The sequence below is a fragment of the Neolewinella xylanilytica genome (assembly GCF_002934605.1).
In the GTDB taxonomy this organism is placed as follows: domain Bacteria; phylum Bacteroidota; class Bacteroidia; order Chitinophagales; family Saprospiraceae; genus Neolewinella; species Neolewinella xylanilytica.
Genome location: NZ_PTJC01000008.1, coordinates 158,731 through 216,401 on the forward strand (window position 1 = coordinate 158,731; position 57,671 = coordinate 216,401).

Genomic DNA, 57,671 nt, shown 5'->3' on the forward strand with positions numbered 1-57,671 from the left:
CCAGCAACGCCCACCCGCCGGTCACGAGCACGAAGGAACTGGTCCATAGTGCTTTGTTGATCGGGAATACCAGTCCCCATAGATGCCCCAACAACACCAATCCGGCACCTCCCAGCAGCATGACTTTGACCTTATCCGTCCGCTCCGTCAAGAGGAATCGTCCCGTTACGACACCGATCAAGCTGCTGACGACGGCGGGAAACGTACTGAGTATCCCTTCCGGATCGTAGTCCGGTTTATAGGTATGGCTACCCAGCACGGTGGTGTCGACGTACAGTGCCCAGTTAAAAGCGTCGCGCTCGTAGGTGGGCAATACGCCTTCCACGGGGATGTATCCAAGCAGCACCCAGTAGCCCAGGAGAATAACAACGGACACGACCAGGAGGGCGCCGGTGCGCAGGTGCAACGCCAGCGGCGCCGCGAACAGGAATACCAGACCGATACGCTGCAGCACCCCGGGCAGCCGTATTTCCGACCAGGCCTTGAGAAAGGGCGGGTAGAGCAGGAACGCACCGAGGAAAAGCCCCAGGGCGATGAGCTTGATGCTCCTTACGGCAATTTTTTGGTACGTTGCCGCGGAGGGAAGCCGGTGATGGTAAGCGAAGGCGATCGAGCATCCTACCAGGAATAGGAAAAACGGGAACACCAAATCGGTGGGCGTATAGCCATGCCAGGGAGCGTGGAGGAATGGAGCGTATACGTCGGTCCAGCTTCCCGGGTTGTTGACGAGGATCATCGCGGCAATCGTCAGGCCACGCATCAAATCCACCGAGATGATCCTGTCTTTCATAGGTAACTATTTAAGGAAGGACATGGCCTTTTCCACCATTTTTTTGCTGCCGGCGAAAAGGGGAACGCGTTGGTGAAGGTCCTGCGGTTTAATATCCAGTATCCGGCCATGCCCATCGGTAGCGTGTCCGCCCGCTTGCTCCACGATGAATGCAATGGGATTGCATTCGTAAACCAGGCGCAGCTTGCCGTCTTCCCGTTCGGAACTCTTCGGGTAGATGTAGATCCCTCCCTGCACGAGGTTCCGATGGATATCACTAACCATACTTCCGATGTACCGGCTCGTGTAGGGGCGGTCATCCTCTTCCTTCTGGCAGTATTTAATGTAGTCCTTAACCCCCTGGGGAAAGTGGACGTAATACCCCTCATTGACCGAGTACACCCGCCCCTGCTCAGGCATGCGGATATTCGGGTGGGAAAGGTAGTAGGTGCCTATTGCGGGATTCAGCGTAAATCCGTTCACCCCGTTGCCGGTGGTGTACACCAGGATGGTCGACGTACCATAGATCACGTAACCGGCCGCTACCTGCATGTTGCCGGGCTGCAGAAAGTCTTCCCGCGTGACCGGCGTACCTTCGGGTGAAATTCTGCGGTAAATACCGAAAATGGTCCCGACGGAAACGCCGGCATCGATATTGGAACTGCCGTCCAGCGGATCCATTACCACCACGTACTTATTCCGGTGGGCATTGTTGGCGCCGCTGATGGTAATGAAGTCCTCGTTTTCCTCGGAGACGATGCCGCAGACGATATTGCGATTCGTCAGGGCATTGATAAAGACGTCGTTGGCAAATACGTCCAGCTTTTTCTGTTCTTCTCCCTGAACATTGACGTTGCCAATGGTACCGGTGATGTCGACAAGGCCCGCCTGGCGGATCTCGTGGTTAACCACTTTGGCCGCTAGCCGAATACAGTTCAACAAGCGGGTTAGCTCACCGGACGAATACTCGAAGTCCTTCTGGTTGGAGATGATGAATTCGCCTAATGTCTGCGGATGGTGTTCCATTCCTTACTTGCTTATGGTTGGGTCAGTAGTATTGCTGTGGGGTAAGGTAGTTGCGAACGTACTCATTTACGCCCTCTTCCAGGGAGGTAAAGGCTTGGTCGTAACCCGCATCGCGTAATTTTTCCATACGGGCTTCGGTGAAGTACTGGTAGTTTTTACGCAAATCTTCTGGGGTATCCACGTAGTGGATATCGACTTCCCTCCCCATTGCCCGGAAGGTAGCTTCCGCCAGGTCGCGAAAGCTGCGTGCTTTTCCCGTGCCGAGATTGTATAGCCCGTACGGTTGCGGTCGATGCTGCATGAGGAAATAGCAGACCCGGCAGATGTCCTTCACGTAGATAAAATCACGCGACTGCTCCCCGTCACCGACATCGTCCCGGTGGCTGCGGAAAAGGTTCATCTTACCGGTGGCGCGCACTTGGCGGTAGGTATGCCATACCACGCTGGCCATACGGTCCTTGTGGTATTCGTTCGGGCCGTACACGTTGAAAAATTTGAGGCCGTACCATGCCGGCGGTGCCGTGGGCTGGGCCGCGGCCCAGGCGTCGAAGTCATTTTTACTACGGCCGTACTCGTTCAGCGGCTCCAGGGTATCGGGATCGGTCCGATCGGAAAAACCCCGTGTACCGTCACCGTAGGTAGCGGCGCTGCTGGCGTATACCAGGGGAATACCGGCGTTGGCGCAACGGTTCCAGACTTCCATGCTGAACTCCCGGTTCAACCTGTCGAAAATGCGAACGTCGGTTTCGGTCGTATCGGTACGGGCACCCAGGTGGTACACCCCCTCTAGTGGCCACTGCTCCTGGTCCCAAATGGTGAACAGCGTATCCCTTTCTACTTTGACCAAGAAATCCTTTCCCTCCAGATTCGGCGTCTTGTTTTCGTAATGTTGGAAGTCATCCACTAAAATGAGATCCCTGATACCCAGCGCATTAAGCTGAGCCACCAAAACGCTTCCGATAAAACCGTTGGCACCGGTGAGAAGAAACATAGGTCCGATTTGTCGGTAAAGTACGGTATTCGTCGGTTCCCAGTGGAGCAGCGGCGCTCCGCGAATGGGTGATAGTCCCTATTGACTGCACTACCCTACCTTGCGCCAAAACGACTACCATGGCAAACCCCAACGTAAAAAAGAAGAGCCGCATCATCGTTGACGTCGGACTTGATGAAACCAACATGCCCGTCACCATGACCTGGTCGGCAAGCGATAATCCGGCAGGTCCCCAATCGCAGGCCTGTAAAGCCATGCTGCTGAGTCTGTTCGACGAGCAAACCAAAGAAACGCTGAAGATCGATCTCTGGACCAAGGAGATGCAGGTACTCGAAATGGACCGGATGTTCTACCAAACCCTCCGGGGTTTAGCCGACACCTATTTCCGGGCTACCCAGAACAAGGAATTGGCCAACCAAATGCAACAATTCGTCTTCTATTTCGGACAAGCCACCGGTGCCATCCCGAAGGAAGAATGAGCACGGGTAACGGAATCGATTGTGTAAAGGCCGCTCGTTTAGCGCGCTTAACTTACCTTCGGCGGCACAAAGCATAAGATCCTACTATGGCAGAATACTTTAAATCCATCCCAACGATCCAGTACGAAGGTCCGGAAAGCGATAACCCGCTGGCTTTCAAATACTACCAGAAGGACCAGCGCGTCGCCGGCAAAACCATGGCCGAGCATTTCAAATTCGCGATGGCCTGGTGGCACACCCTCCGGAACACCGGCGGTGACCCCTTCGGCCCCGGAACGGCCAACTACCCGTGGTTGGGTGACGCAGACCCCGTCCAAGAAGCAAAAAACGCCGCAGATGCCGGATTCGAAATTCTCGACAAACTCGGTCTCGACTACTTTTGCTTCCACGACGTAGACCTCCTGGAGGAAGCCGGCGCCGACCTCACTACCTACCGCAAACGCCTCGACCAGGTCTCCGACTACATCGCGGAGAAAATGCAGGCGACCGGGAAGAAGGTACTCTGGGGAACCGCTAACCTCTTTAGCCACCCACGCTACATGAACGGCGCCAGCACGAACCCCGATTTCCAGGTCGTAGCTTACGCCGGCGCCCAGCTAAAGTCGGCCATCGACACAACCATCAAGCTGAAGGGAGAGAACTACGTTTTCTGGGGCGGCCGCGAAGGATACATGAGCCTACTGAACACCGACCTTAAGCGGGAGGTAGACCACCTGGGCCGTTTCCTCACCATGGCACGCGATTACGCGCGGGCCCAGGGCTTCAAAGGCTACTTCTTCATTGAACCCAAGCCCTTCGAACCCAGCAAGCACCAGTACGATTTCGACAGCGCCACCGTTGCCGGATTCCTGCGCCAGTACGACCTTCTGGACGATTTCAAGCTGAACATCGAGGTCAACCACGCTACGCTCGCTCAGCACACCTTCGAGCACGAACTGGCGGTAGCCGCCAGCCAGGGCCTCCTGGGTAGCATCGATGCCAACCGGGGTGACTACCAGAACGGCTGGGATACCGACCAATTCCCAACCAGCGTCCAGGAGCTTACCGAAGCGATGATCATTATCCTGGAAGCCGGTGGGTTACAGGGCGGCGGCGTCAACTTCGATGCTAAAACCCGGCGGACCTCGACCGACCTGGAGGATATCTTCCACGCCCACATCGGCGGAATGGATACTTTCGCCCGTGCCCTGCTCGCCGCAGATCGCGTCCTGAATAAGTCCAAATTCCGGGAAATGCGCCGGGAACGCTACGCCAGCTTTGACGGTGGCGACGGTAAGAAGTACGAATCGGGAGAACTTAGCCTCGAAGACCTGGCTAAGATCGGACTTGCCGGTGGTGAACCGAAGCAGACCAGCGGCCGGCAGGAACGCTACGAAAACCTGATCGCACAGTATATGTAAGAACGGTCGGATCCGTTGATGGCCCCGTGACTAACCGTGGGACCGGGCACTGGCACCAATCCAGTTCCTGGCACCCATCGTTTGCTCACCCATTAAAGTAAATTTCACAACGGTCAACCGTAACACCTACGGTTAGGATGCCGCCACCATTAGGGGCGGCATTCTTCATTTTGGGAAAGGAGAAGACGCCGGGAAGGAATGCATGACCCAGCGACGCTACCGGCCAAATCCGGCGAGCAAGTTAATCAGTCGGAGCCCGGCAGCGCGATCGGGCTTTCCAGTATCCCCGAATGCTCACAGAAGGTAGCCCTTTGGGACTGGATCAATCTGCACCTACCGGCCCCCACGAGAAAACTTCAACCCGCTCGCTAGAATCCATTCACCGCCTGGCGCACCGCGACCAATTTCCTAAGCAAACTTTCCAGTTGGTCGAGCGGCAACATATTCGCCGCGTCGCTCTTAGCTTCCGCCGGGGCATAGTGCGTTTCTAAAAACAACCCGTCTACGCCTACCGCCACCCCCGCCCGCGCGATGGTTTCGATCATGGCGGGCCGTCCGCCCGTCACACCACTACTTTGGTTGGGCTGCTGCAGACTATGGGTGCAGTCAAGAATAACCGGGCTGCCATAGTCTTGCATGGTCGGTATTCCCCGGTAGTCCACCACCAGGTCGGTATAGCCGAAGGTGACTCCTCTTTCCGTTAGCCAGACCTGGTCGTTTCCGCTGTCCACCACCTTTTGGCGGGCGTGCTGCATGGCGGACGGACTCAAGAACTGCCCCTTCTTGATATTGACCACTTTGCCGGTTTTCGCAGCGGCTTCCAACAGGGAGGTTTGCCGGCATAGGAAAGCGGGAATCTGAAGTACGTCCACGTATGCGGCGGCCATGGCTGCTTCTTCGTCGGCGTGGATGTCGGTCGTGGTAGGTACGCCTAATGTTTCGCCGACCTTACGCAGAATCGTAAGTGCTTTTTCGTCGCCGATGCCCGAGAAGCTGTCGATCCGACTGCGGTTTGCTTTGCGGTAGCTGCCTTTGAAAATAAAGGGAATCTGAAGGGTGTCCGTAATTTCCAGGATACGCTCCCCGATCCGTAAGGCCATCTCCTCCCCTTCTATCGCGCAGGGACCCGCGATCAGGAAAAAATTGCCGGAGTCTTGGTGGTTAAGCTGCATGCTATTTTTAGTATGGGGTCAACGGGTCATTTCGATAAATCGAGCCTTTACTTCCCCGGCCAGTTCCTGGGCACGGGCCTGGGTGTTGGCCTCGGCGTATACCCGGACGATCGGTTCGGTGTTCGATCCACGTAAATGAACCCAACCGTCCGGAAAGTCAAGCTTGAGCCCGTCGATATTAGATTTTGGGGTATCCGGGTAGAGGGCCTCCATGGCATTCAGTGCGTCGGGCAGATCCAGTTCCGGGTCGAGATTGATCTTGTCCTTCACCATCTCGTAGTGGACGTACGAATCCCGGAACTCGTTGATCGTTTTGCCGCTGGTCGCCAGGTGGCTCAGCACCAGCGCCAGTCCGATCAAACTATCTCGGCCGTAGTGCAACCGAGGATCGATAATACCGCCGTTGCCTTCGCCGCCGATGGTGGCCCCTACTTCCTTCATTTTAGCCACGACATTCACTTCTCCCACCGCGGAGGCATGGTACGTTTGCCCGTGAGCGGCGGCCACATCCGCCAGCGCCCGGCTGCTGCTCATGTTACTAACCACCGGTCCGGGATCCCGGGCCAGTACGTAATCGGCTACGGTGACCAGCGTGTATTCCTCGCCGATCCATCTCCCCCCCGGCCCGATCAGTGCCAGTCGGTCGACGTCCGGATCGACGGCGATACCAAGATCGAGGTCGCGCTCCTTTACCACCGCGATGAGGTCCTGCAGGTGGGCCGGCAGCGGCTCCGGGTTGTGGGCGAATTGCCCGTTGACGGTTTCGTTGATCACCTGACATGCGACGCCAAGTGCTTCACATAGGGGGGGAATGGAAATAGCCCCGACACTGTTGACCGCATCCAGCACCACCCGGTAGCCAGCCGCCTGAATGGCGTCAACGTTCACCAGGGGATGGGCCAGTACGGCTTCGATATGGTCCGCGAGGGCCGAAGTGTCCTGCTGCAAGGAACCCAGATTATCTACCGTAGCATAGCTGATTGACCCGGATTGCACCGTCCGAATGAGGTCCTGCCCTTCCTCGTGACTGATGAACTCGCCATCCGAATTTAGTAATTTGAGGGCATTGTATTCCTTGGGGTTGTGACTGGCGGATAATATGATCCCCCCACCGGCGCCACGGCTCGTTACGGCCATTTCCACCGTTGGGGTCGTGGCATGGCCACAGTCGATCACATCGATGCCCATACTCTGGAGAGTAGCGGCGGTGAGGGCGGAAACCACGGCACCGGAGGGACGACCGTCTCGCCCGATGACTACCGTCGGGTTGGCGCCGGAGCGCAGGAGCCAATCCGCGTACGCTGCCACGCTAGTGACAACATCCTCGGGGGTGAGGTTTTCTCCGGGCTTTCCGCCGATGGTGCCGCGGAAACCGGAAATACTTTTTATTAGGGGCATTCAGGCAAGCTTTTCTTTACGCTTAGGGTGGGCCAAGGTAACCATAACGACCGTGAACCGGCTACCTTTGGATAATGGACCGACCCCTTAACGACCCCCGGACCCTGAACGGATGGGCGCTTTTCGACTGGGCAAACTCTGCCTTCGCCCTGGTTATTACCACCGCTATCTTTCCGCCCTACTTCGAGGGGGTCATCGACGAATCGTTTACCGTACTTGGTATTCCCTTTACGAACAGTTCTTGGTTCGCCTACCTCATTACCTTCAGTTACCTGATCATCGCGCTCCTTTCTCCGGTGCTCAGTGGCATCGCCGATGCCGGTGGCCGCCGAAAGTTTTTTCTCCAGTTTTTTACGACTATGGGGGGACTGGGCTGCCTGAGCCTCTTCTTCTTCACGGGCATGGAAACAATGTGGATCGGAAGCCTGGGCTTTATCATCGGGCTCATCGGATTTGCCGGCGGATTGGTCTTTTACAATAGTTTTCTGCCCGTGATCGCCACGGAGGACCGCTTCGACCGACTCAGCGCCAGGGGATTTGCGATGGGCTATATCGGCAGCGTCCTTCTGCTATTGCTGAACCTGGCGATGGTGCAGCAACCCGGTTGGTTCGGGTTGCCGGCGGAAGGAACCCTTTCGGTACGGATCGCCTTCGTCACCGTCGGCATCTGGTGGCTCGTGTTTGCCTACATTTCCCTCTCCCGGCTACCCGACGATGTACGCATCCCGGGAACGGGCATCGCCGACATGGCCTCACGCGGATGGGAGGAGCTGATGGGCGTTTGGCGCCGGCTCACCGACTACGCGGATGCCAAGCAATTCCTGATCGCCTTCTTCTGCTACTCGGCGGGAGTTCAGACCATCATTTTCCTGGCCAGCATCTTTGCTAAAAAGGAGCTTGGCTTCGAGACGGCGGAACTGATCGTCGTCGTCCTCATTCTCCAGATCGTCGCAATTGCGGGCGCCTACCTCGCCGCCAAAATCAGTGAAGCCCGTGGCAACAAATTCGCGCTTTACGTAGAGCTGGTCATTTGGACCATCATCTGCGTGCTAGCCTATTTCGTCGACGGAAAGCTGCAATTTTATTTTATCGCCGGAGCCGTGGGGCTGGTAATGGGGGGCATCCAGTCGCTCAGCCGCTCGACCTACGCCAAAGTCATCCCCCCGGACGTGGACGCCAGTGGCCGCCGGGTGGATACGACCTCCTGGTTCAGCTTCTACGATGTCCTCGAAAAGGTTGCCATCGTACTGGGTACCTTCATTTTCGGTTTTCTCGACGCCCTGACCGGAAGTATGCGGACGAGTATCCTGATTCTGGCCCTTTTCTTCGTAGCCGGTATGTTCTTTCTTTCTCGCTTTCAGCTAAAGCCGCGGGCCACGCAAACCTGATCTGGTAGCTGCGGTTTACCTGGGGCATGGAAAAAGGAATGGAAATCGTGGCGAGCAGAAAAACCGCCCTCCTGCTCGGAGCTACCGGGCTAGTGGGCAGCGAGCTCCTTTCCCAGCTGCTGAAACATGGGGCTTACCGACGCGTCATTGCCCCTACGCGCCGTCGCCTGCACCTGGACCATAAAAAACTCGACAATCCGCTAATCAGTTTTGACAACCTGGAACGGTACCGTGACATATTCCGCTGCCAGGATGTATTCATCGCTCTCGGCACCACGATCGCCAAAGCCGGTAGCGAGGAAGCCTTCAAACGGGTGGATTACGAATATGTCGTACACGCCGCCGGGCTCGCCCAGGCCGCGGGAGCCAATCAGTGCCTGGTCGTTTCCTCCGCCGGAGCCAGTTCGAATAGCCGCTTCCTCTATTCCCGCACGAAGGGCGAAATGGAAGAAGCCATTACCCGTCTGGATTTTTGGGCCACCCATGTTTTCCGCCCCGGGGTACTCGTCGGTAATCGAGAGGAACTTCGGCTCGGTGAAAAACTAGCCGCCGGTCTTACCCGCGCCATCCGCAGTTTTTCTCCTACCCTGCTGGGAGACTATAACCCAACCGACGTGGATGTTCTCGCCAAACACATGATCGATTCCGCCCAGACTATCGCCCCGGGGGTCCATTTCCACGGCGCCGCCTCTCTGGTAGTAGCCTAGTTAGGGAGCAACCGATTATTCCTCTTCTTCCGGGTAGGCGATTCGCAGCTGGTGTGAACTCTTCAACACCGACCGGAAGATCCGTCGCAACGCCTCTAGTTCCTGGAAGCTCAGGTGACTCTGCACCAGCTGACCGTTCGTAAGCTTTCCGCGGATGATGTTGTCGATCAAGTCGTACAATTCCGCCTCCGTAGGCTGCTTCAGCGACTTGGAAGCCGCCTCCACGCTATCGGCAAGCATCAGAATGGTCTGCTCTTTCGTGACGGGCAGCGGCCCGTCATAACGGAAGTATGGCTCGTCTACCTCGCGCTCGGGGTGATTCTTTATGTGGTTACGATAAAAGTATTCCGTGCGAGTGGTACCGTGGTGGGTCCGGATGAAATCGATGATCACGTCGGGAAGTCCCGCCGCCCGGGCTAATTTGACTCCTTCGTTAACGTGATCGATGATGATCTTGGCACTTTCCAGGTCGGTGATCCGGTCGTGGGGGTTCGGGCCGGTCTGATTTTCTATAAAGTACTCCGGATTTTTAAGCTTCCCAATATCGTGGTAGAGCGCCGCCGTACGTACCATCAGGCTGTTGCCGCCGATCTCGCTGGCCACCCGTTCTGCCAGGTTCGCCACGTTCAGGCTGTGCTGCCAGGTACCGGCGGCCTGACGCGCCAGTTTCTCCAGCAGCGGCCGGTTCATATCGTTGAGTTCGACCAGGGTAATGGGAGAGATCAGGCCAAAGAAGCGCTCCAGCAAGGGAATTAGCGGATAAGCCAGTAACACCAGGAAAACATTCAGCCCCAACCACAGCAAATCCACGTAATTGATTCCGGACCACCCGGCCCCCTGCACCAGTTGGATCCCGACGTAGCCGAACAGGTAAAAGGCAAACAGCAGGATCAGGCTGCTGAAGAATCGAGACCAGTCGCGGGTATCGATGTCCATAAAGATTACCACTACTCCCGCCATGATCGACAAGAAGGTATAGGGGTACCCCAGAGAAGTTAGAAAGCTGGCGATCAGCACGACCGCCACGTGCACGAAGAAGGCCAGCCGCTCGTTGAAAAAGATCCGCATGACGATCGGTACGATGCAGAATGGTACCACGTACGCACTCCATCCCGGTGCCAGCTCGATCGAGCGCACCATGATCGCGTACAGCAACGGCCAGAGCAGGATGAAGACAAGATTCTTGATCCGCACGTACACCAGCGGGAAGAAAGTACGGAGGTAAAGAAAGAGCAACAAGATGACCAACCCAACGATCAGGGTGTAACCCGTAAATACGGACAGGTAAGTCGTGGTTCCCTGCAGGTTGCTGTTGTACAGCCGGCGATAACTGGCCAGTTTCTGGTACACATTGTCCGAAATCACCTCTCCCTGGCGTACCAGGATGTCCCCCTGCTCCACCAGCCCGTCGAATGGGCTTACCGCCTCCAGCGTCTGCTCGCGTAGCCGGTTGGTGAGGCTGTCGTTGTAGATCACATTGTAGCGTAACTTATCTTCCAGCAGCGGAACCAAGAAATCCGGCGCCGCCAGCCGGGTGTACAGGATGCTGTCGGTGAGCCACTGCCGGGCTCTTCCGGGGGTCGTAAATACCTGTCCGATGGTTCGGGTATTAACCTGGCTACCGTCTACGATCTGGATGACGGATGCCATACCTGACCGGGCCTCGTCTTCGGTACGCAAGCGAACGATACCCCGCTGGTAAATTCGGTCCAGTAGTTCGAGTCCGTACAGCCGGTGGGCTTCGGGTTGCCGAAGCAGGCCGGGATAGTTATTGCGCGCCCGGGCCGAATCCAATGCCTGGGAAAAATCCTCGATGTATTCCGCGCGGGCCTCCCGGGCTATTTCCGTATCCCGGCGGTAAACCGGGGTGAGGTTGCGCAGCACCGCCTCCCGATCGGCCGCCAATCGTTCTTCCCGCTTCAGGATCGGTATAGCGGTAGGGGCGGTCAGATCGGCGTACTGCCAGGTCTGGTTGAGCTCGAATTGGTAGGGAAAGGTCAGGTTGTTCGGATACAACAAGCTGATCAGCACCACCGCGGTAACCCCGAGCAGCATCCGGGGGAGCCGGCGTGACCAGGTCGTGTTGTCTTTTGATCCTTCCATTCCGCGGACAAGTTAACGGTATTCCCCTTTCAGCAGTGACCGACGGCCGTGGATGGAGCAAATAGGGCATTCCAGCATACGGTGACCCCTGGCTTTACAGTATTCCCGGCCAAAGAAGATAATTTGCAGGTGCAGCTTGTTCCAGGCTTCCCGTGGAAACACCCGCTTGAGGTCGGCCTCCGTTCTGGCCACGTTCTTGCCGGAAGTTAACGCCCAGCGGTATGCCAACCGATGGATGTGGGTATCGACCGGGAAAGCGGGTACGCCGAAAGCCTGGCTCATCACTACGCTGGCCGTTTTGTGGCCCACCCCGGGCAGCGCTTCCAATTCGGCGAAGGTCCGGGGCACTTCCCCGCCGTGCTCCTCGTCGATGATGCGGCTGAGTTCCTTGATCGCCTTGCTCTTCGACGGGGAAAGGCCACACGGCCGGATGATCTCCCGGATCTCCTCTACGGGGATTTCCTTCATGATCTCGGGTCGGTCGGTCACGGCCCACAGAGACGGAGTCACTTGGTTGACGCGCACATCCGTACACTGCGCGGATAGCAACACCGCGACCAGCAAGGTATAAGGATCCCGGTGATCCAGCGGTATGGGTACCTCCGGATATAATTCTTCCAGTATACACTGAATATCACGTGCTTTTTCGGCTTTCGTCACGGAGGGGCTTTGCGGCAAAAGTACTAATCGGGCGCCGGGGCGCGGGTGCAACGAACTTACGGGGGCCACGCCAGTTGAAAAACAAAAACCACACTATGCCAGGATTCACCGTAATGAGCAACCAATTCATGGGTCAGCTACCCAAAGCCAACGTCTTCGATGGAATGGGCGCCGGCGGCAATAACCTGAGCCCCGACCTGACCTGGAAAGACGCACCCTCCGGCACCAAATCGTTTCTGATCCTCGTCCACGATCCGGATGCCCCCACGCCAGCCGGATTCACCCACTGGTGCGCCTTCAACATTCCCGCCAGCGTAACCTCCCTGCCTACCGGTGCCAGTTCCGAAGGCATGCCGGAAGGAACCATCGAGGGTGGCAACAGTTACGGGACAATCGGTTATGGAGGTGCCTGCCCGCCCCCCGGCGACGCGGCCCACGCCTACCACTTGACCCTTTATGCCCTGGGAACGGACACCATCGACCTCCCGGCCGGCTCCCCGGCTGAAAAAGTGGTTTTCATGGCTACCCAGCATATTTTGGGAAAAACGGGGCTGACGGCCCACTACGCGCGGTAGGTCCCGTAAAGAATCGGCGATAAGTTCTGCCTCATTTGGTATTTTAGGTGGCAATTCCCTGCCTGTCCGAACTACACTCATCTCGGGCATTCAATACCAAATGATGCGAATCTATCTACCTGTTTTACTGTCTATCCTGTTTGGCAACCTGCTTTCAGCCCAGGCTACCACTGCGGCCCTTGGCGGTCAGATAGCGGACACCGATGGCGTAGGGCTACCCGGTGCCACGGTGCTGGCCATCCACGAACCTACCGGCACCCGATATGGTACGACCGCTCAGGATGATGGGTATTACAACCTGAACAACCTTCGGGTAGGCGGTCCGTACACCGTCACCGTCTCCTACATCGGATTTGGGGAAGAGGTACTATCCGATCTCCAACTTAAGCTCGGATTAAAACGGCAGCTAGATTTTACCCTGGCTACGGACGGCGAAACACTCGATGAAATCGTGGTCAGTGCCGGTCAAAATAGCGTGATCAACAGCGACCGTACGGGAGCAGCCACCCAGATTAGTACCGAAGTCTTACAACGGCTTCCTACCATCAGCCGATCAGCGAGTGACTTTACCCGCCTCGCTCCCAGTGCGGACGGAAACAGTTTTGGGGGGCGCAACGACCAGTACAACAACTTCACCTTAGACGGTTCCATCTTCAATAATCCCTTCGGACTTGATGCCGCCACCGCCGGGGGACAAAGTAACGCCCAGCCCATTTCCCTGGACGCGATCGAACAGATTCAGGTGAATCTGGCCCCCTACGATGTTACACAGGCAGGCTTTACCGGAGCCGCTATCAATGCCGTGACGAAAAGTGGAAGCAACGACTTTCAGGGGACGGTATTCGGCTTCTTTCGCAATCAGGACCTTACCGGAAGTCGCGTCGCCGGGGAAGATATTTTCGTTCCGGACCTACGGCAAGTACAGACCGGTGCCAGCCTCGGCGGTCCGATCATCAGAGATAAACTGTTCTTTTTCGCCAATTTCGAGCTGGAGCGACGCGAGGATCTGGGAAGCAACTTCCTGGCGGCGCGTTCCGGCCGATCCGGTGACCAGGTAAGCCGGGTGCTGGCGTCCGATCTCGATGCGATCTCCACTGCGCTACAGGATAGGTTCGGGTATACTACTGGGCCCTACGAAAGGTATTTGCACGACACCAAGAACGATAAGGGGCTATTCAAGCTCGACTGGAACATTGCCCCTGGCAACACCCTTACGGCCACCTACAACTTTCTCAATGCGAGTCGGGACAATAACGCCCACCCCAGTGCATTAGGCCGCAGAGGCCCCGATGCAACTACCCTCCAGTATTACAGTTCGGGTTACCGGATCAACAACGAGATCCAATCCGGCATCGTCGAGTGGCGCAGCCTGTTTGCCGAACAGTTCAGCAACAAGCTCCAGGTGGGCTACACCTCCTACACCGACTTTCGCGAGCCTTTCGGTTCTCCCTTTCCCAGCCTGAGTATTCAGCGGGACGGGACCAACTACATCATCGTCGGACACGAACCCTTTTCCATCAATAACCGTCTCGACCAACGGGTCTTCCAGGTGACCAATAACCTCCAATACTTTGCCGGTCAGCATACGCTTACGGCCGGCGTCAGCCTGGAACGCTTTGACTTTGATAACAGCTTCAACCTTGGCTATTACCCCGGTATTTTCGGGCCGGTAGATGCCGATGCACAGTCAAGCCCCCAAGCATTTATCGATGCGGTGAATGCTGGCACCTTCGACGAAACCGTTGCCAGCACGCGGGCTGCGTTTGAGCGGGGGAATGCCTCCGGTGAGGGCTACCGGGGTACCAATTTCGCCCTGGCGGAAACGAATGTGGGGCAACTCGGACTTTACCTGCAGGATGAAATCAACCTAAATCCGGATTTCACCGTAACCGTGGGTATCCGTCTTGACAAACCGCTATACTTCAACACGGCCGAAAAGATCGAGGAAAATATCGCCCGCAAAGGAGGCACGGTTGCGGAGGGAGGTACTTACGCTCCTGATGTCACCTACTACAATGAGCAGAACGAACCCGTCCAATTCAACCACACCAACCTGCCCGACCAATCCTTTCTCTTTTCCCCCCGCGTTGGTTTCAATTGGGATGTCCACGGTGACCAGTCCTTTCAACTTCGCGGCGGATCGGGTCTGTTCAGCGGACGCTTCCCCTTCGTATGGATAGGGAACCAGGTGGCCAACCCGGATTTCTTTTTCTACAACATGACCGCTCCGGACTTTCGGTTTCCGCAGGTCTGGCGCAGCAATTTGGGAGCTGATCTCGGAGTAGGAAATGGATGGACGGTCAGCACGGACCTGATCTATACCGCCGATCAGCAGGCTATGATCGTGCGCAACTACGGACTACGCACCCCCAGTGGGACCCTCGCGGGCGTAGACAGCCGCAGCATTTATTTGCCGGAGGATCGCGCTCAGGGGCCCTTCGGCGGAGCCACCAATGCGTACGTTTTTACCAATACTGACCTCGGACACAGTTTCAACGGTAGTATAGAGATCAAGAGAAGTTTTACGAATGGCCTTTACACCAGCCTTGCCTACAGTTTCCTATCCGCCCGCGAAACAAGTTCCATCGAAGCGGAAATCAGCAGCGATGCTTACGAAAGAAATCCGGCACTGGGTAACGTCAATCGCGCCGTACTCAGTCCGAGTCTGTACGGTAACCGTCACCGGGTAGTGGGCAGCGCCAACAAACAATTTACCTACGGCGCCAACGATCGGTGGGCCACAACCCTCGCCCTGTTCTTCCAGTATGCGGAAGGTGGTCGGTTCAGCTATACTTATAGTGGAGACATAAACAACGATGGTTCCGGTCTGAACGACCTTATCTACATTCCTACCAGCGACGAACTGGACCAAATGAGTTTTGCGGGGGGGGATGACCAGCGACGAGCCTTCGGAGCCTACATCGAACAGGATGCGTACCTCAATGAGCGACGGGGGCAGTACGCTGAACGCTACGCGATTCTCAGTCCGTGGTACAGCAACTGGGACGTGCGAATTGCCCAGGACTTCAAGTTCACCAATTCCAACCGCATTCAGTTGACGCTCGACGTGTTGAATATCGGCAACCTATTCAATAGCAACTGGGGCGTTCGCCAATTTCCTACGACTACGCAGCCGATCGGTATTACCGGCGTCAACGCCGATGGCTCGCCGATCTACAGCTTTGACCCCGGTTTACAGTCCACCTTTACCAATGACTTTAGTTTACTGAGTCGCTGGCAAATGCAGTTAGGGCTGCGGTTTAGCTTCTAGTCGATGTAGCGCTTGAGTAGGTCACCATAAGCATCGATGCGCCGGTCCCGAAAGAAGGGCCAGATCCTGCGTACATCCAGGGTTCGCTGGCGGTCAACGGTGACCACCTTTACGTCCTCTTCATCTCGGGGCGATTGGTAAAGATATTCGCCCTGCGGTCCCGCGACGAAACTACTCCCCCAAAAGCGGATGCCACCCGTAGTACCGCTCGGGTCGGGCTCGAAGCCCGTCCGGTTGACCGCCACAACGGGCAGCCCGTTATACACGGCATGGCCCCGCTGGCTGATGATCCACGCGTCCCGCTGCCGTTCTTGTTCTTCCTCCGTGTCGGTACTTTCGTAACCTATCGCGGTAGGATAGATGAGTATTTCCGCACCGGCCAGTGCCATCAGACGCGCAGCCTCCGGGTACCACTGGTCCCAGCATACGAGTACCCCGAGCTTCCCCACGCTGGTCTGCAGGGGTTTGAATCCGAGGTCTCCGGGCGTGAAGTAAAACTTCTCGTAGTAAGCCGGGTCATCCGGGATGTGCATCTTACGATAGCGACCGGCGACCGTACCGTCTTTTTCGATGACTACCGCCGTATTATGGCATAATCCGGGGGCCCGGCTCTCGAACAAACTGAGTACCAGCACCACACCCAGTTCCTTAGCCAGCGCACCGAAGTAGTCGGTACTCGGTCCGGGAATAGGTTCCGCCTGGTCGAAAACGTCAACGGACTCGATTTGGCAGAAATAGAGTCCGGTGTGTAGTTCCTGTAGAACGACCAGCTCTGCACCGTCCTGCTTGCACTGCCGAATACCGGCTGCACTTTTTTCCAGGTTAGCGGCCCGATCGCCGGAGTTAGCCTGCTGAACCAGGCCGATATTTAATTTTGTCATGGTGGTTTTCCTTACCCTAGTTACAAAACAACCCCGCCCCGAAGTTCATCGAGGGGGGAAGGATATATCGGTAAAGCAACGGAGTACGGCGAGGAGGTCTCGGCCTACTCCTGATCGTAGTCGTAGGGTAAGCGCTTGACATCCTTGACGGTAGACAGCGTCATTAATGTCTTGAGCCGTTCGATTTCGTCAATCTGTTGGAGGGTTTTGAACAGCAACCGCTCGTAAGTAGGAATATCCTTACAGACAATCTTGATCAGAAAATCGGCTTCTCCGGTAATGATGTAGCATTCCGTGATCTCCTCGATACTCTGTACCTGTTCGAGAAAATTCTCCCTAGCTTGGTTCTTGCGCCAATCCAGGGAAACCAACACAAAGGTTTTCACCATGAGGCCGATCGCCTCTGGGCTCACTTTGGCGTGATAGCTCTGGATGACTTCGTTCTGTTCCAGCTTCTTCACCCGTTCCAGCGTGGGAGCCGGACTGAGTCCGATGCGTTTGGACAGGTCGAGGTTGGTGATCTTACTGTTATCCTGGAGAATCTTCAGGATGCTGAGATCGATCTTGTCAAGTTTATCGGACATATAGTAATCGGTAAGCGAAGTTGATGCGGCAAAGATAGCCGCACCAACTATTATTTCACAATTTACCGGGAAAAAGCATAATATTCGCCGTGTTTACGGTTACGGCCAAATTCCCAGGCTGATGTAATCGTTTGATATCTTGCTGATTGCCAGGGCGAAGGCTGCGGTACGTAAGTCCTTAATGCCTTCTTTCTCTTTGTACAGTTCGTAGATCCCCTGAAAGCCGGTGATCATCGTTTCCTCGAGTCCGGAGCGGACCAAGTCAATTTCATCCGCGCCGTGAATGATCATCTGGCGATCGCGATCGCTTATGGCGCGTCCGGTGGTGGTTTCGATTTGCTCTACAATACGCTGGTAATTTTGCTCGTCGAACCGCTTTTGGAGGCGGCCGAATCGCATATGGCTCAGGTTCTTGAGCCATTCGAAATAGCTCACCGTGACGCCACCCGCGTTCAGGTAAATGTCTGGCAGCACCACCACGCCAAGCTCGGCGAGAATTGCCGCGCCGCTCGCCGTCACGGGACCGTTGGCGGCTTCCGCCACGATTTTGGCTTTTACGTTACCGGCGTTGTGTTCGTCGATCTGATTTTCCAGGGCGGCGGGAACGAGAATGTCGCATTCAAATTCCATTACGGCCCGACGCTCTTCCTTTCCAAACGCTTTCGCGCCGGGGTAAGTGAGGATGCTGCCGTGTTCGGCTCGGTGCCGGATAACGTCGTGGATGTCAAAACCATCGGGGTTGTAGATAGCGCCTTCCACCTCGGAAACTCCGATGATGACTACCCCGCCCTCATCCTGGCTGATCGTCGCCGTATGCGATCCGACATTACCAAGACCCTGCACAACCATAGTTTTGCCCTTGATGCCGAGATTTAGCCCCAGGCGGTCCATCAGATCGGGCTGGTTACACGCCTCACGGATACCGTAGAACACGCCCCGACCGGTAGCTTCTGTCCTTCCCCTGACCCCGTTCTGGCTCACTGGTTTGCCGGTCACGCAACCGGCGGCATTGATGTCGTCGGGGTGAAAACTGCGGTACGTATCGTAGATCCAGGCCATTTCCCGGGGCCCGGTTCCGTAGTCGGGCGCGGGTACGTCGATGGCCGGTCCGATGAATTTTCGCCGGATGAGCTCGGTAGTATAGCGACGGGTGATCTTTTCCAGGTCTTCCTCCGTGTATTCCCAGGGATTGATCCGGACGCCGCCTTTAGCTCCACCGAAGGGAACGTCAACGATCGCACACTTATACGACATCAGGGTCGCCAGGGCCACTACCTCCTCCTGGTTGACGTGATTGGAGTAGCGGATACCGCCCTTAGTCGGGCTACGGTGGTGGCTGTGCTGAGCGCGGTAGGCCTCGATAACCTGGACTTCCCCGTTGATCTTTACGGGAAAGTAAATCTGGTAGACGCTGTTACAAATCTTGATTTGGCTCAAAAGCCCTTCGGGAAGCCCCGTATGGGGGGCGGCGGCGTCGAAGTACCGACCCACGCTTTCTAAAAACGAATTGTCACGCATGATCTTCTATTTGATTTTCAATACTGGTTAGGCGTCGGTCGAGTCGCCACAGGTAAACGGCAAGGCCGACGAAAACAACGACGATAACGGCCACTACCACGTAGATCTTACCAATGCTTCTCAGAAAGTCGGGGGCGGGTTCGACGCCCGATTGGGCGAGAAGGGTTCCGGAACTGAGACAGACCAGGAATAGCAAGAGGTTATAGCGGTAACGGTACATATGGTCGGCTGGTTAGGCAGGGCGAAGGTAAGCATTGGGTCGACGGTCATCCGAAAATGCTTAGCGTTCGTCGAGCGGAGATGCACGACGTCCAACTACTTCCGACCTTCGGTGAATAACAAACCTACTTGCCATGCGAATCCTTGCCCTCCCTATCCAGGATGACTTACTGGAAGTTCACAACAGCCTGTGGACCGGGGAAGAAAAAGTCTACTTTAACGGTCAACTGGCCAGCTCGGGATACAGCATTTTCGGCCGCAGCCATTATTTTACGGTGGACGCCGCCGACGGTCAAGGGGTCGATAAATACCGCGTGGAGATTGGCATGAATTGGTGGGGCTCGGTTACCGTCGACGTATTTCGTAACGATCGATGCCTGTTGGCCAGCTCCAAAACCCCGGTATCGCGGGTCGATCCACGGACGCTGCCGGATAACGAAGCCAAGCCCTACCACATCACCCGGGATGGCGGAAAGCCTGAACTGGACGAGGAATTCTTCGTCTGACCTTTTAAGGATAAGGAGGACGGACCGGTAGGTCGGGACGCATCTTTCCGCTTGCTTACCTTTGCGGACAAAATTACCGCATGTCCGCACTCAATGCCATCAGCCCGGTCGACGGCCGGTACGCCGGAAAGGTCGAAGCCTTGTCCCCCTACTTCAGCGAATTCGGACTGATCAAATACCGGGTACTGGTCGAGGTGAAATACCTGCAGGCCCTGTATAAATTGGGTTTACCACAGGTTGCTTCTGCCGACCGGAAGGCTATTGACGAGCTCACCGACATTGTGACCACCTTCAATCAACACGACGCGGAGACGATCAAACAAACCGAGCGGATCACGAATCACGATGTCAAGGCAGTTGAGTACTTCCTAAAGGATAAACTGAAGGAAAGGGGAATGGGTGACATCCTGGAATTCGTGCATTTCGGCCTCACCAGTCAGGACATTAACAACACGGCCATACCGCTCAGCCTGAAGCACGGCCTGCGCGAAGTAATCGTGCCGGCCTTTAATCGCCTACTCGATCAGCTTGATAAGCTGGTCAGTGATTGGAAAGAAATCCCGATGCTGGCCAGAACGCACGGACAGCCGGCCTCCCCTACCCTGTTGGGTAAGGAATTCGCCGTGTGGACGACCCGTCTGCGCGAACAGCTTCGGCAATTGGAGGCAGTACCTTCATCGGCGAAATTCGGTGGAGCCACGGGTAACCTGAACGCCCATTACGTCGCCTATCCGGATTACGACTGGCACGCTTTTGCCGATCGCTTCGTCGCGGAGGATCTTGGTTTACAGCGTAGCTACCCGACGACCCAAATCGAGCACTACGACAATCTGGGCGCGACCTTCCACGCCCTTTCCCGGATTGCAACCATCCTCATCGATTTGTGCCAGGACATCTGGACGTACATCAGCATGGAGTACTTCCGTCAGCGAACGGTGGCCGGGGAAATCGGCAGCTCGGCCATGCCCCACAAGGTCAATCCCATCGACTTCGAAAACGCCGAAGGTAACCTGGGGCTGGCCCGTGCCATTTTGGGCCACCTGGCGGATAAACTGCCCGTTTCCCGTCTCCAGCGCGACCTTACCGACTCCACCGTGCTGCGCAACGTCGGCGTACCGCTGGCCCACATCCTGATCGCCGTACAGGCCATCGAGAAAGGGCTGGGCAAACTGCTGCTGAACGAAACGAAACTGCAATCCGACCTGGAGGCGAATTGGATGGTGACGGCCGAGGCAATTCAGAACATATTGCGGCGGGAGGGCTACCCTAAGCCTTATGAGGCGTTGAAGGAGTTGACGCGGGGGGTGGAGCATATCGATGAAATAGCAATCCGGACCTTCATCGACAGCCTCGACGTAGCTGAAGGAATTAAGAAGGAATTGAAATTGATTTTCCCGGATAATTACGTCGGCAAGTACTAAAATGTCTTTAGCGCCACATAAATAGTATAAACGATTTCTCGGGCATTGGCCCATTGTGCCGATTTTATCCCCCGGCTGAATCCATATATCGCCTTCTTCCACTGCCGTTCCCGAATACACTGCCGGGTCCAGTGCAGCCTTTGGTGGGTGACCATTTCTAAATAACGTTGGTGGCTGATCGTCTTACGAATCGAGGGGCGCTGGTACAGTCGAAACAGTACGGCTTCCCGTGCATACAAAGAAGTCTTATCATTCAGGGTCGTGGTTCTGTTTGTTGCATGGTCAACGTACACTACGGTATAGGTATCTATTTGCGTTAGCGGGCAATCTGAGAGCAGGCCACATAACCACTCAAAATCCTCGATGGGAGATTTCACCGTTATTATTGGGTGAGTAGAAACAATGCTTCGAGAAAACACGAAAGGCAGCAAGCTATGCGGAGCGCTCCAGTAGGCGTTTAATGCGTGGCCGGAAGAGTACAAATGTTCCTTGTAGGTTTTTCCATTCACCGTTTTCCTTAGCATACCCGTGGCTAGAATAGCGGCTTCCGGTAATCCATTCAGAATTGCGCGGCAGACCACTGAAAAATGCTCTGGCAGATAGTAATCGTCGTCATCCAGGAAGCATACGAAATCACCCGTCGCTAAAGCGGCTCCTTTTTTTCTGGCCAAGCCGGGGCCACCGCAAGATTGCCAGCAATAAGCGATTCGAGGGTCCGTGAAAAAGGGTTGAAGGCTTGTATTTGCTCTTGGGTAAGAGCCGTCATCAACAACAATGATTTCCCAGTTGGTATAAGTTTGCGAAGTAACCGACTGCAACGCCCGCTGAAGTAGTTCGGGGCGATTAAGGGTTGGAATGATTACGGAAAACTTAGGAAGTACTGTATTATCCATCCACAATTTGGCTGTAGACCTCATCCATTTGATTGGCGACAGCCTTGTTACCATAAAGCGCAGTGGCTCGGTCGCTAATCGCTTGTCTGTCAAATTGCCCGAAGGACTTGTGGATCCTCTTCACCGTGGCTTCAAGTGCGGCTTCGTCGCCCGGGTCGACTAAATATCCGGTAACTCCTTCTATGATTATACGCTCCACACCTCCTACGCGCGTCGCAATACAAGGTAGGCCACAACACTGAGCTTCTAATAGCACCACGGGTTGGTTTTCTTGGTCACTAAACAGAACGAATACATCCGCAGCTGCCATCAGGTCAGCTACTTCGGACTCCGTGTGGGGCCCGCTGACACAAACCTCACTTTTTAACAACCCGGCGTGGTGTATCCACGCTTCAACTTCGCTCCTATCACCGTCCCCAGCTAGGGTAAGATGGTATAGATCAGGGTTCTGTGTTTTCAACTTAGCGAAGACGCTCAGCAAACCGGCAACGTTTTTAAAGCGAGGATCGAAGTTTGATACATGCAACAACCGCAGGGGTTCTCTTTTTCGGTTTTGCTTCTCTTTGTAGGTAAATAGTTGGTCGTCTACGACATTACTAATGGTACGGTACCTTCCACGCAAATCGTGCCCCTCCTGCATGCGTCGTCCAAGTTGGTAGGTTACTGGAAGGATGATGGAAGCGGTTGCGCAAGCCCACTTGGCCAAGCGGTGCTTTAGTTGCCCAATACTGTCTGAATCGCTCCAAATCGAGGCATGCTCCGTAATCGCAACTGGAATATTGTAGCGTCGGCCAAGTATGGCAGCTACGATCCCCCCGTCTACCAGTATATGTCCATGGATAAGGTGGGGAAGCCTGGGAATGCTAAAGCGTATTTTACGCCAACAGACGAAGTAAGCCCGCATACGATTGAGAAGATGAAGAAAACCAAAAGTTCCGCTTCGCCGTCCGTAATACATGATGTATTGTGTGTAGGATTCGGTTTCCTTTATCGATAGTTTCAACTCAAAAGCTTCGAGGCTTACATCATCCTGCACTGCCATAACCGTCAACGTATGCCGGCGGCCCATCAATCTTGCGTGCTTTTCAACGAAGTTTCCATTGGTGGGGTGCACCACCGTTGGCCACCAGGATGAAATGAACAACACATGCATTGCGCCGTAATTTACACTTCGTTAGTTACAAACTGCATCCAGGAATAACAGCGGAAAAGCATACTGTATTCATTGCGGGCCCGCCGGTGCAAGGCTGCCCGACACCGCCCCCCCGTGGTGTCGGAAAAAAAGCCCAGCTTCACCCCCTCGTCAACCGACCTAAGGTAGCGGTCAGCGTCCTGCTCCATCCACTGAGTAGCCGGGGTAGCGAATCCCAACTTGTTGTACCGATAAAAGACCTCATCGGGTAACACTTCCCGACAGGCACTTCTGATAGCATGCTTCCTGATCGCATGCCTAATCTTCCAATTCGCCGGTAGCGCCAGCATGAATTCCACCACGCGATGATCTAAAAATGGCGCCCGACTTTCCAGGCCAAAGGCCATCGTATTTCGGTCTTCGTGCCGAAGCAGCACGGGAAGCCCTACCTCCTTAATCAAATTTACCGAGGTCTCGTAGACGCCCAGGTCCCGGCTCCGGCAAAACAAATCTTGGTCAGGTAAATCGAAATAGCTACCAGCAATGCTGGAGCGCCCCGGGCCGGATTGCCGGTACAGCCCACTAAGCCGGGAAACCGTCTTACCAAGATTCACCGGTTGTTGCGTAACGTAACGCAGCATGGTACCGAACGCAACTAAGGGTTGGCGACGCAACTCCTCCTTAATGAGCGGCAAGTAGAACTTATCATATCCACCACCTATTTCATCCGCTCCCTGGCCGTTCAGCAAGACACGCTCACCGTGGTCACGGATCGTCCGCATCAGCTCGTAGTGCACCACCACCGCCAGGGAAGCGATGGGCTGTCCCTGGGCACGTTGCGTAGCAGCAAACGCGCCCAGTACTTCTTCGTAGGAGGGCCGATAGGTAATGCCCCGAAGCCCATGCAGTTGCTTGACGGCAGTAACGTAGCGGGACTCATCAAATTTGTAATCGGGGAAAAGCGCCGAATAAGTTGACGGTTTGACCTGTGTGAACCGGGTCATCATTCCCGCTATACTACTGCTGTCGATCCCACCCGAAAGCGTTACGCACCGGCCTACATCCGATCGGGTACGCAGGACCACACTATCGATCAATAAGCACCGCAATTTGTCGATGGCCTCCTTTCGGTTCTTCGGAACCGGCGTGAGGGAGGAAGCTTGCTGCAGGTCGTGATAGGCTGCGAGTCGGAAATTTAGCGCCCCCCGGGTTGTAACGATGGCATAATGACCGGGCGGGAACTGCATTACCCCTTCGTACAAAGTTTCAGGCCGATGGTCTTGCCAACCGTATTCAATAAATTCCTTAGCAACTTGTCGATTAATCTGAGGTTGCCTACCCGAAGTGGATGCAACAACCTTGGGCTCGGAACTAAACGTCAGTCCGTTATCCAGCGCATAGTAAAGCGGTTTGATACCGAACCGATCCCTGCTGAGAACGATTTTCCGGGCTTCTGGCGTGGCGATAGCCATCGCCCACATTCCATTGAATCGCTCAAAACAATTCGTGCCCCATTGATCGTAAGCAGCCAAAATAACTTCCGTATCGGTTTGGCTACGGAACTGGTAGCCCGCCTTGGTTAGCTCCTCACGTAGTTCTTTCCAGTTGTAAACCGCACCGTTGAAAACGATCGTATGCCCCCAACCCGTCATCGGTTGTATACCGAGGGCAGAGGTGTCGAAAATGGCTAGACGACGGTGTGCAAAGCAGAATCCCTCTCCGAGTTCCACCCCGGATCCATTGGGGCCGCGGTGGGCTAATTGTTTACTGGCAAATTCTGCGTTCGTCAGGAACACGGTGTCCGGCAAGTCAGCAATTTGCCCATAAATGCCACACATCGCCTCTATTCTTCAATTCTCATCCCACCCGCGCTCCGGCGCACCCTAAAAATCCGGGCTATTCCCAAACGGATCGTCGTTAAGCAACGGCCGATCCACGGCCAGGGAGTCGTTGCTACCTCCGTAGTAGGCATCGCAGTTCATTTCGATCCCGAGTTCGCCGGAAGGCCGAACCCAGTCAGCCTGCGTATCCCAGCCGATGCTCTCGTCGGCCTGGGCGGTACTGACGAACCGACGGAAGAAGGGTTTGGCCATGTTGGAACCCGCGCCAAGCCCCAGGCTCCGGAAGCGAATCCACCGTTCGTCGCCCCCTACCCAGGTACCCACGATCAGTTCCGGGGTAAGTCCCATGAACCAGCCGTCCGTCTGATCGTTGGTGGTACCCGTTTTACCGCCGACCGGTCCTTCTACGCCGCGAAGGTTACCTACCGACGCCCGTCCGAGCATATTGACCATTACGTAGTTGGCCTGGGGACTGATTGCCGGGCTTTCCTCCGGCAGGTACTCGTAAATGACCCGCCCGGTACGGTCTTCGATCTTGGTGAGGTAGACCGGTCGAATGAATACCCCGTTGTTGCCGAAGGTGGTATAGGCCCCGGTGAGCTGTTGTACGGTGAGGTCCACCGAACCCAGGGCGATGGAGGGGGCCGCCGGTATCTGGCTCTTCGGGATGCCCATGTTGGCGACCATGTTGCGCACCGGCTCGGTACTGGCCAGCTCCTTCATGAGGTAGGCCGAAATGGTATTCACCGAATTCTTCAGGCCCTGGTATAGGGTGTAGTCCTCGTAGGAGTACGACCCGCTTGAGTTACGGGGCGTCCAGGGATCATTGAGTCCGAAGTTACCGTCGCCCGGCCCGATGGTCACCGGCTGGTCGATCACCCGCAAACAGGGCGTGATGCCCCGCAGGTCGATACTTGCCGCGTAGATGAATGGTTTGAAAGTGGAGCCGACCTGCCGCTTCGAGGTCACGTGGTCGTACTGGAACCACTTAAAGTTGCTGCCCCCCACCCACGTCCGCACGAAGCCGGTGTGGGGCTCGACGGACATGCTGCCGATCTGGAGGATCATCTTGTGGTAGCGAATGCTATCGAGCGGCGTCATGGTCGTATCCGTTTCCATGGCCTCGTTGTCGTAGGTGAAGACGCGCATCTCGGTTTCCTTATTGAACTCCGTCTCGACCGTTTCCTGCAGTTTGGTCCACGCCGCCCGAAGTTCCGCAAATTCGGGCAGGTCCATTACCTCCCGGTGCTGGGCCGCAAAGTCTTCGGAAATAAGGTTTCGGTTGACGGCGTCGGTGATTACGCCGCCACGCTCCTGCTCTTCGATCATGCGTTGGATTTCGCGATCGTTGAGGGAAAAGCGGAAATCCACTTTCTCGATGATCCTCCGAATGACCGGAACCAGGATATCGCGTCGATACGCCTGGTACCGGTCCGACTGGCGGATGGCGTTCCGCAGGCTCTCCAGTCGGCGTTCTACCCGTACCTCCGTTTCGGAATTCGGATTGGTGTACGTCCAGGGGTCCATTCCGTCCCAGTGGGTGAAAAACTGATCCTGGAGTTGCTTCATGTGCAGCCGCGCCTGTTCCTCGGCGTGCTGCTGCATGCGGGGATCGATCGTCGTGTAAAAGGTCAGCCCGTCGCGGTACAGATCGTAGGCCTGGCCGTCCGGTTTGCGGTAGGTATCCTGTTGAAGTATCCGCTTGGCCTCCTCGGCCAGTATCATGCGGAAGTACGGGGCTAGGCCATCATCGTGTCGTTGGCGGGTAAACTTGACTCCCAGGGGGAGCTGGGCCAATGAGTCGTATTCCGTTTGGGTGATCCGGTGATTGCGCACCATTTGCTGCAGTACCTGATTTCGACGCTGCTCCGTACGCTCCGGGAAGCGGAGGGGGTTGTAGAGGGATGCGTTTTTGAGCATGCCGACCAGCATGGCCGACTCTTCTACCGTCAGATCGTTGGGGCGCTTGCCATCGAAGTAGTTCTCCGCGGCGGCCCGGATTCCCTGCGCTCCATTGATGAAGTCATACCGATTCAGGTACATCGCGATGATCTCCTCTTTGGTATATTTCCGTTCCAGTCGTACGGCAATGATCCATTCCTTCAGCTTCTGAAAGCCGCGTTCGAAGAGGTTCGCACTTACCTGCTCGGTGAAGAGCAACTTAGCCAGCTGCTGGGTGATCGTGGATCCCCCCCCGGCGGACTCCTGCCCGAGGAGGGCCGTCTTGATGGCTACCCGGGGCAGTGACTGCCAGTCTATTCCGCTGTGGCGGTAGTATCGTTCGTCTTCCGTACTGACGAGGGCGGCCTCGAGGTGGGGCCCCAGGTCGTCGAAATTGACCATCACCCGGTTCTCTACGAAGAACCTTCCGAGCACCGTGCCATCACTAGCCAGCACCGGGCTGGCCTCGTTGTTCTTAGGATTCTCCAGTTCGGTGACGGACGGCAGGTCGGTGAAGCTAAGGCTGAAGAATAGAACGAAAATACCGACCGGCACGAGCAGAACGAGGGCCCAGAACGCAATCAGGGCAATCCGCATCCAACCGGAGGCGCTACCGAAAAGAAAAGAAGTCATCCTGGTCATTATGGTGCGTTAGCTGGTCCTGTCCCGTCCCGGCGTACCGCATTCCGGAAGACAGTCCCTTAAATTCTAAGTGAACGTATCCACCTTCAATTTCCTTGCGACGGAGCGCGGGTTAATTGCCCTTTAGTCAAGCTTTAAGACATCCAGGAACGCTTTTTGCGGCACTTCGACTTTTCCAAACTGCCGCATCTTCCGCTTACCGGCCTTCTGCTTCTCGAGGAGCTTCCGCTTCCGGCTGATGTCGCCACCGTAACACTTGGCGGTAACGTCCTTGCGCATGGCGGAAAGCGTTTCCCGGGCGATCACCTTGGCGCCGATCGCCGCCTGGATGGCAATAACGAACTGCTGGCGCGGCAGCAATTCACGTAGTTTCTTACACATTTGTCGGCCGATTTGCTCGGCCTTGCTCCGGTGAACCAGTGCGGAAAGGGCATCGACGTTCTCACCGTTTAGCTTGATGTCCATGCGCACGAGATCCGTCTCCTCGTACCCCTTGGGTTGGTAATCGAAGCTGGCGTAGCCGCGACTGATCGACTTGAGGCGGTCGTAGAAGTCGAACACGATCTCGGCCAGCGGCAGCACGAAGTGCAATTCCACCCGTTCGGGGCTGAGGTAGGTTTGCTTGGTCAGCGTTCCCCGCTTATCAATGCACAGGGTCATGATCGCCCCGATGTAATCGGTAGTGGTGATGATCTGGGCGGAGATGATGGGTTCGTCTACCCGGGCCCGGTGATTGACGTCCGGCAATTCGGCGGGGTTCCGGATCTCCGATACGTTGCCCTTTGTATCCGTTACCCGGTAGGTCACGTTGGGCACCGTGGTGATCACATCCATATTGAACTCCCGGAAGAGCCGTTCCTGCACGATCTCCAGGTGCAGCATGCCCAAAAATCCGCAGCGAAACCCGTAGCCGAGTGCAGCACTGGTTTCCGGTTCGAAGACCAGGCTCGCGTCGTTGAGCTGGAGTTTCTCGAGGCTGTCGCGGAGGGGCTCGAAGTCGTCGTTGTCCAGCGGAAAAATACCGGCAAAGACCATGGGCTTGACTTCCTCGAACCCGGCGAGCCGCTTGCCGGGCCGGTCTTCGAGGGTCACCGTGTCTCCTACCTTGATCTCGGAGGAAGTCTTCAGACCAGTAACGATGTAACCAACGTTGCCGCAGCTGATCTTGTCCTGCGGCTTGGGGGTGATTTCCATCGCGCCGACTTCGTTGGCCTCGTAGACGGATTCAGTGGCAATGAATCGCAGGTTATCGTGCTTGTTCAGCTCGCCGTTCATGACACGGACGTATGCAATGACGCCACGGAACGGATTGAAGACCGAATCAAAGATAAGGGCCTGTAGCGGTGCCTCCGGATCGCCGCTGGGCGCGGGAATCCGCTCGACGACCGCCTTCATGATTTCCGGTACCCCGATACCGGTCTTGCCCGACGCTAAGATGATGTCTTCCCGCGAGCAGCCGGTCAGTTCGATCATCTGGTCCGCCATTTCCTCGATCATGGCGGTTTCCATGTCCACCTTATTCAGGACGGGGATGATCTCGAGCTCGTGCTCCAGGGCCAGAAAGAGGTTGGAGATGGTCTGGGCCTGAATTCCCTGGGTGGCATCCACCAAAAGGAGCGCGCCCTCGCAGGCCGCGATCGACCGGGAAACTTCGTAGCTGAAGTCCACGTGACCGGGCGTATCGATCATGTTGAAGGTATAGATCTCACCGTCCTCGTGGGGATAGTGCATCTGGATGGCATGACTCTTAATGGTAATGCCACGCTCCCGCTCGAGATCCATATCGTCAAGCTGTTGATCCATGCGCTCCCGTTCGTTCACCGATTGGGTGAAATCGAGGAGGCGATCGGATAGGGTAGATTTACCGTGATCGATGTGAGCTATGACGCAAAAGTTGCGGATGTTCTTCAAGGCACGAAGGGATTGACGGTGGTTAGGGCACAAAGATAGCTAACAGCCGGTGCCATCCTTTGGTTTTTCAGCGGCCTTCCCGGATTACCGACGTCAGCAACCACCAATTCGTTACGATGATTGCTTCCTACGCCTCCCCGAACGGCACCGAGCGCTACGAGCGGGTTTAGGTATTATGATTGGAGCATGATGAAAACCGATCCTGCCGCCCAGGGGAACAAGCGGAGGTCAATCGATCCGTGCACGGGGCTTATCTCCATTGGCCATGTTCCACGGTGTAAGGGCCAGTTATCCTTATAGTTATCCATTAGCTTAGCAGCTATACCCACCCGCCCCGGCACGCTGTTGTTGCCCGCGGCCGATTGCCGGTTGCCGACGTAGATAGCAGCGATTGGGATACGGCAGCTCGTGCAACTGCGTGGCTACAACTCCCCCCGGATACAATGCGTTATGTTCCCGTTACCCTGATCCATGGAAGAACCAACTGACGCATCAACGCCCCGGCCGCCCCGCAAGCGGAAACGCCGCTGGTGGCACCGGATGCGCAAGCTCTTCGTCTGGCTGGTCGTTACGGTGGTCTTCCTGCTCGGGCTGCTGCAGTTACCGGATTTTCAAAATTGGTTGGTCGATCGGATCACCGCAGGACTGAGCAGAACCCTGGAAACGGAAGTCACCATCGACTACGCGCGGCTGTCGTGGTTCGACGAATTGACCATACAGGGCGTATTCGTGGAGGATAAGTACGGGGATACCCTGCTTTACGGGGACGAAATACAGGCGGATTTCAACCTGTTATCCCTTCTCGATAACTCCGTGGAGATCGAGGAACTGACGATTGCGAATACCCGATTTAAGATTCGCCGGGATCTGGGAGATGCCGAGACCAACCTGGAAACCGCCCTGCAACGGCTCTTTCCCGCCTCTGACAACCCCAAAAAACCCATTAATCTCGCCCTGGACCGGCTTGACCTGGAGAATATCGCCTTCATTCAAGACGACAGTGTTCGCGGGCAGCGCTTCGATGTAGCGCTGGAGTCAGCCGTCATCTACATCGACGAACTCGATTTCCCCAACAAGCGCATTCGCCTCGAAACCGCGGAGATCAGGCGACCGGTCGTGCGGCAGACTTCCATCCCACCTACCCCGCTCAGCTCCGTGCCGGGGTTAGACCAAGCCATCCGGTCCATCGATAGTACGCTGACGGACAGCAACCGGGTGAGTCTCCAGGTTGCCATAGATGCGCTGGAAATAATTGACGGCGTGTTCGATCTCAATAATTACCGTAAGCCACCGATTGAAACGGCTGACATTGAGTCGGTTGACTTCGCACGGCTGGGCGTTTCCGACATTAACCTGGAACTGACCGACGTGGTGTATGCTTCCGGTGAGATGTCCGCGGCCGTGGAACATCTCAGCCTCGAGGAGAGGAGTGGTTTCGTTCTCGACCGGCTCAGCGTCAGGGAACTACGGATTGCCCCGACGGAGTTGGTCTTTAACGACCTGGCCCTGATTACCCCCAACAGTTCGCTTGCCGATTCCCTCAGTTTTACCTTTCCCGGCGGTTGGGAATCCTGGTCCGAATTCAACGACCGCGTGCGGATGAATATCGAACTCCAACCGAGCATGGTTAGCATTCGGGACATACTGTATTTTGCCCGGAACCTTCGCTTTAATCCCTTCTTCCGGGACAATCGCGACCGGAATATCCGTCTCGGGGGATCCTTTACCGGCCGCGTCAACAACTTGCGGGCGCAAGACGTGGTGCTGGCATTGGATGAAAACAATTATCTCGAAGGCAGCTTCAGTAGTCGCAACCTGGCGCAACCGGGTTCGGAGGCCCTGAACCTGGAACTCGACGCCCTGCGGACCAGCGTTACCTCCCTGCGACGCCTCATCCCCCGGATGAACCTGCCGGCAAACTTCAGCAAATTGGGCCGGTTGAACTTCAACGGTCGGTTCGACGGCTTTTTCACGGATTTTGCTGCTAAGGGCGATCTGCGGACAGACATCGGACGGGCTATCCTGGATATGCGGCTCGACATCGAGAACGGTGCCGAGCGGGCAGAATACAGCGGATCGCTATCGCTCGACCGCTTCGACCTGGGCACCTGGATCAACAACGAGGACCTTGGGATCGTCAACTTCACCGCCACTATCGAGGATGGCCAGGGCCTTACCTCCGGCACCGCCAACGCCAACCTCAATGCCACGATCGAAACCCTGGAATTCAAGGAGTATCGGTACGAAAACGCCCGGATTAACGGTCGGTTGCAGCAAGAATTTTTTGACGGTAGTTTCGCCATTGCCGATGAAAATATCGACCTGAACTTTCTCGGGGAGCTGAATTTTCGTGACAGCATCCCGGTTTTCGACTTCAGTGCGGAAATCAACCGTATGGACCTTCAGGCACTGAACCTGAGCGAACGGCTCATCATACTTTCCGGCGACGTCGACCTGAATATCGTCAATACCGTATTCAGCGATATGGAAGGACGCATCGATTTGGATAGCTTCCGCGTAATTCGGGACACCGCCGTCATCAACATCGGGCAGCTGCTGGCCTACTCCAACTTCAATGAGGCGGGGCAAAAAGTCGTCAAACTAGAAAGTGATGTAGCAAAAGGGGAGATCGTCGGTCGCTTCGACATTAACGAGGTTTCTTCCAGCCTCACGAAATACTTAGTGGAATATTACCCCGGATGGGCAGACCGACTGCAAATTAAAATGCCCCGGGCCTTCCCAACCGACAACCGCTTCAGTTTCGATGTCACGATCCTGGACTCCAAAGGTCTCAACCGGCTGATCAACCCGAAGCTCGGCCCCCTCGTCGACGTACATCTCACCGGGAGCTACGACGGCTTTCAGGACGCTTTACGCGCGGAACTGATTGCACCCCGCTTTACCTACGACAACCTTTCCTTCGTAGACCTGATCGTTAGAACGAAGGGGGAAGGATCGGAGGGGGAGCTCGATCTCCTCATCGACAGCACCCTGGTGAATGGCAAACCCATCCTCGATCAGTTGACCTTGTTAAGCCTTATCGACCGGGATACCATCAATTTCGGCATCAATTACGGGGGCGCCGGAGGCATCTTTTTGGATAAGCTTAACCTGAACGGACAGATCACCCTGCCCGATACCGCCAATTACGCCATTCGCTTCGATGACTCTGATCTGGTCCTCTTTCAGGAACCGTGGACGATTCGTCGGGATAATCGGATCGTGATCGGCCCCCAGTACATCGATACCCGAAATTTCAGCCTCCGCAGCGGAGAGCGCAGCATCCGGCTTACCAAACGGGGCAACCGGGGACTGGACCTCAACCTAGACAACATGGCCCTGAGCCTGGTCGACTCCGTCTGGAATTACCAAGCGCTCGATTTTGGTGGCCTGGTCGACGTCCACCTGGGAGTCGACGACGTGTTCCTGCTGCAGGGGCTGAGCGCCGACCTCCGCAGCGATACCATGCTGATCAACGGAGACGATTACGGATACCTGCGGGTGGATTTGCGGGCGCCAAGTCCTAAGGGAAGGGTAAGCGCCTTCCTGAATCTGAACCGGGACACTTCCCAGCTCATCGCCGAAGCCACCTTTAACCTGGCCGACCTGGCAGAAAATCCCCGCGTGGACCAGGAGCGGAATTACCTGGATTTGACGGTAAACGTCACCGGCTATCCCCTCGATCTGGCGCGCTACTGGGTAGGGGGTTCCGTATCGGATATCGTGGGTAAAATAAATGCGCAGCTTAACGTGGTCGGCCCCGCCAGCGAGCCTGACGTCCAGGGCTACATTGACGCCTCCGCCGGCGCTTTCACGCTGGATTACCTGCAGACCCGGTACCACTTCAATGATTCCCGGGTACGCATCACCAACAACCTGTTCGACCTGGCCGGCACCCGCTTGCTCGACCGGAACAACAATGTAGCCCGTCTGACGGGTGGCATCACCCACGACCGGCTGAAAAACCTGGGCATTAATGCGCGGCTGCGCACCGATCGCTTCCTCGCGCTCGATCTCGCCCCTGGCGATAATCCTAACTTTTACGGGCAAGCCATTGGCGGCGGGACGGTAGATTTCACGGGCAATTTCCGGCAGACCGACATCTACGTACGGGCAACTGTCGGGCGTGATTCAAGGCTCGCCATACCCGTCACCCAGGGGGCCGGAGCCGGGCCGATCGACAACGTGCGGTTTGTGGACCGAACCGTTTACAAAGAGAAAGAACAGGTTACCGCCGCCACCGACCCTACCGGGGTAAGCCTGGAAATGGAAATCGAGGTGACGGACGAGGCCGTCGGGGAAATTATTTTCGACGAAGAGGTTGGTGACATCCTCCGGGGGCGGGGCAACGGCAACCTGAGCTTACGCATCCCACGGGACGGCGATTTACAGATGTACGGGACCATCACCCTGACGGAAGGAGATTACCTCTTCACCCTCTACAAGGTCGTTAACAAGGAATTCTCCGTACGCCCGGGGGGAACGGTAAACTGGTCCGGTGATCCCTTTGCCGCCCGCATTGATATTGCCGCCGATTACCAAAATCTGAAAACGCCGATCATTAACTTTATCCGGGAGTACCTTCCGCTGGATGGCGCCGGCGACGGGATCAACGACCTGACGCGTGCAGCCGGCCAGGCTACGGATATTGACCTGACGCTCAAGCTGGACGGGATTCTTACCCAACCGGATATCAATTTCGATATTGGCTTCCCGAACCTGGACGGAACGCTGGAAACCTACGCCAATAATAAGCGCCGACAGCTGCTGCTCGACCAGAGTGAGCTCAATCGCCAGGTATTCGGCCTGATCGCAGTCGGCCAGTTCCTACCCGGTGACCTCAGCTTTAACGTTGCCGACGTCGCCGTCAATACGGTCAGCGAGTGGTTATCCAGCTACCTCAGTCTGCTGTTGAACGACCTGCTGGAAGATGCCTTCGGGGAAGATGCCTTTATCTCCGGTTTTGACTTCGATATCGCCTACAACAACTACACGAATACTACCCCGGATGCCATCAGTCGTCGCGGCCAGACGGTAGAGTTTTCCTTTCGGCGTGACTTCAACAATCGCCTCAGCCTGAGTGGCGACGTCAATGTTTTAAACGACCAGACCGTCACGGGTGGCAACACCGGGACCTTCATCGGCAACGATGTCGTGCTGGAGTACGTCCTCAATGACAGCAGATCCCTAAAACTTCGCGTCTACCAGCGGCGCCAGCCCGACATCGCCAGCGGCCGCCGGATCCAGGTGGGAACGGGCCTCAGCTGGCGCCGGGAATTCGATTCGCTGTCCGAGTTTTTCGCCGGATTTCGGAAGGACGCGGCGGGTAAACGCTGATCAATCGTTTCCTCCGTTTCCCAGGTAACGATAGTACCGCAGAACCAACTGCCAGTCGTCCGTGACCCGATAATCCCGCGCGTACAGAACGTTCAGGTGGTGAATGGCGGGTGCGTCGTCCACCCCGATGGCAATACCGGGATAAATCACCCCGGGTCGAATGGCGGGCAGAAGCCTTGCGTCCGGATCTTCGGGATGGTAACCAACCCAACTACGCCGCCCGATCAGTACTCGCAGGAGATTGAACAGGTAATTCCGCTTGTCGATAACCGGCCAAACGGTAATCGGTAGCGTAAGGAGGAGAGCCAAGGCCAACGTCCGGTCGAATAACCACTTACCCCGGCGGTAAACCGGATCGTCGATCCGCAAATGCACGTCGATGGTATATAGCGTCCCCCGTTGGTCGGGGCGGTGGCTCCCGATGATGCTGCGGCTCTTTTCCGGTAAGATTCGGTACTGGAGATCCGGGCCCAGCTCACTCATCCAGCGCTGGATATCGCCGATGTCAAGATCCGCAGAGCAAAAGATGATCTCTTCCACCCGGTAGAGGTGCGCCAGCGCTACGAGACGATCCGCGCTACCAATGTCGTCGGTATGGGATTCGGTGACGGCCTCGTTTCGGCCGCCGGGCCGCACTCGCCCGATAAAGTGCCCTTTCGCCCCAACCCGCTGGAGCAGACTTAGGGTGCGCTCCGTTTCCGCCACGCCGCCTACGATAACCAGGCGGGTATCGCCTCCGGATCCGATCGGTTGACGGCTAATAATTCGGGCGCCGGCGCGCAGGAGCAAGGTCCAACCAACGGCCCAACTGGCACCCAGGACCAGGAGTGCCCGGCTAGGACGTAAATCCTCGGGCAACAGTCCATAAACCGACAGCAGCATTAACGTACCGATGGCCAGACTACGCAGCAAGCGGCCGTAATCGTAAGGACGGTCGTAGCCCCCACCGAGAAAAATGCTGGCGGTCCACAGCAGCGTATAAGCCGGAAAATGGATACGGTTAACGTAATCGGGAAAGTAGCCCGGATCGTTAAAGTGGTAGGCCGCCCACGTCCGTTTCAGTATAATCAGGCCCACGTAAATTCCTGCGGCGTCCAGGACGGGAAATCGCAGCCTGCTCCAGAGATGGTAGCCGACCGTCGCGATTGCCCTGACGTAAATAGCCAGCTGCATCATCCAGACCAACAGACTCGCCCGGGACCCGGAATAGTGCTTCCGGGCAAAGATCACCATGGCCTGGTAAAATACCCGAACGTAGTTCAAACTGCCCCGCTTGGTGCTTTCTCCCTTGTAGTGCAGGATACGGGTACCGGGGAAGTAGTAATTGTGGTAGCCACCCTTCGTGATGCGGTACGAAAGGTCGATGTCTTCTCCGTACATGAAGAAGGCCTCGTCCAGTAGCCCGACGGTTTCCAGCGCGCTGGCCCGCAGCCACATAAAAGCCCCCGCCAACACGTCGACCCGGTGCACCGCGTCTTCGTCGAGGTATCCGAGGTGGTAGGTATTGAAGCGAGCCGATGTAGGAAATAGCCTCGACAAACCGAAAGCCTTGGTGAACGCCACCCAGGGCGTGGGCAGTCCGCGCTTGCTTTCCGGCAGGAAACGGCCGCTGCCGTCGATCATCTTCACGCCTAATCCTCCCAAGTCGGGACGGGACTCTGCGAAAGCATAACATTGGTGGAAGGTATCTTCCTGAACGACGGTATCGGGGTTGAGGAGAAGGTGGTATTTTCCTGCGCTCCGGCGCAAAGCCTGGTTATTAGCCACGGAAAAGCCCGGGTTGTCTTGGTTTGCAATTACCTGAACCCAGGGAAACCGTTGCCTGACCATTTCCACCGAACCGTCCGCGGAGTTGTTGTCCACCACCCACACTTCGGCATCCATTCCCTCGACCGCCCGCGCTACGCTAAGCAGGCACTGCTCGAGGAAGTGTCGGACGTTATAGCTGACAATGACTACGGAAAGCTGCACGTCGTAAAGGTAGAACGCAAACTTCTGCCGACTCGCAGGTTATACTACTCTATGCCCGACACGACGCCCCCCATCGGAACCGCCAGCGGTATTCAGCTTCTTCTTCACACTGTCCTATGCGTGATCGGGATGGTGTTATTGACCAGTTTCGGCGTCACGATGCTGGCAAAGCATTTCGGAATAGCCCTCGTTAGCGCCGGCGAGCCCCTCGCGACGGTGGGTGAGCGCATGCAGCTCCGGCTGTTGCTCCTCATCAACAACCTGGGCACCTGGGGAATACCCGCCCTGCTGGCGCTGCTGCTTACGTACGGACGTAGGTGGTCGGACGCGGCAGGATTCGTTCGCCCCCGGCATCCGGGCATGATCGGCAATGCCATACTGGTTTTTCTCTTCGGAATTCCCCTCGTTGCCCTGGCAGCCTACTTCAACCTACAGCTCGACCTCCCGGATTGGATGGTCCGGTCGGAAGCGGAAGGCAACGCCCTGCTCGCCAGCGTACTGCGAATCGAAAGCATATCCGAGCTTGCCGTTGCCCTCCTGACCGTTGCGGTGGTTCCGGCCTTTGCCGAAGAGCTTATGTTTCGGGGATTGCTGCAGGGACGGTTGCTGCGTAGCATGATGAGTGGAACGGCCGCTATTTGGGTGGCCGCCATCATTTTTTCCGCCATCCATCTGGAATTCGCTGGATTTTTTCCCCGACTGTTGCTCGGGGTACTGCTGGGATACAGTTATCGCTGGACCGGCTCATTATGGGTACCGGTAATTCTACACCTCTTGTTCAACGGCCTACAGGTAATTACTACCTACCAAGCCGGCACCTTCGTGCCCGATACCGAGATGGATACGCCGTTCGCCACCCTAGCACTAGCGGGGATACTGAGCCTGGTGGTAGTGCTTTACCTCGGGATGCGTAGCGAGCGAAAGGTGTCGGCGGGCTAAAGCCTATTCTCGGTAGGACGCGCTGCTCTCGAAGATGGCGAGGAATAGTTCCCGGTGCAATGGCGTAAAAGGATGCTTCCTGCGTTCCATCATCCTTTCGGCGGTTGCCATGGCTTTCTCCACGCGATAGGGCTGTAGCCCCTCTCCCCCGCCCCAGCTGAAAGACGGGATGAAGGACGGTGGAAACCCCGCTCCGAATACGTTCGCGCTGAAGCCGACCACGGTGCCCGTATTCAACATCGTATTGATGCCGGTTTTACTGTGATCGCCCATGATAAGTCCGTGAAACTGCAGTCCGCTTCCCACCATCCGGTTTTCCGCGTACGACCACACTTTCACCTCTCCGTAATCATTTTTCAAGTTACTGGCGTTCGTATCCGCGCCCAGGTTACACCATTCGCCCACTACGGCATTCCCGAGGTAACCGTCGTGTCCCTTATTGCTGTTGCCCTGAAAAACGACGTTGCTGATCTCGCCCCCGACCTTGCAGTCCGGTCCTACGGTCGTTCCCCCGTAGATCCTGGCGCCCATTTTCACCACCGCTTCCTGCCCAATCGAGATCGGCCCCCGTAGTAGGCAGCCTTCTAGCACCGTGGCATCCTTCCCGATGTAGATGGGACCGGATTCCACGTTCAGAATACAGGCTTCCAGGGTGACGTTCGCTTCCAAGAACAAATTCTCGGGCGGGCCGATGAGGGTATTGGAAGCCGATAACGCCTCGGAAGTCCGGCCACCGGTAATCAATTCGAAATCGGATACGATAGCCTCCCCGTTTTGGAGAAACAGGTCCGCAGGACGGGAAACGAACCGGTAGGGCAGATGGGGGGCGTCCTGGACGTTCACGCCATCCAGTGTACGATCCGTGGCGTATGCCCGCGCTCGCTCCTCGTTCAGCCGGGCGACCAGAAGTGCCCCCCCCCGAAGCCACGCGGTGTTTTCCGGGATACCTTCTATCCAGGATACGTTGGAAACATCGGGTACCAGGCTTCCTTCGATCAGCAAGTTGTCTTCACCGAAGTTTGGCGGGAACAGCCGGCGGAGGTAAGGGGCAGACAGATAGCTAGCCGGCATATCCAACCTGCGCGCCCACTTTTCCCCGAGGGTGAGAATCCCTAACCGCAAATCGGCGACGGGTCGCGCGTAAGTCAGCGGTAATAAGTCGACGCGGTTGGCTGAATCAAATAATAAAAGGGGCATAGGCTCACAGGTCGAAACCGATATCAGACCGGTAGTTAGCGCCTTCGAAGGCAATCTTTTCCGCATTCGCGTAACACTTCCGGAGGGCTTCCTGGAAGGTTTCACCGTAGCTGGTCAGCGACAACACCCGACCGCCGTCGGTGACGATTTGCCCGTCTTCCCTGCGTTTGGTGCCGGCGTGAAAAACCTGACTGTCCCGCACCGTATCGATTCCGGATATGGCCTTTCCCTTTTCATACTTTCCCGGATAGCCTCCGCTAACGAGCACCACCGTTGCCGTTTGCCGGTCGTCCATATCGACGACTGCCGCGCCGAGTTCCCCCTCGGCGGTTTCGAGCATCAGTTGCATGAAGTCGTTGTTTAGCCGGGTGAGCACGGACTGGGTTTCGGGATCCCCGAGGCGGCAGTTATACTCGATGAGGTGGGGTTCGCCCTCCACGACGATCAATCCGAAAAAGATAAAGCCCCGGTAGTCGAGCTTGCGGGCGGCAATTCCCTTCAGGGTAGGTTGAATGATCCGCTGTTCCACCTTTCGCATCAGGTCGGCATCTACAAAGGGCGGATGGCTGATGCTTCCCATCCCGCCGGTATTCGGGCCGGTGTCCCCTTCCCCGATGCGCTTATAGTCTTTGGCGGTAGGCAGGATACGGTAGCTCTTGCCGTCGGTGAGTACGAACACGGAGAACTCGATGCCGTCGAGAAACGCCTCGACGACGACCTTCGATCCGGCTTCCCCGAATTTTCCTTCCAGAATAGCCCGCACCTCCCCTTTCGCCTCTTCGATATCGTCCAGGATTAACACACCCTTACCCGCGGCCAGTCCGTCGGCTTTGAGCACTACCGGCGTCGCGCAGTTGCCAACGTAGTCAATGGCCTCCGAGACTTCGTCTACGGTAAACCGGCGGTAAGCTGCGGTAGGAATGCCATATTCCTCCATAAATGCCTTGGCGTACGTCTTGCTCCCTTCCAGGCGTGCGGCTTCCCGGCTAGGGCCGATGAAGTAAACGGTTTTGAGCCGGTCGTCGCTGCTGAAATAATCTTTGATACCCCGTACCAACGGTTCCTCCGGCCCGCAAACGACTAGCTTGATATTCTTATCCACGACCAGGTCCTTGACCGCGGAAAAATCGTTCGGATCGACGGCCACGTTCGTCCCGTGGTCGCTGGTGCCGGCGTTGCCCGGGGCGATGTACAGGTTAGCGCAGAGGGGACTGGCTGAAAGTTTCCAGGCCAGGGCGTGTTCCCGCGCTCCGGCGCCCAAGAGTAATACGTTCATATAAATTGGTTTTTCGGGTCTACTCAACCACTACTGCTTTCGATTCGGTAAAGTATTCGGTCTGAATGCTGGTTTTAATGTTCCCGATCTGATCCTTGAAGACCCGTTGCTTGACGAGGTACACTTCGTAACTGCCGGGCGCGATGTCGTCAATGGCCTGAAAAGGCAATGAGACGGTTCCGCTGCTGGTGGGGCCGGTTACCAGGATACGTTTCGGGGTACTCCGGTCACCGGGCTCGAAAAAGATGACCAGGCTTTCGCGCTCCGTCAGCCCGCGATCCGCCACGTCGAAACGCACCGATGCACTGCGATTAAGGGTGTCGGGCAGTGAATCGATGAAGATCCCATGGGTGACGAAACTGAAGACAGCAGGTTCGCCCTGATCATCCACCGTGAAGCGTACCACCTCCGGGAGCTTTCGCTTGGCCGTGTACCGGAACCTACGTCCGGGAAGGCCGTCGAGTGCTTCCATCGTATTGCCCATCATGCCGGGAACCTGGCGGGTCGAATCGGGCAGGAGCAAGTCCGCCGTGACGGTACCCCCGGCGGCCTCGTAGCGCAAGTGGCCGCTGACGGTTTTAACCTCGTGTACTACGGTTGGCGCCTCGGAGCCACAGCTCAGCAACAAGAGTACCAGGAAAAGGAATGGATAGACCAACTAACTGCCCTTTTTTGCAAATGTAAGCCGTCGGCGGCGGCCAGCTCACTGCACGCCCCAATCAATCGGCGCTTTTCCGTGCTGCCGCAGGTATTCATTAGCCTTTTGGAAATGATCGTTGCCGAAAAAACCTTTGTCAGCCGAAAACGGACTGGGGTGCGCACTCTCCAGCACGAGGTGGCGAGTGGAATCTACCAATTCGGCTTTTTTACGGGCGAACGCCCCCCAAAGCATGAAAACGGTGTGCTCGGTTTTATCGCTCACTGCCTTGATGCTGGCGTCAGTAAAGTATTGCCACCCGGAACGCTTATGACTGCCCGGCTTGTTCCGCTCCACGGTGAGCATTGCGTTCAGGAGAAACACCCCCTGTTCGGCCCACTTCGTCAGGTCGCCATGGTTCGGTATCGGTAGTCCGAGGCTGTCGTGAATCTCCTTGTAAATATTGCGTAGACTCGGGGGCACCGTAACGTCCTGCGGAACGCTGAAGCTCAGCCCCATGGCCTGCCCCGGATTGTGGTAGGGGTCTTGCCCCAGGATAACCACCTTGACTTGGTCGATCGGGGTGGTATTGTAGGCATTGAAGATGAGCGAACCCGGGGGGTAAATGGTCTTATCGGCCTTCTCTTCCTTGAGAAAGCGGATGAGGGTGCCGAAATAGGGCTTCGAAAATTCGGGTTCCAGTGCCTCCTTCCAGGAAGGCTCGATCTGTACGTTGGTGGCTGTGGCCATGGCGGGGTTAGTGATGATTCACCACTGTAATTCCCCCGCCCCGGCAATTGTTCCCGTTCTATACCTTGACAAGCTCGTCCAGCCGGACCATGCGCCCCTCCGCGATGCTTTTTCGCGCCGCGATACCGATAAGGACCGAGTAGGCGCCATCCGTGGTACCAGCCATATGCCCTAACGGATCCGCGGCGTCGGGATTGACGAACAGATAATCCAGCATGCGGCGGTCACCACCGCCGTGGCCGTACCGGTACTTCGGCACTTTAATGCTCTTGAAGTCCCGCTCGAAATTCTTGTGCAGGATGACTTCGTGGAATTCCGTGGGCACCTCCTCCGTCTTGAACTCCATTTCCGCTCCGTGGAGGGCGGCCTGTTCGTCCTTGCTGTACTCACCCCGTTGGTAGGGAATGTCTTCCCAGGAATCGATGCGTCCGTTGTGACCGTTGAAGGCGATCCGGTACCCTTCGTAGGGGCTATAGGTGGTGAGACTGTAGTTGACCACCACGTCGTTGTCGTAGAGGATTTGGGCGCTCATCTTGTCCCAGATATTAATGTCCTCCCGGAATACACAGCTGTCGCGGATGTAGCCGTCGTACTCCTCGTTATCGACGTAGAGGTTCATGAGGTATTCGTCTTCGGTGATATCCCAGTAGTAGGGGCATTCCGCTTTGTGCTCGCAGCTCCGGCAGGATTCGCCGCGGAAGGGGCCGTTCTTTCCGTAGTGCTCCAATGCACCGAAGGCGGTTACGGCTACGGGTTTGGCATTGACCCACCAGTTGAGCAGATCGAAGTGGTGCGTCGCCTTATGTACCCAAAGCGACCCGCTGTTCTCGACGTAGCCGTGCCACCGGCGGAAGTAGCTCGCGCCGTGGTAGACGTTGAGGTACCAGTGGAAATCGACGCTGGTCACTTTACCAACTTCCTCGTCGTGCAACAGTTGCTTGATGGCCGTATTGTGGGGAGAGTGGCGGTAATTGAACGTCACCAGTACTTGCTTTCCGGTTCGCTCCTGGGCATCCAGAATGGCCTGGCACTTCTCCGCGTCGGTGGTCATCGGCTTTTCCGTAATGACGTTGGCGCCGTGTTCCATCGCGCCGATAATGAAGGCATCGTGAGTGGAGTCCATGGTGGTGACGATGACCCACTCCGGCTTGGCCTCGGTCATCATTTTATCGAAGTCCGTGTACGCCGGACAATCGACCCCCATGGCCCCCTTCACGAAGGCTACCCTGCCCGGGTTGATGTCGCAAAGTCCGACGAATTCTACCTGCTCTCCGTAGTTCTCCACCAGGTTTCTGCCCCAAAGCGAGCTACCCCGAATACCCGTCCCCACGAGCGCGATGCGCTTTTGGGCGGAATTTTTCCAGAGAGAGAAGGCATTTGCCTGGCTGGCGGCCAGTGCTGCACCAAATAATGCGGTAGATTTGAGAAAGTTTCTGCGTTGCATGATCAGCTTTTGTTCCGTCAAGGTAGCATATTCTCCCAATAATGTATGGGCGGCGAGCGCAGGATCAATAAGTAAATCGGACTAAAACCCTTTTCTACCCATTGCCATGGAACTGAATGCCGACCTGGGGGAGTCCTGGTACGAACGTCAAATCGGAGACGACGCGGCCCTGATGCCCTATCTCGATGCCTGCAACGTCGCCTGTGGCTTCCACGGCGGAGATGCCCTGACCATGCAACGTACGATCGATCTGGCGCTGGAGCACGGGGTGTCGATTGGCGCGCATCCGAGTTTTCCGGACCGAAAGCATTTCGGCCGCTCCCCCCGCCAACCCGCTACCGACCAGCTCCGGGCCTGGTTAGTCTACCAGGTAGCCGCACTCCAGGGAATGGTGCAGGCCGCCGGTAGTCGGCTGCACCACCTGAAGCTCCACGGTGCCCTTTACCATTACGCTAACCGGGAAACCGCGGCCGCGGAAGCATTGGTCTCGGTGATGAAAGCACTGGAGGTTCCCATTCTTTACGGCCCGCCAAATGGCGCGTTAAAGGAGGTAGCGACAGCGGCGAACTTGTTGTTTTACGCGGAAGGCTTCGTAGACCGTCGCTACGAGGACAATCTCGACCTTCGCTCGCGGCACCACGCCGATGCTGCCATCGAAAGCGTGGAGGAAGCGGTCGAGCAAGTAAGGTTGTTATTGGATGGGCGGGTGCGAACGGTGAACGGCGAGGTGCGCACCATCACGGTAGATACCATGTGTGTACACGGCGATCACCCCGGCGCGGCCGACAAGGCCAGGGCCATCAGGCGGGCGCTGGACGCTACTCTTCTTCGAGGATAGCGTCGTCGATCAGGCTGTCCCCGTCGTTATCGTTGTCGTCAAAGCCGGCAATTAAGTCGCTCTTTTTGCGCGGCTTGTAGTCCGGATCGTTCTGGACCCGCATATCCTTACCTCCCTCGTTGTGATAATCCCCGCGGGCAAAGCGATCCGCGCGGTCGAAGAAGGAATCGGTACCGCTGAGCGTAGATCCGGAGGCGTCCCGTTCGTTTTCCTTGTTGTCGAAGGCACGGGCGCGAGCTTCCGCCTGCGCGGCGGCACGTTTGGCTTCCTCGATGCTGTCTTCCAGTCGCATCTTTTCCGCCTCGCGGTTGGCGTGATCGATGAATTTATCCGCCTTTCCCTTTAGATCCGCGCCGGTACGGGCGGCGCGGTCGAGTAATTCGTCACCGGCCTCCTTGGCCATTTGTTTGGCTTTCACCCCGGTGCGGGCGGCCGCGTCCAGCGTGGAATCGGCAAGCTGGTTGAGAGCGGAAGGCTCCTTAGCGGAGGGAGGGGTGTCTTCGACGAGATCCGCTTCGAAATCGATGCTACCGGACTTGGGTGCATCCGCTTCGGAAGTAAGATCGAGGCTATCGAAGTCGAAAGCGTCGCCATCGTCCTCATCCGTCGGGGGCGTAGGCTTAGCTGGTTTGGGGGGGTCCTGCTTGTACACTTTATCCCCCAGTTCGGACAGCGCACCCTTCCCCTTTTCGATGTAGCCCGGGGCGCGGGCGGCGAGGTCTCTGGTGGCGCGCCTCGTAAGATCGAAGAGCTCTTCCCCTTGATCGGCTAGTTCGTCGCCCGCTTCCCGCGCCACGTCGCCCGCCCGGGATGCCTGGTGTTTGGCAACTGATTTGGCGCCGAAGAAGATGCGTTTAAGGTCGTTGAAGAGGGGCATGGTGGGAGGGTTATGCGATACGTAAAATAGCGATTTTCAGCAAACTCCTACCTACACCACAACGTTGCGCGGGTTTCGCTGTGCGACCGGCTTTTCCATCGCTTGGTTCGTTGCGGCCTCTTCCTGGGGCATTTCTCCGTTCTTGTATTTGTAGAATCCGTAGTGCCGCTCCTTGTCCAGGGTCAGCCCCGGCCCGTGAAACATGATCCGCCACCAGGCTTTCGGGTGCCGGTACGTCTTCATGTCCTTGAGCATGTCGATGTGCTCGTGAAAGACCAGTTTAATGGGATTGTAGCTATTGACTGGCTTGAGGATGCCGTAGTTGGGGGTTTCCTGCTCCGGACAGAAGGTACCGAACATCCGATCCCAGATAATAAGGCTGGAGCCGTAGTTTTTGTCGAGGTACTTTTCCTCCGTGGCGTGGTGTACGCGGTGGTGGCTGGGGGTAACGAAGAAGTATTCGATGGGCGCCCACATCCGGTCGATCAGTTCGGTATGGATCCAGAACTGGTACAATACCCCGATTTGCATACAGATAAAGAAGACGAAGGGGTCGAAGCCCAGCAGCGCGGCCGGAATGAAGAAGATCACTTTAATATGCTGCGTCCAGCTCAGGCGAAACGATACCGTGAAGTTATACTGCTCCGAGCTGTGGTGGGTGACGTGGGTAGCCCACCAGAAGCGCTGCTCGTGACTCACGCGGTGGGCCCAGTAGCGACAGAAGTCGACCACGAAGAAACAGGCGATGAAGCTCCACCAGGTCGTCGGGATGTAGAGGGGCGTGAGGTTGTAAAAGAAGAGGATGATGCCGAAAGTAGCGGCCTTTACTAATGCGGTACTTACCAGGTTACCGATACCCACCCCGGCGGCGGCCAGCCCGTCTTTGATGTCGTACTTATGCTTATCGGCGTGGCTGGTTCCCTGCCGACCGGCGATGTAGTCCGTTAATTCCTCGGCGTAGGCATTCCGGTAACTGGTGTACCGGAAAGGATTGTAACCGCTTTTCCGCAGCGTGGGACGAAGTGACGTATCGTAACCCAGGGCCTGCGCCGCTTCTTCCAGTTCGTGGACGTACTCGCGGCGGCGCATGAACCACTCGATGATCGTAAGGGCGACCATTACGGGTACGGCGTACACGATAACGGGTGGAAACTCCAGGTTTTGGATATCCTCGAAGGTATAAAGCGGTTTGGTCATAGGTTTGCTATTTGCCGGTTCCGTAAAGCGATTTTCCCGCAGCTTCGTACTTATCACCTTCCGTCCAGAAAGGAACAACGTCGCGATTGGCAATAAGCCGCGCAGCCAGTGTAAAGATTTGGCAATACTCGGTCAAATACCGCATGTTGATCGTCTCCGGATTATCCGTCACCTGGTGGTAATATCGCATGATGGTATCGTCGAATCCGCCGAAGCCGGGAGCGAACGTCAGCGCGGGTACCCCCATGGCGGCAAAGCTTACATTGTCGGAGCGGTCGAACAATCCTTGTTCCGGTGCCGGATCGCTAATCACGCGTTTACCGAACGCCTTGGCGGCAACGTTTACCTGCTCGTCGATGCCGGTACGGTTGGCGCCAATGAGGGAGATGGCCGACGTATCGTTGTAGCCGCCGCCGTCGGTATTGAAGTTGAAGACGGTTTGCTCCAGGGGCACCAGTGGATGGTCGGCGTAGTACTTGCTACCGAGCAGCCCCATTTCCTCGCCGGTAACGGCCAGTACGATCACCGACCGGCGGGGCGGGCGTTCCGCGAAGGCACGCGCCGCAGCCAACAGGCTGATGGTACCGATGGCGTTGTCACGCGCACCGTTGAAAATACTATCGGCTTCGGTGTACGCTCCCCCACCCTGCCGGCCTACGCCAACGTGATCGAAGTGGGCCGTCATCAGCAGGTATTCATCGCTGACCTCCGGATCGCTTCCGCGCAGTATGCCACCGACGTTACGGCTGTCCAGTCGATCTACCCGCATGCCGCTGCTGGTTACGGCACCTTCCATGGTGGTGCCGGCTTGTTGCAAGCGCTGGATAACGTCGTCGCCGAAGCGGATGAAGCCGTACGGGATATCCGCGCTTTCTCCGGCGCTGATCGTCAGTCGCTCGCCGCCCAAATAATTGCGGAAACCATTCCAGGGAAACGGGAGGCTGTAGATTTCAAATAAGGCAACCGCTCCGGCCGCGGCGGCCATTTCGGCTTTCTCCTGGATACCCCGAAACACCGCCTGCTGGCTCTGATCGCCGGGAAGCCCCGCGCGGGTAATCACGATTTTACCTTCGACGTCGAGATCGGCGTAATCGTTCTCGCCGGTTTCCGGGTCCACCCAGCCGAAGTTGGCGAATACTACTTCGGTCTCGGCACTGGCTTCCGGGCCGCGTACTACCAGTAGATCGTCGTCCATGGAGTAGACGTTGTCTCCAATAGTTACCAAACCGGTGGTGGGTGCCTGGACGCGGCGCAACGGTACTTCCTGGAAGTAACTGCTGTCTGCTGAATTGATGGGTTCGTAACCGAAGCCACGGAGTTGAGCGGCAATGTATTCCGCGGCGATCTCATTACCGGGCGAGCCGGTACGCCGACCCGCCAGGAAGTCGGAGGCCAGGAAATGCATCTCACCGGCCAGCTGCAGGCTGTCGAAGGAAAACTCCGGCAGGCTACGGTCGACCAGCTGCTGCGAACGCAGGGGAATGGACGCCAGCAGGGCGAAGAGCAGGGTGGGTAACGTTGTGCGAATCATGCGCCAAAGGTAATTAGGAAACCACGGGCATACCGAAGGCCTCGGCAACTTCGGGCAGGACAATTTCACCGCGAACGACGTTGAGACCGGCCCGTAAGCCTTCGTTCTCCGCCGTAGCGCGTTCCCAGCCCTTGTCGGCGATCTGCAGTAAATAAGGGAAGGTGGCGTTCGTAAGCGCTAGTGTGCTGGTGAACGGCACCGCACCGGGCATATTCGCCACGCAGTAGTGAATGACGCCGTCGATGGTGTACGTGGGATCTTCGTGGGTGGTGGGGTGGCAGGTCTCGATGCAACCGCCCTGGTCAACGGCAACGTCGATGACCACGGTTCCGTCCCGCATCTCCCCCAGCATCTGGCGGGTGATCAGGTGGGGGGCCTTGGCACCCGGTATGAGCACGGCCCCGATGATGAGATCGGTCCGCGGTAGCTCGCGGCGGATGTTGTACTCGTTGGAGAACACCAGGGTGACGTTCGCCGGTAAGGTATCGGCCAGGTAGCGGAGACGGTCCAGGTTGATGTCCATCACGGTGACGTTGGCCCGTAGGCCGGCCGCCATTTTCGCAGCTTCGGTACCCACTACCCCGGCACCGAGGATCAGCACGCGGGCGGGGGGAACCCCGGCGACACCACCGAGTAAGATGCCCCGTCCACCGGCGGGTTTCTCCAGGTATCGCGCGCCTTCCTGGACGGCCATGCGACCGGCTACCTCACTCATCGGGACGAGCAGGGGCAACGTGTTTTTCGGTCCGGTGACCGTTTCGTAAGCCAGGCAAATGGCTTTACTGCGCACCATGGCCTCGGTGAGGGGCCGCGAACTGGCAAAGTGGAAATAGGTGAACAACAGTTGTCCTTCCCGTACGAGTTTGTATTCATACTCAATGGGTTCTTTCACCTTTACGATCGTCTCGGCACGGGCGTAGACGGTTTCGATATCGGCAACGACCTCAGCGCCGGATTCTACGTACTCCGCGTCGGTGTAGCCGCTATTGGTTCCCGCACCGGTTTGAATCAGCACCGTATGCCCCCGCCGCACGAGGTCTAATGTTCCACCGGGAGTCAGGGCAACCCGGTTTTCGTTGTTTTTGATTTCTTTCGGACATCCAATAATCATAAACTTGGTTTTAAAGCTTGGTTAGGCAAAGGGCAAAAGCTATTCGGCGACGATGGCTAGCTGGCCGTCGTTGCTCAGCGCCATCCGGGTGATATCCCGGAGGCCGTAAAAGTTGAGGTCGGCCACGAGCTGCCAGCGCGATTCCCGGTTCGGGAACAGGCGGTACAGCTTACTCCCCTGACCGGTGAGAAAGCTACCGTCGCGCAACAGCACGAAGTCTTCCGTACCGTCGGGTAATTCCGCGACCGACTCGGCCGGTTCATCGAGGCGGTACAGATTTTTCTGCATCAGTCGCCAGGGCGTCGTTGATTTGTCGACGTAGACGAGGTTGCCGTTGCTCATGCGCGCAAACGTGCGACCGGTCTCGGTGGCCAATGTCTGGGGGGTAGCCCCGTCGCCGGCGGCGGATAGCACCAGCCGGCTCGGATTTTCAACCAGGAAGAGCGCTAGCTGACTGGGATTGAGCCATTCGTAATAGCCGATATCGCTCTGTGTGGAAAATACCGGACGTCCGTTATCGGCCAGGTCACCGGGGAAATCCCACAGCCTTAGGATGGTATCGGCACCCACGAATTCCTGGCGCACGGCCGTAAATCGGTTACCGCCCGCCACCTGCACCTTCGGACTGTATTCTCCGGCATCCGTATCGGTCAGTTGCTGCCGGGTGCGGTTAGCCAGGTCGAAGCGGTAAATGTCGGGTTGGGCCTCCCCGGGAAGCTGGACGGAAGCCAGGAGCGTTTCCTCGTCCGACCAGTAGGGTTGGTTGTTGTAGCCGAATGCGTTGAAATCGCTGAGGTACCGCGGATTGGTAAGCGCCACCGCCGTATCGCGCAAGGCCAGGTCGAAGACGTACAGTTGCGTCTTCGGGATCTGCGCGAATCCCACGGCCGAGACCAGAAAAGTAAACAGGAATCCGGTGAGGAAGCGTCGCATGGCATTGGTTTGATGGTAGGGGCAAAGATAACGCGAAGGCAAGGATCGGTCTACCGGACCCGCGCCCCGGCGCCAAACTAATCTTGGGACAACATATCCGACATCGTGAAAACGCCGGAGCGGTGACGAACCCACTCCGCCGCGGCAAGGGCGCCACGGGCGAAACCTTCCCGGGAATGTGCCGTATGCACGATTTCCAGGGTATCAATCGGCGAGGCAAACCGGAGGAGATGGGTGCCCGGAACCTGGTCTTCCCGGTAGGAGGCAATCGCAATCGGTTGGCCTCCCAGTGCCTTCCGCACGCCTTCCTCCAGGGTCAGGGCCGTTCCGGATGGCGCATCCAGCTTCTCGGTATGGTGGGTTTCTTCGATGGACGCGGTGTATGGCTCCGCGCGGATGCGACTGGCGAGATAGCGGGCGGTGGCGAAAAACAGATTGACGCCGATGCTGAAGTTGGTGGCATAGAAGAGGGCTCCCCCCTTTTCCGCCACCCACCCGCTGACTTCATCCAGCCGGTCGTGCCACCCGGTCGTGCCGACCACCACGGGGACGCCGGCTTCCAGCGCCAACCGGATGTTATCGATGGCGGCATCCGGACGGGAAAAATCGATGGCGACGTTACAAGTGCGCAGGTCGGCGGCGGTGATTTGCGCGCGATTGTTTTCGTCGACCCGCAGGACGACCTCGTGGCCGTCTTCGGTGGCTAATTTTTCAATGATGCGGCCCATTTTACCGTACCCCAGAAGCGTAATTTTCATACCGGCTGTTTAGACGAGCGAAAGTACCCCGTTCAGCGGAATGGCTAACCAGGCCGGACGGCTATTCAGTTCGTAGGCTACTTCGTACACCGCTTTTTCCAGGATGAAAAGATTCAGCAGCGCCCGGCGGTCTTCCTCCCGCGCCGGAAGGTAGGGGGCGTCGCCGGAGGCAGCAAAGTAGGCATCCAGGTAATTGGCGGAAACTTCCCGGTACCAAGCTTCCGCCCGTTCCGTAAGGTCGCGCCCCCGGTACCGCTCGGCGTTGAGAAGGAGCTGGCCCTGGGCGGCGTAGTGAAAGGAACGAACCATTCCACCTACGTCCTTGAGGGGCGGGCGCTTTCGCCGACGCTCGGGGATGGTCAAAAGCGGCTCCCCTTCGAAATCAATGATGTAGAAATCGGTATCGGTGTAGAGTACCTGCCCCAGGTGGTAATCGCCGTGAATACGAGTAAGCTGGGCCTCCAACGGGCGATCCCGCAAACTACTCAACCGATCGTTCAACTGCCCGTGGGCCCCCAATACCCGTCGGGCGAGTACCTGTTCGGGGCCGGGCAAGCCGTCCATTTTTTCCGCCAGCTGGGCGAACTGCCGTTCCAGTAACCGCAGCGCGGCATCGGTAATTTCGGCCCGGTAGGCCGGCGTCATTTCCTCTGGAGCGAGGTCGGGACGATCGGGGCCGGCGGAAGCTAGCGCCCGGTGCATTTCGGCGGTACGCTCCCCCAGCTGCCGGGCCCGGTCGATGGTGTGCTTGCCGACGGTACGGTCGTCATCGGCAAAGTATTCTTCCGTCAATTGCTGGAAAAGTTCCCATGCATCACCGCGATTATCGACCTTGCCGGTCATCAGGCCCAGGTTCAGGTATTCCTCGTCATTTTCCATACTGCCTACCCCGAGACTGCCACCGTAGGGGGGGCAATTGTCGAAAGCCGTTCGCTCCGAGAGGAAGCGTACCAACTCCAGATCGGGATTTAGGCCCACGCCCAGTTTGCGGAAGAGCTTGAAAAAGAACCGGTCGTCGTAAATAATGGCCGTATTGCTGGTGTCGATCGCGGGAACGGTGCTGGTGGTGGACGCACCGGCTGCTCTCAGGGCGCTCCCGGCTTCGGCGTTGAGTCCGTTTTCCCCTTCCGCGTTGTTCAGGATCATTTCATAGAGGCGGGCCCGAAAATCGTCACGCGGCACCGCATCGGCCAGCATCCCGGTGCCGGTGATTTCACCGAGGATGAGTTTGGGGAATCGCTCTTGGTACATGGTCCGCCGCTCCTTGGTAAAATTAAGCGCCAGAGGCATCTGGTAGCGCTCCCGACTTCCGTCGTTGAAGTCGACGCTGATGGTGACGATGCCCGCATCCTCTTGTACGGGATACACTGCGTCGACGCGGCAAGTAGTGATCGACTTCCCTTTACTGGTGAACCACCGCTGACCGGGCAGGTAGCCGGGAAGCAGCACGTTGGTTAGGGCGTCAGTAAAATCGGGGTCTTCGAAGAGTCGGGAAAAGGGTGTCACGGGCATAGTTGTCGAATGAAATTCACTGTTGGTATAGCGTTAGCGACCGGGCATTGTTTACGGGGTGGCACCCGCGCACCGCCGCCCGACCCGCCTTTCGGGTGGCTACTTTCCGGCCGTGGCCGGGGTGCTCATGACGGGCTTGACCCCCCGCAGCCGAAACCAACGGAAGCCGTATGACCCGATCCGGACTTCATAGCCGCCCTTCTCTTTCGGATTGATTTCCAGTGGCTCGATCAGGTCTACCAGGGGCGTGGGAAGGTCATCAAAGCCGTCGAGGTTGATGACCACCGGGCTGGCGCCGAAGTTGTGGACGGTAAGCAGCAGCGTGCTCCGGTAGCGGTAAACCATGGTTAGTACGGTCGGGCCGTCCGTATCCAGGATTTCCCACTCTCCGTAACCGATCTCCGGACACTCCTTTCGCAGCCGCACCATCCGCTTGGTCCAGTTCAAAAGACTGTCGCGTTCTCGCAATTGCCGCTCTACGTTGAGCATTTCGTAGTCGTAGGGTCCCTGGTTGATGACCGGATGCACGAGGTCCTTCGCTTCCGCCGAGGAGAATCCGCCGTTCTGCTCGTCGCTCCACTGCATGGGGGTACGCACCGCTTCCCGCTCCTTCAGGCTCAGATCGTCGCCCATGCCGATTTCGTCGCCGTAGCGCATCACCGGGGTGCCGGGCAGGGCGAACATCAGGCTATAGGCTAATTCTATTCTGGCGCGGTTGCCGAGCATCGGGGCCAGCCGTCGGCGGATACCCCGGTCGTACAATTGCATACTGTCATCGGGGCCAAAGGCGGCGAACACTTTTTCCCGTTGCTCGTCGGTGAGCCGGCCCAGGTCGAGCTCGTCGTGGTTGCGTAGGAAGTTGGCCCACTGGGCGGTGGGATATATTCCCGCCGTTTCCCGGAGCGCGTCGGCAAGGGGCTTGCTTTCCCCCGTGGCCAGGGCATAGAAAAGGTGCTGGTTGACAAAGAAATTGAACATGAGGTGGAGCCCCCCACCCTTGTCGCCGAAGTATTTCTTGGCTTCCTCGGGAGCGATATTGGCTTCCCCGAGCAGCACGGCACTCCCGTTCCGCCACTGCAGGAACCGGCGCATATCTTCCAGGTACTCGAAGCGGATCTCGCGGTTACCGTTCGAACCGGGTTCCTGGGTTTCCAGCACGAAGGGCACGGCGTCTACGCGAAAGCCGGCGACTCCGAGGGAAAGATAGAAGCCCATCACGCGATTAATCTCCTCCCGCACTTCGGGGTTGCCCATATTCAGGTCGGGCTGAAAATCGTAAAAGCGGTGGAAATAGTAGGCTTTGGCCTGCTTGTCCTTCGTCCAGGTGGCATCCTGCACACCGGGGAAGATGACGCCTTCGTCCCAGTCCTCGGGTTTCTTCTTCGACCAAACGTACCAGTCGTGGTGGCGGGCGTCTTCCCCCTTTCGAGCGTCCTGGAACCAGGGGTGCTGATCGCTGGTATGATTGACGACTAAGTCGATGATGACCTTGATGCCGAGGTTATTGGCCAGGTTCATGAACTCGGCGAAGTCGCCCAAACTGCCGTGGCGGTCGTCGACGCCGTAATAGTCCATGATATCGTAGCCGTTGTCCTTATTTGGTGATGGCTGGAAAGGAGCGAGCCAGATCACGTCCACCCCCAGGGAGTGGAGGTATTCGAGGCGGCGGGTGAGTCCGGCGAAGTCGCCCACCCCGTCGCCGTTGCCATCCATAAAGGTTTCCAGATCGAGGCTGTAGATGATGGCGTTTTTATACCAGAATTCGTTGATCATTAATCTTGAGCTTTTTCGGACCGGTGGTATGGACGCAAACCGGGGGGCTTATGTTCTCGAACATTCTTGGTGAGGGCCGCTTCCAGAGAAAAACCTTTGCATGGCTTCTTTCGGCTACCAGATTTCCCAGGAACAGTATACCCCGCGCCACCTCCTCCAGCTGGCCAAGCAGGCCGAAGCCGCCGGCTTCGACGAAATGGCATCCTCCGATCATTTATTCCCCTGGAGTAATGCCCAGGGGCAGAGTGGATTTACGTGGTCCTGGTTGGGATCGGCCCTGGAAGCCACCTCCCTACCCTGCGGCGTAGTCACTTGCCCCTACGAACGGTACCACCCGGTGATCATCGCCCAAGCAGTGGCGACGCTCTGCCAGATGTACCCGGGGCGGTTCTGGCCCAGCTTCGGTAGCGGGGAATTCCTCAACGAGCACATCACCGGCAACCACTGGCCGGAAAAGGCGGCCCGCAACCGCAAGCTGGCGGAGTCGGTCAGCATCATGAAACGATTGTGGGCGGGCGAGCGATTCACCCACCGGGGAGAGTTTATCACCGCCGAAGACGTGCGGCTCTACACCCTACCGGACGAGCCCCCCGTAGCCATCGCGGCCGCCATTACCGCGCGGACCGCCGCCGAGGTAGCGGAATGGGCCGACGGGCTCTACACCGTCTGGAAGCCCCACAACAAGCTGGACGACGTTATCGACGCTTTCCGGAATAATGGCGGTGAAGGGAAACCGATTTACCTGAAAGTCGACCTCTCCTGCGCTCCGACGCGAGAAGAAGCGGTCGAACTGGCCTTCGAGCAGTGGCAGACCAATGTAGGCACGTCGGCGGTCCACGGCGAGCTCCGTACCCCGGAGCAGTTCGAGTCGGCGAGTCAGTTCATCGGCAAACGCGAAGTAGCGGAATCACTCCGCATTTCCCAGGATCCGGAGGAGCACGTAGAGCTGCTGAAGAAGGACCTGTCCCTGGGTTTCGACAAGATCATTCTTCACAACGTCGGCCTTAACCAGGAATACTTCTTCGATTTCTACGGCAAGCACGTGCTGCCGAAACTCCGGTAAGTAGCTAGTCCGCTAATTGGAGGCCGCCCGCAACTCCCGGTACATCGCCTGCACGTCGTAGCGGTTCTCGGGGAATACCCAGTTGCGGCGGTCGCGGGTCTGTAGGAGCAGCACCGTCTGATCGGTATTGATCCCCCGACCGACGCGCTCGAGGCGCATGGTCTGGGGCGAAGGAACCGGGTACGCTTCCCCATCAATTGTCATGACCTTACCGGTGATGGCCACCACCGGGTATTTCATGGCCGTCCAGAACGCCCCCATCAGTGCCATAAGGAACAAGAGTCCGGCGAAGTAGGCCAGCATCGGCAGCAGTACCCGTTGGCGCGCATCCCGGGAGGGTTGCTTGTTGGCCCGCACCGCCAGGAACACCATCACCCCGATGCCCGCGACACAACCCGCCATGGTGAGGTAAAGATCCTGAAGGGCTGGGCTGAACTGGGTAGGTTCCATAACGGTATTATTTGCCCGCCGCAGCGGCTTGCTGCAGGAAGCCATCCATTACCTCACCGAGCTGATCGGCCCCGATGCGCTTACTGACGATGGTTTTGTCTTCGTCAAGGAGGAAGATTGCCGGGGTGGACTGGATATCGTAGGACTTATAGAACCGCTGGTAGGGGTCGGCAACTTGGATCCAGTCGCCGGTGCCCTGCTCGTCTACGTAATCCCAGCAATTTCCGATTTCGTCGGCTCCCTTGGTGCAGACGGAGAAGATCCGGACGTCTGCCATTTCCCCATATTTCTCAAAGAATTCCTTCATGAGGGGAGTGGATTTTTTACAGGCCGGGCAGTCGTACCGCCAGAAGTAGAGTACGGTGTACTTCGCATCCACGTCGTAGAGGTTAATCGGCGATCCGTCGCGGCGCGTCATGTGCAGGTCCGGTGCCTTTTTGCCGATCAGCAGCGGTTCGAGGCGGTTGGCATTATCGACCATCTTTCCGACTTGCTCTTCGTCGGCCCAATAAGCCTTGCCGTTTCCGTAGTAGCGGTCGACCATGTGCACGTAGAGGGCATCCATGCCGACCAGTTTGCTGGTGGCCGCTTCGTTGGTGTAGTGAACCACCAGCATGCGGTAGGCTTCGGATTGGGGGTCGAGGCGGTTCAGCACCTGGTCGATGGCGGCGGCCAGGGTGTCGGGATGCCGAACCTGCAAGGAATTGATGAAGTAATCGACCCGGCTGAACAGAAAGGGGGTACGGACGAGGCGGGGGTCACCCAAATTCAGGCCGTCGAAGTAGTGTTCCTGCAACCACCGCCACTGCAGGCGTTGGCGTTCGTCCTGATTGGTTTCCTGCGCGTATGCCGGGGGTTCCGGGGATTGATTGAACCGGATAATCGAACTCACGAAGGCATCGGGTTGGCTCGTCGCAAGGGCCTCCTGGTAAGCTTTTACTTCCTGGTCGATCGCCAGTAACCGTTCGCGGGCTTGTGCGGCGAGCGCGGGTGCAGCGGTGGAATCCGATACCGTTTGCCGGTAAGGCGCGCTTTCTTCCTGTTTTTGACGGATAAAGGTGAGGTATTCATAGAATAACTCGTTTTGCCGGTCCCCTTCTACGGTCACGTTCGCCAGGTCGGCCGTACTCGTGTGGAGGGTGAATTCCTGGTCGTCGTCGCTGCTCACCAGCACCTCGAAGTAGTTGTTGTCCGGAGAAAGCACCACCAGGTAAATGCCCGGTTCGAGGGCGGCGGTATCGCTTTCGAAAACGTAGGTGCCCTCCGGGCTTCGGGAGGCGGTGTCCACGATGTACTGCTTGTCCATCATGTAGTAGCCCAGCGTAAGGATCGCTTCGTTGTACCCTTCGATGTCGACTTCGATGCGGTACGCTGCATCATCCTGGGCGGATAGCCCAAGCGTGAGAACGAAGAGGAGCAGGAGGAGCGGCAAACGGTTTTTCATCGCGGTGGTTTGGGGTCACAAAAGTAACGATTTTCGGGCGGGCCGGGGTATGCCGGACCGGGTGCGGAGCGAACACGACCGGTGGCGTGATCGTTGCAATTACAGCCGTTGAACCGGTCTTTTAGTAATCCATTAACCAAAAATCACCATGCGAACCTTCACCGCCTTTACCGGAATTTCGCCCGAAAACTCCAGATACCGTAACTCCGACCACCTTTTCGACCTGGAAAGGAAACGTCTCTATGGTAACCAGACCATCGACGGAGATTACGAGATGAGCGTACCGGGCGCCAACATTACCGAACTTACCGACAAAGACAAGGGAGGTTACCTGATCGAGCTGGCCGCTCCCGGGTACGAACGTGAAGATTTTCATATCAGCGTTCACAAAGACGTACTCACTATTAAGGGAGATCTGGATGAAAGCCGCCGTCGGAGCCACGATTCCTACAGCCGCCGGGAACACAATTATCATACCTTCAGCCGGAGTTTTACCTTGCCGGAGACCACCGACGAAGACAACATCACGGCCAATTACCGCAACGGTATCCTGGAGGTGTTCGTACCTACGCTTAAGCCGGTAGAACAAACCACCGCCCCCCGCCGTATCCAGGTTGGTTCCTAACCGACCCCAATCTGCCGTAGCCCCCGTGTGTCAAACCTACCACGCGGATGCTACGGTTGAATACGAATACGGTTATAATAGCGCAGCGACTCCTGGATTACTTCCGGAGTCGCTGTTTCGTTTACGACATGGCGGCCGGGGCTGTCCAGGAAGGTGAAGTTGATCTCGTCGGCGTCGTTTTTCTTATCCTGCCGCATCAGCCCGATCATTGCCGGAAAACCGGCTTCGGGTATTTCCGGGTGGCCATAAAGCCGGATCAGGTAGTTGACGATGGTGTCGAGATCGTGCGCCGACAGCCGACCCGCCCGGTGGCTGAGCCAGGATTCGCAGATCATGCCCACCGCGATCGCCTCCCCGTGTAGCAGACGATCCTCCCCCTCGAGCAGGTACGATTCGACGGCGTGGCCGATGGTATGACCGAAATTCAGGGCTTTCCGTGCACCCCGTTCCAACGGATCATCCAGTACGATGCGGCGCTTGATGTCGACGCTACGGCCGATCAGGGAGGCCCAATCCACATGGTCCAGCTGAGTCGCAGCTTGCAGTCGCTCCCATTCCGCCGCATCGGCGATGAGCGCGT

At 57.0% G+C, this 57,671-nt stretch carries 46 protein-coding genes (2 of these 46 only partly in view); 13 read left to right on the forward strand and 33 right to left on the reverse strand.

All coding sequences use genetic code 11. The annotated features are described in order from the left end of the window. The 3 genes in view from CLV84_RS20315 to rfaD are tightly spaced (at most 22 nt apart) and all read right to left on the reverse strand, a layout consistent with a single transcriptional unit that may run on beyond the window. Positions 1 to 790: the 5' portion of an acyltransferase family protein gene (locus CLV84_RS20315; RefSeq protein WP_104421679.1), read on the reverse strand. The gene continues 296 nt to the left of window position 1, outside the view; only the first 790 of its 1,086 coding nucleotides appear in the window; its start codon is at positions 788 to 790; its stop codon lies off the left edge, out of view. Between the two features lie 6 nt (positions 791 to 796). After that, positions 797 to 1,795, reverse strand: coding sequence for a class 1 fructose-bisphosphatase (gene fbp, locus CLV84_RS20320; protein ID WP_104421680.1), 999 nt, complete (start codon positions 1,793 to 1,795; stop codon positions 797 to 799). Between the two features lie 22 nt (positions 1,796 to 1,817). Then, the gene (gene rfaD, locus CLV84_RS20325; protein WP_104421681.1) at positions 1,818 to 2,786 is read right to left on the reverse strand and encodes an ADP-glyceromanno-heptose 6-epimerase; all 969 of its coding nucleotides are present in this window, start codon (positions 2,784 to 2,786) and stop codon (positions 1,818 to 1,820) included. Positions 2,787 to 2,905: 119 nt separating this feature from the next. Here rfaD and CLV84_RS20330 point away from each other — a divergent pair, with 119 nt between their 5' ends. Both CLV84_RS20330 and xylA read left to right on the forward strand, forming a co-directional pair. After that, positions 2,906 to 3,265: a gliding motility protein GldC gene (locus tag CLV84_RS20330; RefSeq protein ID WP_104421682.1), complete on the forward strand. Its 360-nt coding sequence runs from the start codon at positions 2,906 to 2,908 to the stop codon at positions 3,263 to 3,265. Between the two features lie 86 nt (positions 3,266 to 3,351). Beyond that, positions 3,352 to 4,665, forward strand: coding sequence for a xylose isomerase (gene xylA, locus CLV84_RS20335; RefSeq protein WP_104421683.1), 1,314 nt, complete (start codon positions 3,352 to 3,354; stop codon positions 4,663 to 4,665). Between the two features lie 368 nt (positions 4,666 to 5,033). Here the strand turns inward: xylA and kdsA are convergent, their stop codons facing one another. Both kdsA and glmM read right to left on the reverse strand, forming a co-directional pair. Next, positions 5,034 to 5,837, reverse strand: a complete 804-nt coding sequence (kdsA, locus tag CLV84_RS20340) for a 3-deoxy-8-phosphooctulonate synthase (protein ID WP_104421684.1) — start codon at positions 5,835 to 5,837, stop codon at positions 5,034 to 5,036. A gap of 18 nt (positions 5,838 to 5,855) precedes the next feature. Beyond that, positions 5,856 to 7,235 carry a phosphoglucosamine mutase gene (glmM, locus tag CLV84_RS20345; RefSeq protein ID WP_104421685.1) on the reverse strand — a complete coding sequence of 460 codons (1,380 nt, stop codon included), beginning with the start codon at positions 7,233 to 7,235 and terminating at the stop codon, positions 5,856 to 5,858. 74 nt (positions 7,236 to 7,309) lie between these two features. On the opposite strand from glmM, the gene CLV84_RS20350 reads away from it, so the two are divergent. Next, a complete protein-coding gene (locus CLV84_RS20350; protein WP_104421686.1) occupies positions 7,310 to 8,623 on the forward strand; it encodes an MFS transporter in 1,314 nt (437 codons plus the stop codon). 26 nt (positions 8,624 to 8,649) lie between these two features. Beyond that, a complete protein-coding gene (locus CLV84_RS20355; RefSeq protein WP_104421687.1) occupies positions 8,650 to 9,330 on the forward strand; it encodes an NAD-dependent epimerase/dehydratase family protein in 681 nt (226 codons plus the stop codon). Positions 9,331 to 9,345: 15 nt separating this feature from the next. On the opposite strand, the gene CLV84_RS20360 is transcribed toward CLV84_RS20355, so the two are convergent. Continuing rightward, complete coding sequence (locus tag CLV84_RS20360) at positions 9,346 to 11,433, reverse strand: HD family phosphohydrolase (RefSeq protein WP_104421688.1); 2,088 nt, start codon at positions 11,431 to 11,433, stop codon at positions 9,346 to 9,348. A gap of 12 nt (positions 11,434 to 11,445) precedes the next feature. Continuing rightward, positions 11,446 to 12,093, reverse strand: a complete 648-nt coding sequence (nth, locus tag CLV84_RS20365) for an endonuclease III (protein ID WP_104421689.1) — start codon at positions 12,091 to 12,093, stop codon at positions 11,446 to 11,448. 95 nt (positions 12,094 to 12,188) lie between these two features. On the opposite strand from nth, the gene CLV84_RS20370 reads away from it, so the two are divergent. Next, positions 12,189 to 12,668, forward strand: coding sequence for a YbhB/YbcL family Raf kinase inhibitor-like protein (locus CLV84_RS20370; RefSeq protein WP_146088887.1), 480 nt, complete (start codon positions 12,189 to 12,191; stop codon positions 12,666 to 12,668). Between the two features lie 100 nt (positions 12,669 to 12,768). Continuing rightward, on the forward strand, positions 12,769 to 15,939 hold the full coding sequence (locus CLV84_RS20375; protein ID WP_211295316.1) for a TonB-dependent receptor: 3,171 nt from the start codon (positions 12,769 to 12,771) through the stop codon (positions 15,937 to 15,939). Here CLV84_RS20375 and CLV84_RS20380 read toward each other — a convergent pair. The 4 genes from CLV84_RS20380 to CLV84_RS20395 all read right to left on the reverse strand — a co-directional run bounded on the left by CLV84_RS20380 (position 15,936) and on the right by CLV84_RS20395 (position 19,142). Then, complete coding sequence (locus CLV84_RS20380; RefSeq protein WP_104421691.1) at positions 15,936 to 16,820, reverse strand: carbon-nitrogen hydrolase; 885 nt, start codon at positions 16,818 to 16,820, stop codon at positions 15,936 to 15,938. The genes CLV84_RS20375 and CLV84_RS20380 overlap by 4 nt on opposite strands. 104 nt (positions 16,821 to 16,924) lie before the next feature. Beyond that, complete coding sequence (locus tag CLV84_RS20385) at positions 16,925 to 17,404, reverse strand: Lrp/AsnC family transcriptional regulator (RefSeq protein WP_104421692.1); 480 nt, start codon at positions 17,402 to 17,404, stop codon at positions 16,925 to 16,927. Between the two features lie 99 nt (positions 17,405 to 17,503). Beyond that, the gene (locus CLV84_RS20390) at positions 17,504 to 18,922 is read right to left on the reverse strand and encodes a Glu/Leu/Phe/Val family dehydrogenase (RefSeq protein WP_104421693.1); all 1,419 of its coding nucleotides are present in this window, start codon (positions 18,920 to 18,922) and stop codon (positions 17,504 to 17,506) included. Next, the gene (locus CLV84_RS20395) at positions 18,915 to 19,142 is read right to left on the reverse strand and encodes a CcmD family protein (RefSeq protein WP_104421694.1); all 228 of its coding nucleotides are present in this window, start codon (positions 19,140 to 19,142) and stop codon (positions 18,915 to 18,917) included. Before CLV84_RS20395 ends, CLV84_RS20390 begins: the two co-directional genes overlap by 8 nt. 133 nt (positions 19,143 to 19,275) lie before the next feature. On the opposite strand from CLV84_RS20395, the gene CLV84_RS20400 reads away from it, so the two are divergent. Continuing rightward, on the forward strand, positions 19,276 to 19,647 hold the full coding sequence (locus CLV84_RS20400) for a hypothetical protein (protein WP_104421695.1): 372 nt from the start codon (positions 19,276 to 19,278) through the stop codon (positions 19,645 to 19,647). An 80-nt stretch (positions 19,648 to 19,727) separates the two neighbouring features. Then, the gene (purB, locus tag CLV84_RS20405; RefSeq protein ID WP_104421696.1) at positions 19,728 to 21,068 is read left to right on the forward strand and encodes an adenylosuccinate lyase; all 1,341 of its coding nucleotides are present in this window, start codon (positions 19,728 to 19,730) and stop codon (positions 21,066 to 21,068) included. On the opposite strand, the gene CLV84_RS20410 is transcribed toward purB, so the two are convergent. From CLV84_RS20410 to lepA, 5 genes are all read right to left on the reverse strand, one after another. Then, positions 21,065 to 21,961 carry a glycosyltransferase family 2 protein gene (locus CLV84_RS20410; RefSeq protein WP_170067802.1) on the reverse strand — a complete coding sequence of 299 codons (897 nt, stop codon included), beginning with the start codon at positions 21,959 to 21,961 and terminating at the stop codon, positions 21,065 to 21,067. The two genes, purB and CLV84_RS20410, sit on opposite strands and share 4 nt — an antisense overlap. Further along, complete coding sequence (locus CLV84_RS20415) at positions 21,954 to 23,114, reverse strand: glycosyltransferase (RefSeq protein ID WP_104421698.1); 1,161 nt, start codon at positions 23,112 to 23,114, stop codon at positions 21,954 to 21,956. Before CLV84_RS20415 ends, CLV84_RS20410 begins: the two co-directional genes overlap by 8 nt. 11 nt (positions 23,115 to 23,125) lie before the next feature. Continuing rightward, a complete protein-coding gene (gene asnB / locus CLV84_RS20420) occupies positions 23,126 to 24,931 on the reverse strand; it encodes an asparagine synthase (glutamine-hydrolyzing) (RefSeq protein WP_104421699.1) in 1,806 nt (601 codons plus the stop codon). Positions 24,932 to 24,976: 45 nt separating this feature from the next. Next, a complete protein-coding gene (locus CLV84_RS20425; protein ID WP_104421700.1) occupies positions 24,977 to 27,517 on the reverse strand; it encodes a transglycosylase domain-containing protein in 2,541 nt (846 codons plus the stop codon). Between the two features lie 123 nt (positions 27,518 to 27,640). After that, positions 27,641 to 29,428 carry a translation elongation factor 4 gene (lepA, locus tag CLV84_RS20430; protein ID WP_104421701.1) on the reverse strand — a complete coding sequence of 596 codons (1,788 nt, stop codon included), beginning with the start codon at positions 29,426 to 29,428 and terminating at the stop codon, positions 27,641 to 27,643. Between the two features lie 3,465 nt (positions 29,429 to 32,893). Between lepA and CLV84_RS22390 the strand changes: the two genes are divergently transcribed. Next, a complete protein-coding gene (locus CLV84_RS22390; RefSeq protein WP_406603348.1) occupies positions 32,894 to 34,765 on the forward strand; it encodes a translocation/assembly module TamB domain-containing protein in 1,872 nt (623 codons plus the stop codon). Here CLV84_RS22390 and CLV84_RS20440 read toward each other — a convergent pair whose 3' ends face one another. Continuing rightward, entirely contained in the window at positions 34,766 to 36,736 is a 1,971-nt protein-coding gene (locus CLV84_RS20440; protein WP_104421703.1) for a glycosyltransferase family 2 protein, read from the reverse strand. A gap of 51 nt (positions 36,737 to 36,787) precedes the next feature. Here CLV84_RS20440 and CLV84_RS20445 point away from each other — a divergent pair, with 51 nt between their 5' ends. Continuing rightward, on the forward strand, positions 36,788 to 37,675 hold the full coding sequence (locus CLV84_RS20445) for a CPBP family intramembrane glutamic endopeptidase (protein ID WP_104421704.1): 888 nt from the start codon (positions 36,788 to 36,790) through the stop codon (positions 37,673 to 37,675). 3 nt (positions 37,676 to 37,678) lie between these two features. Here CLV84_RS20445 and CLV84_RS20450 read toward each other — a convergent pair whose 3' ends face one another. From CLV84_RS20450 to CLV84_RS20470, 5 genes are read right to left on the reverse strand one after another with little or no spacing between them, the layout of a single operon-like run. Then, positions 37,679 to 38,872, reverse strand: a complete 1,194-nt coding sequence (locus CLV84_RS20450; protein WP_104421705.1) for a GlmU family protein — start codon at positions 38,870 to 38,872, stop codon at positions 37,679 to 37,681. A 4-nt stretch (positions 38,873 to 38,876) separates the two neighbouring features. Beyond that, complete coding sequence (purD, locus tag CLV84_RS20455) at positions 38,877 to 40,148, reverse strand: phosphoribosylamine--glycine ligase (RefSeq protein WP_104421706.1); 1,272 nt, start codon at positions 40,146 to 40,148, stop codon at positions 38,877 to 38,879. A 19-nt stretch (positions 40,149 to 40,167) separates the two neighbouring features. After that, on the reverse strand, positions 40,168 to 40,806 hold the full coding sequence (locus tag CLV84_RS20460; protein ID WP_104421707.1) for a hypothetical protein: 639 nt from the start codon (positions 40,804 to 40,806) through the stop codon (positions 40,168 to 40,170). 45 nt (positions 40,807 to 40,851) lie between these two features. Continuing rightward, positions 40,852 to 41,535: a uracil-DNA glycosylase gene (ung, locus tag CLV84_RS20465; RefSeq protein ID WP_104421708.1), complete on the reverse strand. Its 684-nt coding sequence runs from the start codon at positions 41,533 to 41,535 to the stop codon at positions 40,852 to 40,854. Between the two features lie 58 nt (positions 41,536 to 41,593). Beyond that, positions 41,594 to 42,979: a Gfo/Idh/MocA family oxidoreductase gene (locus CLV84_RS20470; protein ID WP_104421740.1), complete on the reverse strand. Its 1,386-nt coding sequence runs from the start codon at positions 42,977 to 42,979 to the stop codon at positions 41,594 to 41,596. Between the two features lie 106 nt (positions 42,980 to 43,085). Here CLV84_RS20470 and CLV84_RS20475 point away from each other — a divergent pair, with 106 nt between their 5' ends. Continuing rightward, the gene (locus CLV84_RS20475; protein WP_104421709.1) at positions 43,086 to 43,817 is read left to right on the forward strand and encodes a 5-oxoprolinase subunit PxpA; all 732 of its coding nucleotides are present in this window, start codon (positions 43,086 to 43,088) and stop codon (positions 43,815 to 43,817) included. On the opposite strand, the gene CLV84_RS20480 is transcribed toward CLV84_RS20475, so the two are convergent. From CLV84_RS20480 to CLV84_RS20515, 8 genes are all read right to left on the reverse strand, one after another. Further along, on the reverse strand, positions 43,798 to 44,694 hold the full coding sequence (locus CLV84_RS20480; protein WP_104421710.1) for a hypothetical protein: 897 nt from the start codon (positions 44,692 to 44,694) through the stop codon (positions 43,798 to 43,800). The two genes, CLV84_RS20475 and CLV84_RS20480, sit on opposite strands and share 20 nt — an antisense overlap. Positions 44,695 to 44,745: 51 nt before the next feature. Then, complete coding sequence (locus CLV84_RS20485) at positions 44,746 to 45,891, reverse strand: sterol desaturase family protein (RefSeq protein ID WP_245911571.1); 1,146 nt, start codon at positions 45,889 to 45,891, stop codon at positions 44,746 to 44,748. Positions 45,892 to 45,898: 7 nt separating this feature from the next. Further along, complete coding sequence (locus CLV84_RS20490; RefSeq protein ID WP_104421711.1) at positions 45,899 to 47,422, reverse strand: M28 family peptidase; 1,524 nt, start codon at positions 47,420 to 47,422, stop codon at positions 45,899 to 45,901. 13 nt (positions 47,423 to 47,435) lie between these two features. Then, positions 47,436 to 48,533 carry an alanine dehydrogenase gene (ald, locus tag CLV84_RS20495; protein ID WP_104421712.1) on the reverse strand — a complete coding sequence of 366 codons (1,098 nt, stop codon included), beginning with the start codon at positions 48,531 to 48,533 and terminating at the stop codon, positions 47,436 to 47,438. 39 nt (positions 48,534 to 48,572) lie between these two features. Next, the gene (locus CLV84_RS20500; RefSeq protein WP_104421713.1) at positions 48,573 to 49,466 is read right to left on the reverse strand and encodes a hypothetical protein; all 894 of its coding nucleotides are present in this window, start codon (positions 49,464 to 49,466) and stop codon (positions 48,573 to 48,575) included. Positions 49,467 to 49,543: 77 nt separating this feature from the next. Then, entirely contained in the window at positions 49,544 to 50,224 is a 681-nt protein-coding gene (gene dapB / locus CLV84_RS20505) for a 4-hydroxy-tetrahydrodipicolinate reductase (protein WP_104421714.1), read from the reverse strand. Between the two features lie 9 nt (positions 50,225 to 50,233). Next, positions 50,234 to 51,736, reverse strand: a complete 1,503-nt coding sequence (locus CLV84_RS20510) for a putative maltokinase (RefSeq protein WP_104421715.1) — start codon at positions 51,734 to 51,736, stop codon at positions 50,234 to 50,236. Between the two features lie 99 nt (positions 51,737 to 51,835). Continuing rightward, positions 51,836 to 53,509 (reverse strand): alpha-amylase family protein, encoded by a 1,674-nt coding sequence (locus CLV84_RS20515; RefSeq protein ID WP_104421716.1) that lies wholly within the window; start codon positions 53,507 to 53,509, stop codon positions 51,836 to 51,838. Between the two features lie 100 nt (positions 53,510 to 53,609). Between CLV84_RS20515 and CLV84_RS20520 the strand changes: the two genes are divergently transcribed. Continuing rightward, entirely contained in the window at positions 53,610 to 54,572 is a 963-nt protein-coding gene (locus CLV84_RS20520; protein WP_104421717.1) for a TIGR03885 family FMN-dependent LLM class oxidoreductase, read from the forward strand. Between the two features lie 12 nt (positions 54,573 to 54,584). Here CLV84_RS20520 and CLV84_RS20525 read toward each other — a convergent pair whose 3' ends face one another. Beyond that, positions 54,585 to 55,022, reverse strand: coding sequence for a hypothetical protein (locus tag CLV84_RS20525; protein WP_104421718.1), 438 nt, complete (start codon positions 55,020 to 55,022; stop codon positions 54,585 to 54,587). Positions 55,023 to 55,029: 7 nt separating this feature from the next. Further along, positions 55,030 to 56,466, reverse strand: coding sequence for a TlpA disulfide reductase family protein (locus tag CLV84_RS20530; RefSeq protein WP_104421719.1), 1,437 nt, complete (start codon positions 56,464 to 56,466; stop codon positions 55,030 to 55,032). A 148-nt stretch (positions 56,467 to 56,614) separates the two neighbouring features. On the opposite strand from CLV84_RS20530, the gene CLV84_RS20535 reads away from it, so the two are divergent. After that, positions 56,615 to 57,091, forward strand: coding sequence for an Hsp20/alpha crystallin family protein (locus CLV84_RS20535; RefSeq protein ID WP_104421720.1), 477 nt, complete (start codon positions 56,615 to 56,617; stop codon positions 57,089 to 57,091). Positions 57,092 to 57,141: 50 nt separating this feature from the next. Here the strand turns inward: CLV84_RS20535 and aroB are convergent, their stop codons facing one another. Continuing rightward, positions 57,142 to 57,671, reverse strand: partial view of a 3-dehydroquinate synthase gene (gene aroB / locus CLV84_RS20540; protein WP_104421721.1) — the final stretch only. Its footprint extends 541 nt past the window's final position; only the last 530 of its 1,071 coding nucleotides appear in the window; its start codon lies off the right edge, out of view; the stop codon is at positions 57,142 to 57,144.

Coding starts and splice junctions, on each gene's coding strand:
- fbp (WP_104421680.1), bottom strand. CDS start 1,795: ATGGAACACCATCCGCAGACATTAGGCGAATTCATCATCTCCAACCAG.
- rfaD (WP_104421681.1), bottom strand. CDS start 2,786: ATGTTTCTTCTCACCGGTGCCAACGGTTTTATCGGAAGCGTTTTGGTG.
- CLV84_RS20330 (WP_104421682.1), top strand. CDS start 2,906: ATGGCAAACCCCAACGTAAAAAAGAAGAGCCGCATCATCGTTGACGTC.
- xylA (WP_104421683.1), top strand. CDS start 3,352: ATGGCAGAATACTTTAAATCCATCCCAACGATCCAGTACGAAGGTCCG.
- kdsA (WP_104421684.1), bottom strand. CDS start 5,837: ATGCAGCTTAACCACCAAGACTCCGGCAATTTTTTCCTGATCGCGGGT.
- glmM (WP_104421685.1), bottom strand. CDS start 7,235: ATGCCCCTAATAAAAAGTATTTCCGGTTTCCGCGGCACCATCGGCGGA.
- CLV84_RS20350 (WP_104421686.1), top strand. CDS start 7,310: ATGGACCGACCCCTTAACGACCCCCGGACCCTGAACGGATGGGCGCTT.
- CLV84_RS20355 (WP_104421687.1), top strand. CDS start 8,650: ATGGAAAAAGGAATGGAAATCGTGGCGAGCAGAAAAACCGCCCTCCTG.
- CLV84_RS20360 (WP_104421688.1), bottom strand. CDS start 11,433: ATGGAAGGATCAAAAGACAACACGACCTGGTCACGCCGGCTCCCCCGG.
- CLV84_RS20370 (WP_146088887.1), top strand. CDS start 12,189: ATGCCAGGATTCACCGTAATGAGCAACCAATTCATGGGTCAGCTACCC.
- CLV84_RS20375 (WP_211295316.1), top strand. CDS start 12,769: ATGATGCGAATCTATCTACCTGTTTTACTGTCTATCCTGTTTGGCAAC.
- CLV84_RS20380 (WP_104421691.1), bottom strand. CDS start 16,820: ATGACAAAATTAAATATCGGCCTGGTTCAGCAGGCTAACTCCGGCGAT.
- CLV84_RS20385 (WP_104421692.1), bottom strand. CDS start 17,404: ATGTCCGATAAACTTGACAAGATCGATCTCAGCATCCTGAAGATTCTC.
- CLV84_RS20390 (WP_104421693.1), bottom strand. CDS start 18,922: ATGCGTGACAATTCGTTTTTAGAAAGCGTGGGTCGGTACTTCGACGCC.
- CLV84_RS20395 (WP_104421694.1), bottom strand. CDS start 19,142: ATGTACCGTTACCGCTATAACCTCTTGCTATTCCTGGTCTGTCTCAGT.
- CLV84_RS20400 (WP_104421695.1), top strand. CDS start 19,276: ATGCGAATCCTTGCCCTCCCTATCCAGGATGACTTACTGGAAGTTCAC.
- purB (WP_104421696.1), top strand. CDS start 19,728: ATGTCCGCACTCAATGCCATCAGCCCGGTCGACGGCCGGTACGCCGGA.
- CLV84_RS20410 (WP_170067802.1), bottom strand. CDS start 21,961: ATGGATAATACAGTACTTCCTAAGTTTTCCGTAATCATTCCAACCCTT.
- CLV84_RS20415 (WP_104421698.1), bottom strand. CDS start 23,114: ATGCATGTGTTGTTCATTTCATCCTGGTGGCCAACGGTGGTGCACCCC.
- asnB (WP_104421699.1), bottom strand. CDS start 24,931: ATGTGTGGCATTTATGGGCAAATTGCTGACTTGCCGGACACCGTGTTC.
- CLV84_RS20425 (WP_104421700.1), bottom strand. CDS start 27,517: ATGACCAGGATGACTTCTTTTCTTTTCGGTAGCGCCTCCGGTTGGATG.
- CLV84_RS22390 (WP_406603348.1), top strand. CDS start 32,894: ATGCTGATCAACGGAGACGATTACGGATACCTGCGGGTGGATTTGCGG.
- CLV84_RS20445 (WP_104421704.1), top strand. CDS start 36,788: ATGCCCGACACGACGCCCCCCATCGGAACCGCCAGCGGTATTCAGCTT.
- CLV84_RS20450 (WP_104421705.1), bottom strand. CDS start 38,872: ATGCCCCTTTTATTATTTGATTCAGCCAACCGCGTCGACTTATTACCG.
- purD (WP_104421706.1), bottom strand. CDS start 40,148: ATGAACGTATTACTCTTGGGCGCCGGAGCGCGGGAACACGCCCTGGCC.
- ung (WP_104421708.1), bottom strand. CDS start 41,535: ATGGCCACAGCCACCAACGTACAGATCGAGCCTTCCTGGAAGGAGGCA.
- CLV84_RS20470 (WP_104421740.1), bottom strand. CDS start 42,979: ATGCAACGCAGAAACTTTCTCAAATCTACCGCATTATTTGGTGCAGCA.
- CLV84_RS20475 (WP_104421709.1), top strand. CDS start 43,086: ATGGAACTGAATGCCGACCTGGGGGAGTCCTGGTACGAACGTCAAATC.
- CLV84_RS20480 (WP_104421710.1), bottom strand. CDS start 44,694: ATGCCCCTCTTCAACGACCTTAAACGCATCTTCTTCGGCGCCAAATCA.
- CLV84_RS20485 (WP_245911571.1), bottom strand. CDS start 45,891: ATGACCAAACCGCTTTATACCTTCGAGGATATCCAAAACCTGGAGTTT.
- CLV84_RS20490 (WP_104421711.1), bottom strand. CDS start 47,422: ATGATTCGCACAACGTTACCCACCCTGCTCTTCGCCCTGCTGGCGTCC.
- ald (WP_104421712.1), bottom strand. CDS start 48,533: ATGATTATTGGATGTCCGAAAGAAATCAAAAACAACGAAAACCGGGTT.
- CLV84_RS20500 (WP_104421713.1), bottom strand. CDS start 49,466: ATGCGACGCTTCCTCACCGGATTCCTGTTTACTTTTCTGGTCTCGGCC.
- dapB (WP_104421714.1), bottom strand. CDS start 50,224: ATGAAAATTACGCTTCTGGGGTACGGTAAAATGGGCCGCATCATTGAA.
- CLV84_RS20510 (WP_104421715.1), bottom strand. CDS start 51,736: ATGCCCGTGACACCCTTTTCCCGACTCTTCGAAGACCCCGATTTTACT.
- CLV84_RS20515 (WP_104421716.1), bottom strand. CDS start 53,509: ATGATCAACGAATTCTGGTATAAAAACGCCATCATCTACAGCCTCGAT.
- CLV84_RS20520 (WP_104421717.1), top strand. CDS start 53,610: ATGGCTTCTTTCGGCTACCAGATTTCCCAGGAACAGTATACCCCGCGC.
- CLV84_RS20525 (WP_104421718.1), bottom strand. CDS start 55,022: ATGGAACCTACCCAGTTCAGCCCAGCCCTTCAGGATCTTTACCTCACC.
- CLV84_RS20530 (WP_104421719.1), bottom strand. CDS start 56,466: ATGAAAAACCGTTTGCCGCTCCTCCTGCTCCTCTTCGTTCTCACGCTT.
- CLV84_RS20535 (WP_104421720.1), top strand. CDS start 56,615: ATGCGAACCTTCACCGCCTTTACCGGAATTTCGCCCGAAAACTCCAGA.